Consider the following 56,376-nt stretch of genomic DNA (forward strand, 5'->3'; position numbering starts at 1 on the left):
CGCTCGCCACCCTCCTCGAGCGCCTGCCGACGGCGCTCGACGCGCAGCTGCAGCGCGACAGCGGCCTCACGCACTTCGAGTACGGCGTCCTCGTCGCCCTCGACACGGCGCCGGACCGGACCCTGCGGCTCAGCGTCCTCGCCGGCTACGCCGCCTGCACCCTCTCTCGGCTCTCCCGCGCGATGACCAGGCTCGAGAAGAGCGGTCTCGTGCAGCGCGCCGTCGACCCCACGGACGGCCGCTTCACGCTGGGGACGCTGACCGGGCATGGCCACGACGTGGTGCGGGCCGCGACGCCGGGGCACCGCGAGCTCGTCCGCCGACTCGTCTTCGACGTGCTGACCGACGAGGAGGCGCGGCGCCTGGGGCAGCTCACCGGTCACCTCGTCGAGGCCACCGGCCCCGGGTCGGCGTGGTCGCCGCCGTCGCCCCCGGCCCCGCCCGCCTAGAGGGACGCGCCCCGGCGGGTGAACCGACACGAAGTGCTGTCGGAGGGGCGGAACAGAGCGTTCTCCGCCGGTTCGCCCGGTCCGTCGGGGGTGAGAGGCCCCAGATCGAGCTCAGGAGGTGCGGGCAGGTCGATCCGAGGCCTCTCACCAGCATCGCGGCGTCGAGAGTTCACCCCCAGCGGCGCCCCTCACCGGGCTGCGCCCCCGTCTCTCGTCGGGGGTGCCCCACCGGAGCACCCATCCCGCCGCCCCGGCGTCGTACGGTCGATGCCATGGACAACAAGAGCGAGGTGCGGGACTTCCTCACCACGAGGCGAGCCCGTGTGACACCCGAGCAGGTCGAGCTGCCCGGCGGCCCTGGTCGGCGGGTGCCGGGCCTGCGACGGACCGAGGTGGCGATGCTCGCCGGCGTCAGCGTCGAGTACTACTCGCGGCTCGAACGCGGTGGCCTCGGGGGCGTCTCGGAGGCGGTGCTCGAGGCGATCGGCAGCGCGCTGCTGCTCGACGACGCCGAGCGGTCGCACCTGGGCGACCTCGCCCGGGCAGCCAACGAGTCGCCCGTCCGCAGCCGCTCGCGGGCCCGCTCGCGGCCGTCGGGCATCTCCCGTGCCCTGCAGCTCGCCCTCGACTCGGTGACGGCCGGCCCGGCCTTCGTCCGGAACGGCCGGATGGACGTGCTCGGCGAGAACGCGCTGTTCCGCGCCCTCTACTCCGATCTGTACGCGCTCCCCGACCGCCCCGTCAACCTGGCCCGCTACGTGTTCCTGCACCGCGAGCTGGCCGAGGCGTTCTACCCGTCGTGGTCGATCGCCGCCGACATCAACGTGGCCATCCTCCGCACCGAGGCGGGCCGCGACCCGCACGACAAGGCGCTGCACGACCTCGTCGGCGAGCTCTCCACGCGCAGCGACGAGTTCCGCGCCCGGTGGGGCGCGCACGAGGTCCGGCACCACGCGTCGGGGAACAAGTCGTTCCGACACCCGGTCGTCGGCGACCTCGAGCTCGTCTACGAGGCCATGGAGCCGATGGGGCAGCAGGGGCTCAACTTCTTGATCTACAGCGCCGAGCCGGGCTCGCCGACCGAGGAGCGCCTCCGCCTCCTCGCCAGCTGGGGCGCGACCCCCGCCAGCCAGGAGGTGCGGGAGACCAGGCAGGCCGCTGGCCGGCACCCGAGGAACGACGACGCGCGACGAGAGGACACCCCCCGATGAAGTACGGACGACTCGGCACCACGGGCCTGCGCGTCAGCAGGATCGGCCTCGGCTGCATGAGCTACGGCGACCCCACGCGGGGCCTGCACACCTGGACCCTCGACGAGGACGCGTCCGCGCCCTTCTTCCGCCAGGCGGTCGAGCTCGGCGTGACGCTCTGGGACACCGCGAACGTCTACCAGCAGGGCACCGGCGAGGAGTTCGTCGGCCGTGCCGTGCGCGAGTACTCGCGGCGCGAGGAGATCGTGCTCGCCACGAAGGTCAGCGGCAAGGTGCACGACGGGCCCGGCGGCTCGGGGCTCTCGCGCGCGGCGATCCTCGAGCAGGTCGACGCGTCGCTGCGGCGCCTCGGCACCGACTACATCGACCTCTACCAGATCCACCGCTTCGACGACGAGACGCCGGTCGAGGAGACGATGGAGGCGCTGCACGACCTCGTGAAGGCAGGCAAGGTCCGGTACACGGGTGCGTCGAGCATGTTCGCGTGGCAGTTCGCGAAGCTGCAGACGGCCGCGGCCGTGCACGGCTGGACGCCGTTCGCGTCGATGCAGGACCAGTACAACCTCCTGAAACGCGAGGAGGAGCGGGAGATGATCCCGCTCTGCGCCGACCTCGGCGTCGGGCTCGTCCCGTACTCGCCGCAGGGCAAGGGGCGGCTGACGAGGCCGCGCGACGTGACGACGGACCGCTCGGCCGTCGACGAGGTCGCGAAGGCGTTCGACACCGACGCCGACGGCCCGGTCATCGACGCCGTCGAGCAGGTCGCCGCCGAGCACGGGGTGTCGATGGCGCAGGTCGCGGTGGCCTGGGTGCTGCGGAACCCGGTGGTCTCGGCCCCGATCGTCGGCGCGACCAAGCCGCACCACATGGCCGACGCCGTGGCCGCGCTCGAGGTCGAGCTGACCGACGACGACGTCCGCCGCCTCGAGGAGCACTACGTGCCGCAGGCGCCCTTCTGGTGGTGACCCACGGCGCTCGACCGGCTCGGGCGGCATCCGGGACGTCCGGACCTTGACGGTGGGGATGCCGAGGGCGAGGGTGTGCGCATGACCCTCTTCCTCAGCTGTCCCGTCACGGACGTCGAGCGCGCGACCGCCTTCTACGCCGCGCTCGGCTGGGACCTGCAGGCGGCGACGTCGGGCCCCCAGTCGTCGTGCTTCGCGATCGCGCCCGAGCAGAACGTGATGCTGACGAGCCGCGCGATGTACGAGAGCGTCGGCGGCGTCGAGGAGCTGATCGGCGGGCCCGACACCCCCTCGAAGGTGACGGTCTCGTTCGACCTGCCCAGCCAGGAGGCGGTCGACGAGCTGGTCGAGCGCGCCGCGGCCGCAGGCGGTCGCGTCGGCGACACCGACGACTACCCGTTCATGTACCAGCGCCAGTTCGACGACCTGGACGGGTACCACTGCTCGCCGTTCTGGATGAAGCCGGACGCCGAGGCCGACGCCGACGCCGACGCCGACGCCGACGCGACCGCTTCCGCGTAGGCGCCCACCGCCTCCTGGAGTGCACGGCCCGTCGCCTGCGGTCTGGCTGGACGCCCCTTCGTGCGCGAGGTGCACTCTCGGGGCATGACCGAACGAGACGACACCTTCACCGCCCTCACCGTCCAGCGCGCCCAGGAGAACGTGGACGCCGGGGGCAAGCCCTTCGCGTGCCTCCTCGTCCGTGACGGCGAGGTCGTCGTCGAGGCGAGCAACCACGTCGCCCAGACGGGCGACCCGACCGCGCACGCCGAGATCCTCGCCATCCGTCAGGCCGCCGAGCAGGGCATCACCGACCTGCGCGGCTTCGACGCCTACGTGACGGCGTACCCGTGCCCGATGTGCCTCGGCGCGCTCTACTACGCGCAGCCCGACCGGGTCATCTACGCGGTGAGCCGCGAGGAGGAGGGCGAGCACTACGAGGACGGCAACCGGCTGATGAGCCTCGCGACCTTCTACGACGAGTACGCGAAGGCCCCGGAGGACCGCGCCCTGGCGGCCGAGCAGGGGCACGTCGAGGGCGCGACGGCGCCCTTCGCGGACTGGACCGCGCGGCACTCGTCCTGACGCCTCCTCGCAGGTGGGTCGCATGCCTCTTGACAGCGGCGACATGTAAGTGTTCACTCAGTCACATGACCACCGCCGCCGGCACCGCCCTCCGCTCGACCGCCGAGGCGCAGCGCGCCCGGATCACGTCGGCCGCGGTGAGGGTCTTCGCCGAGAAGGGGTACCACGCGACTCCCGTCGCGGACGTGGCCGCCGCCGCCGGGGTGTCGCCGGCCTACGTGTTCCGGCTCTTCCCGGGCAAGCTCGGGGTGTTCCTCGCGGCCGTGGAGGACACGTACTCGCGGGTGGCCGTCGCCCTCGTCGAGGCAGGCGAGGCGAGCTCGTCGACCGACCCGGCGGGCCGTCTCGACGCGATGACGGAGGCGTACGTCGCCCTCGTCGAGGACCGCGACCTGATCATGATGCAGTCGCAGGCGCAGAGCGCGAGCGCCGTGCCCGAGATCCGCGCCGCCGTGCGCGACGGCCTCCGCGACGTGGTCCGGGCGGTCGAGCGGGTCTCCGGCGCAGCCCCGGCCGACGTGCAGCGGTTCATCGCGTACGGTCAGCTGTGCCACCTGATCGTGCAGACGGACCTCTCGTCCGTCGGCGACTCCTGGGCCGCCTCGGTGACCGCGGGTATCCGGCACCGGTGACGAGCGCCTCCTGCACTCTTCTTCTTTCCTGTCCGCACTTGTGACTGACCAGTCAGTAATTACCCCCACCACCCACTCGAGAAGAGAGATCACCATGACCGACACCACTGCTCCCTCCGCCACCACCACCCGCGTCGTCCTGCCGGGCGTCGTGCCGCCCTCCGGGCTGCTGATCGAACAGGTCGCGACGCCCGAGCCGCGAGCGGACGAGCTGCTCGTCACCGTCGAGGCGACCGGCATCTCGTTCGCGGAGCAGGCCATGCGGCGCGGGCGCTACCCCGGTCAGCCAGCGTTCCCCTTCACGCCCGGCTACGACCTCGTCGGGACGGTGTCGGCTGTGGGCCCGGGCGGCGACGGCTCGCTCGTCGGCCGCCGCGTCGCCAGCCTCACCAAGACGGGCGGGTGGGCGACCCAGGCGGTCGTGCGCGAGCGCGACTCGGTCGTCGTGCCCGACGGCGTCGCCGCCGAGGACGCCGAGACCGTCTCGGTCAACGGGGTGACGGCGTGGCAGATGCTGCACAGGTCGGCACGGGTCCGGCCCGGCGGGACGGTGCTCGTCTTCGGCGCCAACGGGGGAGTGGGCGGCATCCTGATCCAGCTCGCGCTGCACCACGGCGTGCGGGTGATCGCGGCGGCGTCGCCTCGCCACCACGACGTGCTGCGCCGTGCCGGCGCCGAGCCCGTGGACTACGCCGATCCCGACCTCGCCGCGCGCGTCCGCGAGCTCGCCCCCGGCGGCGTCGACGCCGTGTTCGACAACATCGGCGGAGAGGTCACGCGCACCGCGTGGACGATGCTCGCGCCCGGCGGCACGCTCGTCGCCTACGCGATCGCCAGCGCGACCGGAGGCACGGGGAGCATCTGGCCGCCGTTCCTGCGGCAGCTCGTCCGGATCGGGGCCTGGAGCCTCCTCCCCAACGGCCGACGGGCGACGTTCTACGACCTGTGGAGCGGGCACTCGCGCACGCCGCGACGGTTCCGTGCCCGTCTCGAGCACGACCTGGGGCAGGTGCTCGAGCTCGTGCGCGACGGCGTCGTGACGGCGAACGTCGCGGCCCGTTTCCCGCTGGAGGCGGTGGTCGAGGCCCTGGAGCTCGCCGAGTCCCGCACGCTCGCCGGCAAGGTCGTCCTGGTGCCGTGAGCTGGCGGGCGGCTGCCGGCTGTTGGCCGCGGGCAGCTGCCGGCGGCCGCCGCGGCAGTGTCGGCGGCCGGTGCTACCGTCCGGGCATGACGTGGGAGGAACGACCGTGACCGAGGTGATCGGCGCGGTGAGCGGCGAGCCGCGGCCCGACCACCTCCTCCCGCAGCAGGCGGCCGAGGCGGTGCACGCCGGGTTCCCGTCGCCCGCGCAGGGGTACTACAACGGGCCCGTCGACCTGAACCGGCACCTGATGCGCGACCCGACGGCGACGTTCCTCGTGCGGGTCAGCGGCGACAGCATGACGGGCGCCGGCATCTTCGACGGCGACGAGCTCGTCGTCGACCGCGGGCTCGACGCGCACGACGGGCACGTCGTGGTCGCGGTCGTCAACGCCGAGCTGACGGTCAAGCGCCTGTCCTGGCGCGACGGGCAGATGGTGCTCAGCCCCGAGAACCCGGCCTACCCCGAGATCGTGCTGTCCGAGCTCGACGAGGCGACGATCTGGGGCGTCGTGACGAGGTGCCTGCACCGTGTCTGAACGTCTCGGCCCCGCGTCGGCGTCGGCGTCGGCGTCTGCGCCTCGTGTGTCCGGTCGCAGCATCGCGATCGTCGACGCGAACAACTTCTACGTCTCGTGCGAGCGGGTCTTCGACCCGTCCCTCGAGGGTCGGCCGGTGGTCGTCCTGTCGAACAACGACGGCTGCGTCATCGCCCGGTCCGAAGAGGCGAAGGCGCTGAACGTCGACATGGCCGCGCCCTGGCACAGCATCGCGCCGATCGCCGAGATGCAGGGCGTCGTGGCCGTCTCGAGCAACTACGAGCTCTACGGCGACATGTCGGCCCGGTCAGCCGAGGTGCTCAGCCGCTACACCAGCAGCCAAGAGGTGTACTCGATCGACGAGTCGTTCATCGAGCTGACCGGCACCCTCGACGAGACGATCGCGCAGGCGCGCGAGATCCGGCGGGCCGTGCGCAAGCTGATCGGCCTGCCCGTCAGCATCGGCATCGCGCCGACGAAGACCCTCGCGAAGCTCGCCAACCGCGGCTCGAAGCAGAACCGGGCGCTGGGAGGCGTCTGTCACCTGGGCAGCTACGCCCCCGACCGGCAGACCGCGATCCTCGCCAGCGTCGACGTCGGCGACGTCTGGGGCATCGGGCGCCGCACGGCGAAGAAGCTCGCACCGCTCGGCGTCCACACCGCTGCCGACCTCCGCGACGCCGACGCCGCACGGATCCGCGCCCGGTTCGGGGTCGTGCAGGCCCGGGTCGTGCACGAGCTGCGCGGCGTCGACTGCCTGCCCATCGAGGAAGTCCAGCCCGAGCGCGAGCAGATCTACCACTCGCGGTCGTTCGCGGTGCCGGTCACCACGGTGACGGAGCTCGAGGAGGTCCTGTCGGTGTACACGCAGCGGGCCGCGGCTCGGCTGCGGAGGCAGGGCTCGCTCACGCGGATGATGCGCTGCTTCGCGGCGACCTCTCCGTTCTCGGACAGCGCCGCGCACACGAACCACTCGGTGTCGGTGGCGTTCCCCGAGCCGACCGACGACGCCGCGACCCTCGCCCGCGCGGCGATCGCCGCGCTCGGCCCGCAGCTCGAGGCCGGCAAGCGGTACGTGCGCGCGGGCGTCACGCTGATGGAGCTCACCCCGCGCGACGAGCACGCGAGCCTCGACGTGTTCGAGCTCGAGGGCGCTGCACCACCGGCCTACGGCGCGGTCATCGACCGCATCGCGGGCAAGTTCGGCGAGGACACCCTCGGGCTCGGGGTCGCCGGCCTCCGTCACCGACGAGGTTGGTCGATGAAGCGCGACATGGTCTCGCCCCGAGCGACCACCCACTGGGACGAGCTCGCCACCGTCAAGGCGAACTGACCCGCGTCACCGGACGAGCCTCGGCTCAGCGGGGTGTGGCGTCCCCGTCGTCGGAGGCGTCGCCGCCGGGGGGAGGGGTGCCCTCGGTCCGATCGTCGTCGGCCGAGGGAGGTGCGGGTGTGGCCGGCGCCGGGGGCGCGGTCGGTGCCGGAGGTGCGGCCGGCGCGGGAGGCGCGGCGGCGCCGGTCTCGGCGAGCAGCGTCTCGAGGCGCAGCTCGCGCTCTCGGCTGAACACCGTGAGGGCCCGCGTGGCCACCAGCACGAGGCGCATGAGCAGGACGGCGAGCGCGATGCCCAGCCCGAGCAGCGCCACCGCGGCGAGCGTCGTGAGGATGGACGAGAAGCTCGGTCCGTAGTCGTAGGCGACCATCGGTTCTTCGTAGGACATGCTGCTGACGCTAGGGCCGATCGTCTCGGCACCGCGCCCCCGCGATCGAGGGGAGCACCGCCTCCTCGACGACGGAGGAGGCGCACGGCGGGTGCCGTGCGCCTCCTCGGCTCACCTGGTCGGGCGGCTCAGTGCCCCGCAGATCAGTGCCGGCGTGCCGGCTTCCGCGGGCGACGGAGCACCAGCAGGGTCCCGCCCGCGACCAGCAGCAGCACCGCGATGCTCGCGGGCACCGCCAGCTCCGTGCCGGTGAAGGCGAGGCTGCCGCCGCCGGGTGCGGTGACGACCAGGCCGCCTCCGTCAGCTGCCGGGGTGACGGCGACGCCCGGCGACGCGGGCACCGTCACGGCCAGCTCGGCGGTCGAGCGGCTGCCGTCCTCATCGGCGACCGAGTAGGTGACGGTCGCCGTCCCGGAGAACGCCGCCTCGGGGGTGAAGGTGATCGTGCCGTCGATGCCGACCCGCCACGTGCCCGTGCGGGGCACCGTCACCGACGAGACGATCTCGCCGGTGGCCGGGTCGACGAGCTGCACCGAGCGCGGGTCGAGCGCGGTCGAGCCCGAGCTGTCGTTGCCCGTCACCGTGACGGTCACGGGCGTGCCCGGGGTCGTCGTGCCGCGGTCGTCCACGGCGGTCGGGGGAGCGCCCACCGTCACGGTGACGGTCGAGCGGGCGGTGCCGCCGTCGACGTCGCTGACGACGTAGGGCACGGTGACCGTGCCGGTGTACGGGGCCTCGGGGGCGAAGGTGATCCGCCCCGTCGTGGCGTCGACCGTGAAGGTCCCGGTGCCGGCGACCGTGACGGTCGTGACGGGCGAGCCGGTCCCGTCGAGCAGCCGGACGGACGTCGGGGCCAGCGGGGTGCGGGCGTTGCCGGGCGCGTCGTTCGCCACGGGGTCGATCGTCACGGGGGTCCTGGCCGGCGTCTGCGCGCTGTCCGGTGCGGCCGTGGGAGCGACCGAGGTGACGGTGACCACGACGGTGGCCGTCGCGGTCAGTCCGCGTGCGTCGGCGACCTGGTAGGTGACCGGTGCCGTGGTGCCGACGAAGGCCTGCGCCGGCGAGAAGACGACCGAGCCCTTCGCGGGGTCGATCCGCAGCACTCCGACGCCGGGCAGGGCGAGGGTCCTCCCGCCGTCGGCGAGCACGGCTCCGGCCGGCTGGCCGGTCGTCGTGAACACGACCGAGGTCGGGTCGATCGCCGCACCGCCGCGGACGCCGGCGGCGTCGTTGGCGACGAGGTCGACCGTGACCGGGGTGTTCTGCGGGGTGGTCGCCCGGTCGTCCACGGCGCGCGGGGCGACCGGGGTCACCGTGACCGTGGCGACGGCGGTGCTCGTGGCGCCCCCCGCGTCGGCGATCCGGTACGTGACCGGCGTCGTCGTGCCGGCGAAGCCGTCGGCCGGCGTGAAGGTCGCGACGCCCGAGGTGCGGTCGACGCTCCACACGCCCTGCGCCGGGACGGTCAGCGTGCGGCCGCCGTCGGAGACGACGGCGTCCTTCGGCTGGCCCGCGGCGGTGAAGACCACGGTGCTCCGGTCGACCGCCGTGCCGCCCGCCACGCCGGGAGCGTCGTTCAGCGGGAGGTCGAGGGTGACCGCGGTGTTCTGCGGCGTGCTGGCCGTGTCGTCCTGGGCCTTCGGCCCGACCTCGCGCACCGTGACGGTGAGGGTCGCCGTGGTCGAGGTGCGGTCGACGTCGGAGACGCCGTAGACGACCGGCGAGGCCTCGCCGCGGAAGCCCGCGACGGGGGCGAAGGTGATCGCTCCGGTGGCCGGGTCGATCGTGTAGGTGCCCTGGTCGGCGACCGTGAGGGTGCGGCGGTCGGTCGACACGTCGGCTCCCGCGGGCTGTCCCTTCGCGGGGAACACGACCGAGGTCGGCTCGATCGGGGTCCGGGCGTTGCCGCCGCGGTCGTTCCCGACGGCGTCGACCGTCACCGGGGTGCCCTGACGGGTCTCGGCGGCGTCGTCGGTCGCGGTCGGCGTGACGGGCGCCACGGTGACCGTGATCCGGCCGGCGCCCTGGGCTCCGCCCGTGTCGGCGACCTGGTAGACGACGGGGCTCGTCGTGCCGGTGGCTCCCTGGGCGGGCGTGTAGGTGACCCCGCCGGTGGCCGGGTCGGCTGTCCAGGTCCCCTGGCCGGGGACGGTCAGCGTGCGGCCGTCGTCCGAGACCGTCGCGCCCGAGGGCTGGCCTGTGGTCGGGAAGACCACGGTGGTCGGGTCGAGCGGGGTGCCGCCCTCCACGCCGGGGGCGTCGTTCGAGGTCACGTCGATCAGGACGGGTGTGTTCTGGCTCGTCGCGTCGGTGTCGTCGGACGGCGCCGGGCCCACCGGGGTGACGGTGACCGTGACGGTCGTCACCGACGACTCGCCGTCGTTGTCGGCGACCCAGTAGCTGATCGGTGTGGCCTCGCCGCGGAACGCGGGCTCGGGCGTGAAGGTGATCGCGCCGGTCTTCGGGTCGATCTCGTAGACGCCCTGGTCGGGCACGGTGAGCGTGCGGCCGTCCTTCGACACGGTGGCGTCGGCGGGCTGGCCGGGAGTGGTGAACGACACGCTGGTCGGGTCGATCGGCGTCTGCTCGTTGCCGGCCACGTCGTTGTCCAGCACGTCGGTCACGACGGGGCGTCCCTGCTCGGTGGTGGGGCGGTCGGGGTTCGCGGTCGGCGCCACGGTGTTCACCCTCACCTCGATGGTGGCGGTGTCCGTGAGGCCGCTCGTGTCCGACACCTGGTAGGTGACGACCGTCACGGGCCCGGCGAAGCCGGGCGCGGGGGTGAAGGTCACGACGCCGGTGTCGGGGTCGGCGCGGTAGGTGCCCTGGCCGTCGACGGTCGCGACGCGGCCGCCGCCCGAGACCGTGACCCCGGCGGGCTGGCCCGCAGCGGGGAACACGACGGTCGTCGGGTCGATCGGGGTGCCGCCGGCGACGCCGGCAGCGTCGTTGGCGGTCACGTCGACCGTGACGGGAGCGTTCTGCCCGGTCGTGGCGATGTCGTCCGTGGCCCGGGGGGCGACGGCGCTGACCGAGACGGAGATCGGAGCCGTGGAGGCGGTGCCGTCGGCGTCCAGGGCACGGTACGTCACCGGGGCGGCGTCGCCGCGGAACGCGGGATCGGGCGCGAAGGTGACCTTGCCGGTGGTGGCGGAGGCGGTCCAGGTGCCCTGGCCGGGCACGGTCAGCGTGCGGCCGTCGTCCGAGAGGACGGCGCCGGCGGGCTGTCCGGCCGCGGGGAACGTCACGGAGGTGCGGTCGATGCGGCCGCGGTCGTTCCCGAGCACGTCGATCTCGACGGCGGCGCCCTGGCTGGTCGTCGCGGCGTCGGCGACGGCGGTGCCGGCGAAGGCGACGGTCATCGCGGCCGAGCCGCGCTTGCCGCGGACGTCGTCGACGGTGTACTTCACCGTGGTCGGGTCCCCGACGAGGCCGTCGGCGGGGGTGAAGGTCACGCGACCCGTGGTCGCGTCGACCGTCCAGGTGCCCTCTCCGGGGACGACGAGGGTGCGGCCGTCGCTCGAGAGCTGTGCGCCGGTGACGCCGGGCGCGAGGAGGCGCACGGTCGTGGCGTCGAGGTCGCCGGAGTCGTTCGCGAGCACGTCGACGGTGACCGGTCGGCCCTCTGCGTTGCCGCGCGACGTGTCGTCCTGGGCGGTCGGGCCCGCGAGCGGGTTGGCGAACTCGCACTTCACGTTGCTGCCGTTGGCCGACGGCACGGTGAAGGCGGCGGTGCTGCCCTTGCCCTCCGACACGACGGCGCCGGTCCCGATGTCCGTGCACCGGTACTCCGTGGCGTAGTCCGCCGGGTTCGTCGTGTCGTTGGCGGGCGTCTGCGTCGCCGTGTACGACTGGCCCGGCAGCAGGATGACGGGACCGGCGGTCGCCGACGTGTCCTTGTCGGCGGTGCTCGCGGTGGCCGGCTTCGGGATGTCCCCGCCGCCCACGGCGACGGTGAACTGGTCGTCGGCGTCGTGGCGCCCCTCGGAGAGCGTCGTCGACGCCTGGCCGGTGGAGGGGTACTGGCGCGTGCCCATGTCGGTCAGCGTGACCGAGGGGGTGCGACGGTCGAGGATCGCGCCCGTGACGGGGTTGACCTCGAGGAAGCTTGCGCCGCTGCTGCCCGAGATGTAGAGGTAGCCGTCGTCGGCGAAGGCGAGCGACGTGAGCGCGGCGGGCGGGGTGATGACCGGGCCCACGGGGATCGCGGTGGCGGTGGTCGTCGTCCCGCTGAGGACGGCCGCGTCGACACGGTAGATCTGTGCGTTGCCGGCGCTGCTCGAGATGAAGTACATGTTGCCGAGGCGGTCGAAGGCGAGGTCGCCGTTGCCGCCGGGCGGCGTCGGCGCCGTCACCGTGATCGCCGTCGCGGCGATCTCGTTCCCGTCCGGGTCGTAGCTGGTGAACGAGAACTTGTCGCCCGAGCCCGTCACGAACCCGCCGAACCAGTACTTGTCCGTCCGGGGGTCGACCCCGCCCATCTGGTTGGCCACCGTGGCGCCGGTCGAGCGTGCGGTGGTCTCCCAGGCGGTGCCCGGCGCGGTCGCCGACGCCGTGTACTCGTACACGTTCGTCCCGTTGGTCATCAGCAGCTTGTCGCCGTCGTTCGTGAAGCCGAGCTGGTTGAGCCCGGTCGCGCCGGTCGGCTCGGTGAGGACCGTGGTCGCCGTGCCGGTCGTCCGGTCGATCGACACCACGGAGGAGGAGCCGGACACGGTCCCGTAGATCGCCGCGGTCGAGAACTTCTCGGCCGCGGAGGCCGTCTGGGGCAGCACGAGGGCGGAGCCGCCGGCGACGAGCGCGACGACGCAGCTGCCTGCGAGCAGTCTGAGGTGCGGGCGCGCTGATCGAGCGCGGTGCTTGGCGGGCACGGCGGAGCCTTTCGTCGGGTGGGTGCTCGGCGACGGGGATCACCGAGCCGTCAGAGTCAAGCGGTCCCCGGTCCCGACATCGATCGACTGTCCTCACTTGTGCCGTCAAGTGGGGTACCCCGAGGCGGTCAGGAGGGAGGCGGCACTCGTTCCGCGGACATCGCAGGAGGCGCGGGTGCGCTCAGCGGATCACTCATGTCGACGGGCGGCGGCGACGGGGTACGGTCGCGATCATGGGGGCGACGGAGCTGGCGCGGTGGGTCCTGCGTCCGGTGCTGCGCCTCCGGCTGGCCTGGTTCCGCCACCTCGTCCGCGGCGGGACCTTCCCGCCTGCCCCGACGGCGGCTGCGCTCCAGGCCGCGGTCGAGGCTCGGGCCGACCCGTCGGCCGACCGGGTCGGCTGGCTCGGCAGCCCCGCCGGGGCCCGCTTCGGCGTGCTCCACGACGACCTCACCACCCTCGCCCGGGTGGCCTCGCTCGTCGAGGCGCGTCGCGGTCGGCCGATGGTCTGGATCGAGGACGGGACCGCCCTGCTCACGGTCCGCGACGCGGCGGAGAACGGGACCGCGGCGCTCGCCGACGTCGACGTGACCGTCGTCGCCCTCGGCTTCAGCGACGTCATGCTGATGACCTCGGCCGAGGCCTGGACGCGCGACCTCGACCGGCTCCTCGACTGCGCTCGTCGGCCCGGCCGTGTCCTCACCCCCGTGATCGTCGGCGGCATCCCGCCGATGGACCGCTTCACCGAGACCGCCTGGACGGGCCGGGAGCTGATCCGGCGGCAGGTCGCTCGGCTGGACGCGGCGACCGCCGAGCTCGTGCGTCGTCGCGGCGACTGCGTCTTCGTGCGCTTCCCCGACCTCGACGCGGGCGCCGCGCAGGTGCGCGGCCGCCTCTGGTCGTGGTCGCGGGTGCACCAGCTCTGGGCCGCGGCCCTCGCGCCCGAGCTCACGCGCCTCCTCGACGAGGACGCCTAGGGCGCCCCCGAGCTGCAGGGCGAGCGACCGCAGCCGAGACGGTGGACCCGACCTCGTCGGAGCCCCGTCAGGGCAGGGGCCGACCTCGGGTAGCCGCGTCGGGGGAGAGCATCCAGTCGGCGATCAGCGACGTCGTCGTCGTGAACTCGACGAGGTCCGGCCGGTTCAGGAAGGCGTGGCGCGTCCCTGCGAGGACGTGGTGCTCGACGTCGACGCCCGAGGCGGCGAGCTCCGACGCGAAGAGGTCGCCGGAGGCACGCATGTTGTCGTGCTCGGCGTTCACGACGAGCGTTCGAGGGAACAGCCCGACGTCGTGCCCGCCGGGGAAGGCGAGGCGGTCGCCCAGGGTCCGTCGCGACCCGGCGTAGCCACGGTTCATCGCGTCGAGGGCCCACGGGGCGTGCGTCACGCGACGGTGGCGTTGCGACCGCTGTCGCGGATCGTGTGCCCGAGGGTGCACCCCGTGGAAGAACCCGTACGCGAAGACGGCCCCGACGGGGCGGACGCCCTCGTCGAGGGCGCGGAGCGTCGCCGCGGCCGCGAGGCACGCACCCGCGCTGGCTCCGCCGAGCACCACGCCGTGGGGCGATCGGGCGAGCACGTCCTCGAGGGCTGAGGTCACGTCGTCGAGGGCAGCCGGGAAGCGCGCGCGTGGCGTGACCGCCGACGACCTGGCCCAGCCGAGTCCAGGAGGCGGTGCCAGCCGATAGCCCGCTGTCGCGACCCGCAGGCCCCGGCCGGCGAGTGCGGTCGCGACCTCGTGTGCCTCGGGGATGTCGAGGCTGCCCCGGAAGAAGCCGCCGCCGTGCAGCCACAACAGCGTGGGGCCCGGCGTCCGGTCGTCCTGGCCTCGCCGCCCGGGCTCGTACCAGCGCACGGGGACGGAGCCCGCCCTCGTGTCCTCGTCCTGCAGCTCGTGCCCCACGACCGGCCTCCCCTCGGGGCCGCACCCGCGCCTCCCACGCCGATCCTAGGCAGCCGAACGGCAGGGCAGTGGCGCGCCCGCACGGCAGGATGTCCCCATGACGGACATCAGCGGCATCGACCTCGCCCGCGAGCTGAGCCAGGTCGAGGCGCACTGGACGCCTCGGGTCGTGGGGCAGGTCAACGACCAGTACGTGAAGGTCGCGAAGCTGCTCGGCGAGCTCGTGTGGCACGCCCACGACGCCGAGGACGAGATGTTCCTGGTCGTCTCGGGCCGCCTCCGCATCCAGCTGCCGGACGACCACGAGGTCGTGCTCGGCCCCGGCCAGTTCCACGTCGTGCCCCGCGGGGTGCAGCACAACCCGATCGCCGACGAGGAGGTGGAGATCGTCCTGATCGAGACGGTCACCACCGCGCACACCGGCGACGTCGTCGTCGAGGGGACCGTGCCGGTCGAGCGCCAGCTCGGCGCCTTCCGCTGACGGGGGGCGTCGGCGACCGCGCCGGGGCGGCGCGACAGGCGAGAAGGGACCGGACTGGCGTGGGCCCGCCCCCGCCTCGTCCCTTCTCGCCTACGTGCCGGGGTCGGCGAGCGGGCGGAGCCCCACGGCGGGCAGGACGACGCCGTCGATCAGGCCGAGCAGGAACGCGCGGTCGACCGGCTGCTTCATGATGATCGTGCGGTAGGCGACCATCGACGGCGAGATGAGCGCGAGGTCGTCGATCGCGATGTCGGCAGGGATCTCGCCCCGGTCGATGGCCCGCTGCAGCAGCCGGCGGTTGATCTCGACCCGGGGCTGGACGATCGCCGTGTTGACGGCGGCGGCGAGTTCGGGGCTGTCGGCGAGCAGCGAGACGATGCCGGCCATGACCTTGAGCTTCTTCTCGTTGTCCTGGATCGAGTGCGGCCGGATCATCGCGACGAGGTCGCCACGCAGGGTGCCGGTGTCGGGCAGGCCCACCGGGTCGCCGGGGCCGGGGGCGGCCTTCATGCACGCGACCGCGTCGATGACGAGGTCGCTCTTGGACGCCCAGCGCCGGTAGACGGTCGCCTTGCCGGCCTTGGCCCGCGTCGCGACCATCTCGATGGTCATCCCGTCGTAGCCGGTCTCGGCCAGCACGTCGATCGCCGCCTGCAGGATCTCCGCGTCGCGCGAGTGGTCGCGCTTGCGGCCCAGCTTCGGGGAAGCCGTCCCCGCCTCGACGCCGGATCCGGGCTCGACGGGAGTCTCGACCTCGACGGCTGCGTCGTCCTGCGTCATCGCTCCCTGCCTCCTTCGTCGGCCTCCCCATCCTAGGCGGACATATCCGAAACTGGGTAGTTCCGAAACTGTCGCGGACCGTATAGAGTCCCCGACATGACCCAGACCTCACCCGCCACGAGCGGCCCTCCCGCCGTGGCGTCCCGCCGCTGGTGGACCCTCACCACCGTCGCACTGGCCCAGCTCATGGTGGTGCTCGACTCGACCGTCGTGAACATCGCCCTGCCCAGCGCGCAGGCCGACCTCGGCTTCTCGGACGGCGACCGCCAGTGGGTCGTCACCGCCTACTCGCTCGCCTTCGGCAGCCTCCTCCTGCTCGGCGGCCGCCTCTCCGACCTCATGGGCCGCAAGCGCACCTTCGTGATCGGCCTCGTCGGCTTCGCGCTCGCCTCGGCCCTCGGCGGCGCTGCGGGCAGCTTCGGCACGCTCGTCGCGGCCCGGGCCCTGCAGGGCGCGTTCGGCGCGCTGCTCGCCCCGACGGCGCTCGCCGTCCTCACCACCACGTTCACGGTCCCGAAGGAGCGCGCCCGCGCCTTCGGCGTCTTCGGCGCGATCGCCGGGGCAGGAGGCGCGCTCGGCCTCCTGCTCGGAGGCGTCCTCACCGAGAACGCCGACTGGCGCTGGAACCTCTACATCAACGTCGTCATCGCGGTCGTCGCCGTCGTCGGCGCCGTGCTGTTCCTGCACACCGTGCCGCGTCAGGGCCCTCGCCCGAAGCTCGACGTGCCCGGCACGCTGCTGGTCTCGGCTGCGCTCTTCTCGCTGGTCTACGGCTTCTCGAACGCGGAGGCCGAGGGGTGGGGCTCGCCGCTCACCTGGGGCTTCCTCGCCGCCTCCGGCGTCCTGCTGGTCGCGTTCGTCCTGTGGCAGCGCCGCGCGGAGCACGCGCTGCTGCCGCTCAGCGTGGTCCTCGACCGCAACCGCGGCGCGGCCTACCTGTCGGTGACGATCGCCGGGGCCGGCATGTTCGGCATCTTCCTGTTCGTCACGTATTACCTGCAGACCTCGCTCGCCTACACGCCGATCCAGACGGGCGTCTCGTTCCTGCCGATGATCGGCATGCTGATCCTGGCGGCGCAGCTGTCGACGAACGTCTTCGTGCCGCGCTTCGGGCCGAAGGTGATGGTGCCGTTCGGCATGCTCCTCGGGGCGGCGGGCATGCTCTACCTGACCCGTCTCGGCCTCGACAGCACGTACGCCCGCGACGTGCTGCCCGCGCTCATGGTGCTCGGCTTCGGCATGGGCTCGATCATGCCTGCCTCGATCCAGACGGCCACCCTGGGCGTCGACCGAGGACATGCAGGAGTCGCCTCCGCGATGGTCAACACGGGCCAGCAGGTGGGCGGCTCGATCGGCACGGCTCTGCTCAACACCCTCGCGGCCACGGCCGTGACGGGCTACGTCGCGTCGCACCTGCCCGCCGACGCCCGCACGGCGGCCGAGGCGGCGGTGCACGGCTACGCGACGGCGTACTCGTGGGGCGCCGGCTTCTTCCTGCTCGGCGCCGTCCTCGCGGTGACGCTGTTCCGCACGAAGGCCGACACGCGGGCCCGGGCCGAGGCGGCGGCGGCCGCGGCCGACCGCTCCGGCGACGCCGGATCGACGGCCCCTGAGCCGGTGATCGCGCACTAGACCGGGGCTCTGAGCCCCCGCCGGCCGCCTCGGGGCGACGCCGCCGGGGGCTCTCCCGCACCTGGTCGGCCGCACCGGCTAGCCTGAGCCGCATGTCACGTCGGGGTCCGTACGCGAAAGGCGTGGCCAAGCGCGAGGAGATCCTCCGCACGGCCCTCGAGGTCGTCGACCGGAACGGGATGCGCGGCACCTCGGTGCGTGAGCTGGCCGCCGCGGTCGACCTGACCCAGGCGGGCCTGCTGCACCACTTCGGCAGCAAGGAGGAGCTGTTCCTGGCGATCCTCGCCGTCCGGGACGACGAGGACCTCCAGGGCGCGGACGGCGTCGACATCATCGACCAGTTCCTGCTCGTGACCGGGCGCAACGCGCAGACGCCGGGGATGGTCCAGCTCTTCACGAGCACGGCGTCCGCGGCGACGAGCGACCCGGCGCACCCGGCGCACGCCTGGTTCGCCGAGCGATACGTCCGCGTCCGCACGGCCCTGGCCGACGCGATGCGCCAACGCCAGGCGATCGGCGAGATGCCGGGGGACGTCGACGCCGAGCAGCTCGCCGCCGTGATGACCGCGGTCAGCGACGGGATGCAGCTGCAGTGGATGCTCGACCCGACGACCGACATGGCCGCGCACGTCCGGCTCGTCTGGGAGCTCGCACTCCGGCGTGCCCCGCTGTCGGTCACGGGCTGAGCGCCGCCGTCGGCGCCCCGCGCCGCCGGTCCCGGCGTAGGGTCGCGCACGTCGGCTCAGCGGACGACCCCGGCGCCTCGACCGGCGGCGGCGCGGACGGTCGTCGGAGGAGAGCACCGTGAAGGTCGTCATCACCGGGTCGCGCGGCAAGGTCGGACGCGCCGCCGTGCGCAGGTTCGTCGAGGCAGGGCACGACGTGCTCGGCGTCGACCTCGCCCGGCCCGTCTTCGACGCCGGGGAGGTCGTGCCGGGCAGGTACGTCATGGCCGACCTCACCGACCCGGGCTCCGCCTTCGCCGTCGTGGCCGGCGCGGACGCGGTCGTCCACGTCGCCGCCATCCCGCAGCCCACGGGGAACCCGGCGCACGTCGTCTTCCAGACGAACCTCATGTCGACCTTCAACCTGGTGGAGGCGGCTGTCCGGTTCGGCGTGCCCCGCTTCGTCAACGTGTCGAGCGAGAGCATCGTCGGCAACTTCTTCCCCGAGCGGCCGTTCCTGCCCGACTACGTCCCCGTCGACGAGGAGCACCCGCTGCACCCGCAGGACCCGTACGCCCTCTCGAAGGCCTTCGGCGAGCAGCTGATGGACGCGGCCGTCCGGCGGTCCGACCTGCGGGCGATCTCGATCCGGCCCAGCACGGTGCACGACGAGAGCAACTGGGAGGAGAACCTCGGCCCCCAGGTGCGCGAGGCGTCGCCGGAGAGCGCCAACTTCGGCAGCTACGTCGACGCCGACGACCTCGCCGACGCGCTGCTGCTCGCCGCCGAGTCCGACCTGCCGGGCCACGAGGTCTTCTACGTCGCCGCCGCCGACAACGCGGGCGGCCACGACTTCGCCGCCACGCTGCGCCAGCACCACGGCGACGCGGTCGAGCTCCGTGAGCTCGACCGCGTCGACGCGTCGGGCATCTCGACCGCCAAGGCCGAGCGGCTGCTCGGCTGGACGGCCAGGCGTTCGTGGCGCGACCACCTCGACGCCGACGGCCGCCGCCTCACCGCGGGCTGAGGTCCGGGACGGCCCTAGGCCCCGCCTGCGTCGCCGCAGGCGCACGCGCGCGACGTCGCCGCCCACACCGCGACGGCGGCGGCCGCCGACCACGCCTGCGGCCGGCACGACGCGGGGTACGGCACCGGCGCGGGCACGTCGGCCGCGGCGTCGCCCCCGTGCAGCTCGGGCATGCGGTAGCCGAACCACGGTGCCGCGGCGAGGAGTCCCTCGGACAGCAGCCGCGCCTCCTCGTGGTGGTGGGTCGCGGCGAGGCCGCCGATCGCGACGGCGGTGTCGTGGGTCCAGACGGTGCCAAGGTGGTAGCCGAGGGGCCAGAAGCCGGCCGCGTCCGAGCTGAGCGTGCGCAGGCCGAAGCCGCTCGCGAGCGAGGGGTCGACGAGGCGCGCGGCGACCAGCGCCTCCTCGTCGGCGTCGAGAAGGCCCGTGCCGAGCAGGTGCCCGATGTTGCTCGTGACCGTGTCGACCGCGCGCTTGTCGGCGTCGAGGGCGACGGCGGGGAACCTGCCTCGCGCGTCCGTGACCCAGAAGCGCTCGCGGAACGCCGTCCGCAGCCGGTCGGCCCAGCCGCGCCACTCGTCGGCCCCGGGTCGGTCGAACGCGTCGAGCAGGTCGGCGCCGTGCACGGCCGCCTCGTGCGCGTACGCCTGCACCTCGCACAGCGCGATCGGTCCGTCGGCGAGGCGCCCGTCGCTCCACTGGACACTGTCGCCCGAGTCCTTCCAGCCCTGGTTCGACAGGCCGTGGCCGGTCTCGTCGACGTACTCGAGCAGACCGTCGCCGTCGCTGTCGCCGTGGTCGCGCATCCAGGCGAGCGCCGCCTCCAGGTGCGGCAGCAGGACCTGCACCTCGTCGTCGGGGAGGCCCGCGCGCCATGCGTCGTGAAGCAGACAGACCCACAGGGCCGTCGCGTCGACCGTGCCGTAGTAGAGGGGCGCGAGCGTGACGCCCTCGCCGTGGATCTCGAGCGGTCGCTGCCGCAGCTCGTGCATGATCTTGCCGGGCTGCTCGGCGCTCGCCGCGACCTCGTGCGTGCCCTGCAGGCCTGCGAGCACGCGCAGGGTGCCGGCCGCGACGCCCAGGCCGGTGCGGAGGTCGGGGTCGAGCGGCAGCGCCAGCCGCGCAGCCCAGAGCGAGTCGCGGCCGAAGAGGGTGAAGAACCAGGGGGCGCCCGCGGCGAAGAACACGTCGTCGGGTCGGTCGGCCGTCGTCATGCGGAGCGCCGACAGGTCGCCGAGCGCCTGGTCGAGCCAGCGGGCCAGACGGTCGTCGCGCGGCGCAGGGTCGAGCGCGCCCCAGCGCTGGTCGCCCTCGACGCCGGCGACGACCGCGCCGTCGAGGACGGTCGCGAGCTCGAGCCCGGCCGAGGCGGCGCCCCGGGCCGGCACACGGAGGTGCCAGGTCAGCCGCAACTCGCCGTCGGCGGTGGCCTCGACCTGCGCCGCGCCTCCTGCGTCCTCGCTGCCCGTCGTGCCTCCGTCGTCGGCCCCGCCCGCCGCGCTTCCCGAGCCGGTCGTCGTCAGCGTCGTCACGGCGTCGCCGCCCGACCAGGAGGCGCGGGCCCCGTCGACCTGAACGTCACGCGGCGGCACGGCCGGCAGCCCCGCCTTCACCTCGTCCATCGACGACGCGTCGGGCCGCACGACCACGCTCACGACGACGTCGAGCTCGCGAGCCAGGCGCGACGTCGCCGTGAGCGTCTCGCGGACCCCGCCGGTCCCGATCTCGCGCAGCAACGACAGCCGCACGTCGGGGTCGGCCCCTTGGTCGTCGAGGCCGCGCAGCAGCGACTCGAACCGGATCGAGGAGGCGCCGAGCGGCACCGAGGCGATCGTCTCGACCCTGCTGCCCCCGACCTCGACCCGGTGCCCGCGCAGCACGCGGGTGTCGCCGACCCAGACGCCGTGGATCGCAGCGCCGCCCATCGCGCCGGTCGAGTCGGACCAGGCCTGGGCGGGCGCCTTGAGCACCACGGTCTCGGCGGCGAGGAACGGCTGGAGCGGCTCGGCCGCAGGGGCCGACGTGGCCGACGTGGCCGACGCGGCGGCGTCGGCCGCGTCGGCTGCGGCGCCTGAGTCGACGGTGGTGGTGGGTCGTGACGTGGTGTCGGTCATGACGGGAGGGGTCCTTGCGCTGAGGGGCGTGCGGGGGAGGTGCTGCGGCGTGAGCGGGACGGAGCCGGCCCCGGCGGGATGCCGGCCCGCGCCCTCACTCCTTCACGGCCCCGTCGCTGCTGTTCATGATCTGGCGCTGGAAGACGAAGAAGATCACGGCGACGGGGATGGTCATGACGACCGCGGCGGCGAGCTTCACCGGGTACTGGCTGCCCTGGCTGAGCTGCCCGGAGGCGAGCCCCGCGACGCCCTTGGTGAGGGTGGTCAGCTCGGGCGACTGGGTCGAGATGATGAAGTGCGAGAGCTCGTTCCACGACCCCTGGAACGACAGGATGATGATCGTGATCAGCGCGGGACGGGCCATCGGCAGCACGATCGACCAGAAGACACGGAACGTGCCGGCGCCGTCGATGCGGGCCTGCTCCTCGACGCTCGGCGGGATCGACTCGAAGAAGTTCTTCATGATGAACACCCCGGCCGCGTCGACGAGCAGCGGGATGATCATGCCGGCGTACGAGTCGTAGATGCCGAGCTGGTTGATCACCAGGAACTTCGGGATCAGCAGCACCACGCTAGGCACCGCCATGACGCCGATCAGCGCGGCGAACACGACGCCCCGCCCGCGGAACCGCAGCCGGGCCAACGCGTAGCCCGCCAGCGAGTCGAAGAACACGCGGCCGGCCGTCACGAACACCGCCACGATCGCGCTGTTCGTCGCCCAGGTCGGGAAGTCGCTGTTGACGAAGAGGGTCTGGAACGCCGCCGTGGTCCACGTGGCGGGCACGAGCGAGAGCGGGTCGGCCGCGGCGTCCGCGTCGGTCTTGAACGACGTCGCGACGCTCACCAGGAACGGCACGATGTAGACCAGCGCCAGCGCGACCAGCGCCGCGTAGAGCACCGACGACGACACCAGCGAGGAGGTGCGGCGCGGCGGCCGAGAGCTCTTCCGCCCCGCAGCAGAGGACGACGGGGGAGGCCCGGCGGGCCGGCCGGTGCCGACGAGGTCGGTGACGGGGGCCGTGGCGGTCATCGGCGCGCCTCCTTCTCGTTCGTGGCCGTCGGTTCGTAGAGCGACATCCGTCGTCGCGAGACGGGACGCTCGCGCAGCACGGCGCGCTGCACGATCGTGAGCACGACGATGATCGCGAAGAGCACGAAGGCGATGGCGGCGCCGCGGCCCCAGTCCTGCCCGGCGAAGGCCGAGGTGTACGACAGGTACGAGGGCGTCAGCGTCGTCTTGGCGGGCCCGCCCTGCGTGCCCGTGTAGATCTGGTCGAAGACCTGCCAGGTGCCGATCAGGCCGAGCGTCAGCACCGTGAACAGCGTCGGCCGCAGCTGCGGCAGGGTGACGCGCCAGAAGCGCTGCCAGGCGTTCGCGCCGTCCATCATCGCCGCCTCCTGCACGTCGCCGCCGAGGTTCTGCAGCGCCGCGATGAACAGCAGCATGAAGGTGCCGCTCGTCGTGAAGACGGCCATCAGCACGAAGGCGCTCATCGCGACGGAGGGGCCGGCGAACCAGTCCCACCAGCTCACGCCGAGCAGGTCGTGGTCGGTGAGGAACGCGGGGCCGGTGACGCCGATCGCGCCCAGGGCGTTGTGGACGACGCCGCTCGGGTCCTGGAACCAGGCGGGCCCCTCGATCCCGAGCCACGACAGGGCGCGGTTCACGGCGCCGGTCTGCGTGAAGAGGAACAGCCACACGACGGTGATGGCGACCGAGCTCGTCACGGACGGGAAGTAGAAGGCGGTGCGGAAGAAGCCCCGGCCGCGCAGCACCTGCCGGTTCACGAGCACTGCCAGGAACAGCGAGACCGCGGTCTGGATCGGCACGACGAAGACGACGTACCAGGCGTTGTTGCGCAGCGAGATCCCGAAGTCGCGGGCCGCCAGCCCGCCTCCGTTCACGAGGTCGTCGTAGTTCTGCAGGCCGACGAAGCCGACGGAGGAGCTGAACGGCGAGCCGCGGCCGCTCCAGTCCGAGACGCTGACCCACAGGGCCATCACCATCGGGACGAGCAGGAACAGCCCGAGGATCACGATGGTCGGGGTGACGAAGAGCCAGCCTGAGGTGGCCTCGCCCCGCGAGGCGGTGCCGGGGCGGGCCCTGCGTCCGACGCGGGGCGAGGCGGTGCTCACGGCAGGATCGCCGCGTAGTTCGACTGGAACGACTCGAGCAGGTCGGCCGGCTCGGCCGAGCTGAGGCCCTCGAGCTGCGAGTTGAAGTCGGCGATCACGTCGGCCGCGCCCTGCTGCGTCGGCACGCCGACGGCGAAGTCGGCCGAGTCGAGGAAGGCCGCGGAGCCGGGGTTGTCCGTCTTCCACTGGTCGGCGGCCGACTGGACGCTCGGCATCACGCCGAACGCGTCGGCGAAGGCGAGCTGCTGGTCGGTGCTGACGAGCTGCTCGACGAGCTCGAGCGCGGCCTGCTGGTTGGGGCTGTCGGCGGCGATGCCCCAGCAGTTGGTGAACTGCAGGGTGCCCTGGCCGCCGGGGCCGGCGGGCATCTCGGCGACGCGGTAGTCGACGTCGGGGTAGTCGGCGTTCATGGCTCCGGCGATCCAGTTGCCCTCGACGGTCATCGCGGACTTGCCGGTGCCGAAGGCCTCGCCGCCCCAGCCGGCGCCGAGGTCGGCGGCGAACGCGGCGTCGCCGCTCGTGATCAGGTCCTTGACGTAGGTCAGGCCCTCGACGTTCTCGTCGGAGTCGACCGTCGCCTCCGTGCCGTCCTCGTTCGTCAGCGAGCCGCCGGCCTCGGCCATGAAGGCGCCGACGCGGGCGTACTCGGCCCCGAACGCGAGGCCGACGTGGTCAGCGGTGGTGAGCTTCGCCGCGACGTCGGACAGGCCGTCCCAGTCGGTGGGCACGTCTGCGTCGGTGAGGCCCGCCTCCTGCCACATCTGCTCGTTGATGACGAGGCCGAGGGTCGAGAAGTCCTTGGGTGCGCAATAGAACTCGTCGTCGTAGGTGAAGCTGTCGACGAGCGTGGGGAAGAAGTCGTCGGTCTCGCTGAGCTGGTCGCCGTAGGCGAGCAGGCTGCCGTTCTCGGCGAAGCCCGCGAGGGCGTCGGTCGAGAGGTAGAAGACGTCGGCGGGCGAGCCGGAGGCGAAGCCCTGGCTGAGCTGCTGAGGCAGGTCGCTGGCGACGCTCACCTCGGCGTCGGTGCCGCTGTCGCCCGACCAGCTCGCGACGGCGTCGCGGACGGCCGCGGCCTCGGCGTCGCCGCTCGAGGCGATCAGCACGGTGAGCGAGTCGTCGCTCGAGGTGAGGGCGCCGTCGGAGCTCGCGCCGTCGCCGCCTCCCTCGCTGAAGCCGGAGCCGCACGCGGTGAGCGCGAGCCCGGTCACGGTGGCGATGGCGCCGAAGGCCATCAGGCGGCGGATGCGTCGTTGCACGGTGTCTCCTCGTCGAGAACGGTCGTCCCGGTGGTCGTGTCGTCACGGGTTTGAACGATCAAAACCGGGTGGTCGCTAGAGTAGGCACCTGCTCGCGCGGCTGTCAATCGAGGTCGCGGCGGGGTGCGCTCCGCGGACGACGCAGAGCTGCGACGCGGGGCCGACGGGCGACGACGATGACGAGCGAGACGAGGTGGGCGGTGCCGAGTGTCGAGTCGCCGCGCCTGCCCACGGTCGTGGACGTCGCCAAGGAGGCGGGGGTCTCGCGCCAGACCGTCTCCAACGTGCTGAACACGCCCGACATCGTCGCTCCCGCCACGCGCTCCCGGGTCGAGCAGGCGATCGCCTCGCTCGCCTACCGCCCCCACGCCTCGGCGCGGCGGCTGCGCACCCGCAAGAGCTCGACGATCGGGGTGCGCCTCGACCCGGTCGCCAACGGCATCTCGGGGGCGGTGCTCGACCGGTTCCTGCACGCCCTGACCGAGCGGGCCGACGAGCACGGCCTGCGCGTGCTGCTCTTCACGGCGAAGGACCCGCTCGACGAGGTCGCCCAGTTCCGCCGCCTCCTCGACGGGGCCGACGTCGACTCGTTCGTGCTCACGTCGACCTCGTACGACGACCCCCGCACCGACTGGCTGCTGCGCGCCGAGGCCGACTTCGTGTCGTTCGGACGGCCGTGGGGCAGCGACGTGGCCGACCCGGCCCGGCGCTGGGTCGACGTCGACGGGCACCACGGGGTCGCCGAGGCGACCCGCGCCCTGCTCGACGGGGGAGCCCGCCGCGTCGTCTTCCTCGGCTGGCCGTCCACCTCGGGCATCGGCACGGAGCGACGGCAGGGCTGGCGCGACACGATGCTCGCCCACGGCCGGCTCGACCCCGCGGAGCTCGACGAGGTCGACCTGACCGTCGACGACCAGGTCTCGCTCGCCTCCGACCGTGTCCGCCAGCTCGTCGCCCACCTGGCCGAGACCGGCCGCACGATCGACGCGGTCGTCTGTGCCAGCGACTCGCTCGCCCTCGGCGCCTTCATGGTGCTCGGCCGGTCGGTGCCCGTGATCGGCTACGACGACACGCCCGTGGCCGCGGCCCTCGGCCTCTCGAGCGTGCACCAGCCCGTCGAGGAGGTGGCCCACGCCACCCTGGACCTGCTGCTGCACCAGGGCCCCGCAGCCCGCGTCGCCTCGCCCGGCTCGGCCGCCGACCCGCGGCACCGCCTGCTCGCCCCGCGCCTCGTGCTCCGCTAGCCCGCCGCCGCTGCCCTCCTCATTCAGGAAGATGCGTCCTGATCCCCGCAACTCAGGACCGGATCGTCCTGATCCGTGCACGGTCCAGGAGGCGCGGGCCGAGCCTTCCTGGATGCGTCGTGCCTGCCCCTGGACGAGACACCCGCGACGTGCCAGGGTCGGCACATGATCTGGTGGATGGCGCCGCTCGCCGCTGCGGCGGGCTTCGTGGGGCTCTGCCTCGTGCTGCGCGACGAGCAGCGGCAGCGGCGTACGACGCGTGCAGCACGGACGGACAGCCGGGCGCCGGAGGCGCGGCGCGCGTCGCCGACCCCGGTCCGGTCCCCGAGGGGCCGAGCTGGGCAGGGAGCGTCGTGACGGCCCCCGTGGGCCGAGGCCGTCGCCTCCTGCGCGTGCTCGGGGCTGTCGTCGGAGTGCTGCTGGTCGGCGTGCAGACGGCTCTCTCGGCCGTGGCCGTGCTCGGCAGCGACGGCGCGCAGAAGCCGCACCCCGGCCCCGTGCCCGGCCCCGACCAGCGCCCCGAGTACCGGCCCTGAGGCCCGGCCCCGCATGCGCACCAGGGGGACACTGCTCGCGACCACGCTGGCGATCGCCGTGCTCGGGACGACGGCGGGCTGCTCCTTCGGCTGGGGCCCGTCCGTCTTCGAGGACGAGCAGGTGGCGGCCGACGCACTGCCCGACGGCCAGGAGGCGGTCGACACGCTCGCGCCGGAGTCGTCGCGCCTGCTGGGAGACGCCGAGGGCAGCCGCTGGTGGGCAGCCCGGAACGAGGCCGGCGAGTTCTGCCTCGTGAAGGCGGTCGTCCGCACCGGCGGCGCGCTCGACGACGTCTTCTCGGGCTGCGGCGGCGACGAGGGCGGCGGCATGTCGGTCGAGGACGGCGAGGGCCTCCGCGGCACGTGGTCCGCGGTCGCCGACCCGGAGGTCCCGGCCGGCTCCACCCTGCTCCGCGAGCACCTGATCGTCACTCCCGCGCCGTGACCGGGCTGGTGTTCCTCGGCGGCGGAGGCTCCGAGGCCGACGAGGCCGCGTTGTGGGCCGAGGCGTTCCCGGCTGGTTCGCGGGTCGTGGTCTGGCCGTTCGCCCACCGCGCCGCCGTCGATCGTCGAGCGGCCGGCGCGTGGGCGACCGAGGCGCTGCTCGCGATCGGCGTGGAAGACGTGGACGTCTGGGGGACGACCGAGACCGGCGTCGACCGGTCGCGGCTCGACGAGCCCGGTCCTGGCCAGCCCCGGCTGAGCCGACCCGGCGCTCCCGGGCGACGCGGTCTCGACGTCGTGGCCGTCCTCGGCGGCAACACGTTCGACCTGCTGCAGGCGCTGCGGGAGGCGGGCCTCCTCGACCTGCTGCACGCGCACCTCCTCGGCGGCGGGTCGCTCTACGGCGGCAGCGCCGGCGCCGTGCTCGCGGGGGCCGACGTCGACCTCGCCCGCGCCGCCGACCCCGACGACGTGGGCACGACCGACACGCGCGGCCTCGACCTCGTGCACGGCCACGACGTGCTGCCGCACTGGACCGACGACCAGGAGGCGGCGGCCCGGCGGCACTCCCGCGCGTCCGGCCGCCCCGTGCTCGCGATCCCGGAGCGCGGCGGGGTCGTGGTCGCGCGGGACGGCACGGCCCGGTCCGTCGGCCCGGACGACGTCCAGGTGATCACCGCCGAGCGCACCGTCCGGCGTGCCGTCGGCGAGGAGTGGTCGCTGCGCTGAGGCGACCCTCGCGGGGGACTGCGCTCGCCCGCACCCGCGGGACCCGCGCACACCCGCGCTCGCGCCGACGGGTGTGCGCGGGTCCGAGGGGTGCGGAGGCGCCGGCGGCCCGGTGTACGGCCTGCACGCACCGTCGAGGAGGCGGTCCTAGGCTGACGGGACGAGCCCGGCACGCAGACGTCCGGGCCGCCGTCGCGGAGCAGGGCTCCCCGGCGGCGACGACCACGAGGGGGACACCGTGACCGATCCGCAGCGAGACGACCGACTGCTCGGGGGCGCGACGGGCGCCTCCTCGTCGCGACCGGCGGCGCCGACGGCCGCCCCGCAGACCGGCCCGACGGCCGCACCGGTCACCGAGCGGGCCGAGCCCCGGCCGCCCGTGACGGGACAGCAGATCGGCGCGACCCCGTACGTGGCCGCGCTCGCGCTCTCGCCGATCGTCACGCTCGTCGTGGCCGCGGTCGAGATCCGGCGGTCGGTCGAGCTCCTCGCGCCGGGCAGCACCGGCGTGCAGCAGGGCGACTACACGCTCGCGATGGTCGTCAGCCTCGTCGTCGGCATCGGCCTCGTCGTGCTCTCCTGGCTCGACCGGCGCACGCTGCGGGCGCGCGGCGTCGAGCGGCCGTTCCACTGGGCCTGGTCGATCCTCAGCGTGCTGATCTACCTGATCGGTCGCAGCGTCGTCCTGCGGCGCCGCGTGGGAGGGAGCGCCGCACCGCTCTGGCTGTTCCTCGGGCTCTCGGTGCTCGGCGGAGCGATCGCGATCATCATCGGCATCTCGTCGGGAGTCGCCACCATGGACCGCCCGCCGGTCAGCTCCTAGACGCGGAACACCCCCGATTGAGCATCACACCCTCGAATTCGGGGGTGTGATGCACGATCAGGGGTGTCGTGTGACCTCGCCGCGGCCTCAGCGCGCGAGGAACTCCAGCACCACGCGGTTGAACTCGTCCGCGTCGCTGACGTTCGCGCCGTGCGGCGCACCCGCGATGACGTGCAGCTCCGAGCCGGCGATCGCGGCGTGCGTGCGCGCGCCCGAGCCCTCGTAGGGCACGGTCGCGTCGCCGTCGCCGTGGATGACCAGCGTCGGCACGGTGACCTTCGTCAGGTCCTCGCGGAAGTCGGTCGTCGCGAACGAGTTCATCGCGGCGAGGGCCGCGGCCTTGTCGGCCTGCTTCGCGAGGCGCAGCGCGTCCTGGCGGTCCGCCTCCGACACCTTGAGCTCGCCGTCGACCGAGAAGAAGCCGGTGGTGAAGTCGTCGTAGAACGCGTCCTCGTCCTTGGTGAGGCCGGCGGTCATCTCGGCAGCCGCCTCCTTGGTGAGGGGCCCGTCGGGGTTGTCGTCGGTCTTCATCAGGTACGGGGGCACGGCCGACGCGAAGACCACGCTGTGCAGGCGCTCGGTGCCGTACTTGCTGAAGTAGCGCGCGACCTCGCCGCCGCCCATCGAGAAGCCGACGAGCGTCACGTCGTTCAGGTCGAGCTCGGTGAGGACGGTGTGCAGGTCCTCGGTGAGGTGGTCGTAGTCGTAGCCGGTCTTCGGCTTGTCGCTGCGTCCGAAGCCGCGGCGGTCGTACGTGACGACGCGGTAGCCGGCCTCGACGAACGCGGGGACCTGCTTGCTCCACGACTCGCCCGAGAGGGGCCAGCCGTGGATGAGCACGACGGTGCGTCCGCTGCCGCCGAAGTCGTCGACGTGGAGGTTCGTGTCCTTGAAGAGCCCGTGGTGGGCGGTGATCTCGGTCATGGTTCCTGCCTTCCTCGGCCGCACCTGCGGCCTGTCCTCTCGTTCGTACCCGCGCCTCCTGGCGGTTTGCCCGAGGGTCCGTCCCTCTGGTTCGCGTCGCGGACAGGAGGACGACCACCCGGCGCTGCCGACCGGCTCCGGCCGACGTGCGGGCCTCGCCGGTCGGCTCAGGCCGCCGAGTACGCCCCGCCGGCGATGTCGTCGAGCAGGGTCGGGCCGGACGGCGACCAGCCGAGGAGGCGAAGCGTCGCCTCGGACGACGCCGGCATGTCCTGGCCGAAGAAGCCGCCGATCCAGCCGAAGTGGGCACCGGCGTCGGCAGGTGCCACCGACGTCGACGGCAGGCCGAGCGAGTCGCCCAGGGCCTCGGCGATCGCACGGGTCGAGACCCCCTCCTCGGCGGCGGCGTGCAGGACGAGGCCGGGCGTGGCCGCGACGAGGGCGTCCGCGACGAGCCGACCGGCGTCCGAGCGGTGCACGGCGGGCCAGCGCGCCGACCCGTTGCCGATCCAGGCCGAGACGCCCTTCTCGCGGGCGACCGCGGCGATCACCGCGACGAAGCCCTGGTCGCCGGTGCCGTGCACGGTCGGGGCGAAGCGCAGGCTGACGGTGCGGACGCCGCGGTCGGCGAACTCGAGGGCGAGCGCCTCGGTGCCGCCCCGGGGAGCCTCCGGGCCGCTGTGCGGTGACCGGTCGGCCTCGGTCGAGAGCCGACCGTTCGCGAGCCCGGCGAGGCCGCTGGCGAGGAGGAACGGCCGCCCCGACCCCTCGAGCTCTCCCAGCACCGTCTCGACGGCCCTCCGCTCCGCCCGGTTCGACGCGGCCAGGTCGGACCAGTCGTGCTTGTTGGCCAGGTGCACGACCGCGTCGGCGTCGGCGGCTCCGGCCCGCAGACCCTCGAGGTCGTCGAGGTCGCCCCGACGGACGACCGCGCCGCGGCGCTCGAGCGCGGCGGCGGACGAGTCGGATCGAGCGAGCCCGACGACCTCGTGGCCGTCGGCGAGCAGCTCGTCGACGGCGGCCGACCCGATCCAGCCGGATGCTCCGGTGACGAAGACGCGCATGGTGTTCTCCTTCTCTGCTGACAGGGCCGCGGGAGGAGCGGCACCAGTGATGTCAGTGGCTGACGTAGCCATGTCGAGACCGTACACCTGATGGCAGCCACTGTCATCACTGCCCTGGCGACGCTAGGCTCGGACCATGGCTCGATGGGAACCCGGCACTCGGGAGCGGCTGCAGGCGGCCGCCCTCGATCTCTTCGTGACCCAGGGCTTCGACGAGACCACCGCCTCCGGCATCGCGTCGTCCGCCGGCGTGACCGAGCGCACGTTCTTCCGGCACTTCTCGGACAAGCGCGAGGTGCTCTTCGAGGGGCAGCACCTGCTCGCCGACCGGTTCACGGCGGGCGTCGACGACGCCCCCGAGGGCGCCGGCCCGGCCGAGCTGGTCGCCGCGGCGCTGCGCGGGGCGAGCGAGTTCTTCCCCGACGACCGTCGCGCGTGGTCGCGTCGCCGCCAGACGGTGATCGACGCGCACCCTGCCCTGCAGGAGCGTGAGCTGCTGAAGCTCGCCGGCCTCGCGCGCGACGTCGCCGCCGTGCTGGCCGCGCGCGGCGTGCCCGAGCCGGCGGCGTCCCTCGCCGGGCAGGCCTGCCTGGCCGTGTTCGGCGTCGCGTTCGGCCTCTGGATCGCGGAGGGCGAGACGCGGTCGTTCGCGGAGCTCGCCTCGCTCGTGCACGGCGAGCTCGGCCGCGTGGCCGCCGCGCCCGTCCGCTGACCTGCCGGCGCCGATGCGCTGGCGAGCCGCGCCCCCTGTGGGTCAGTGCGCCGCAGGGCGCGAATGGTCTCCGCAGATGCCGACCCGGGCGCCCGCAATAGGTGCTTTTCCCCCTGTTGTAGGTGCCGGAGGCGGCCGCTGGTCGGCATTCGCGGGGCAGCGCTCCAGCCGCCGAGGGCAGCGCAGCGCCGAGCGTCAGCCGTGCGGGTGCGGGGCCGGGCGCTGCCGCCCTGCGAGCACGCCCGACAGCGCGAGCACGACGAGCCCGACCGCGGGGATGAGCAGCAGCCCGACGCGCAGCGAGCTCGCGTCGGCGACGGCCCCGATCAGCGGCGGGGCGGCGAGGAACCCGAGCCGCATCAGCCAGCTGACGAGCGTGAGTCCCGTGCCCGGCCGGAACCCCTGCAGTGTGTCCGCCGCGTGCATCGCGGCGGGGATCAGCGTCGCGACGCCGAAGCCGGCGAGGGCGAAGCCGAGGATTGTCGTGCCGACGGACGGGAACGCCAGCGCCTGCCCCATCCCGACGAAGACCAGCGCCCCGCCGACCCGAGCAACGGCGCGCTGGCCGAAGCGGTCGACGAGCCGGTCGCCGAGGATCCGCCCGACGAACTGGGCACCCTGCAGCGCGACGAAGCCGAGCGCGGCGACGGTCACGCCGGCGCCGAGCGAGCCCGAGAGGTAGAGGGCGGCCCAGGTGTTGCCGGCGTCCTCGACGACCGTGCCGGAGGCGGCGATCAGCACGAGCGCGACCAGGACGCCCCAGGTGCCGAGCTTCACTGCCGAGCGGCGCACGCGTGCACCGGCGTCGCTGCCCGAGCCGATCCCCGAGGAGGCGTCGGTCTCGGCACCTGCCACGGGCACCGGGGCGGACGTCGACGACGACGCGACCCCCTCGGTCGGCGTGGCGGGCGCCTCCTCGAGCTCGGAGGCGGGCTCCGGCCCCCGGAGCATCAGCCGGTAGGAGACGACGGCGACCACGCCGAAGACGACCCCCGAGATCGCGAGGTGCACGCCGATCGGCACGCCGAGCCCGGCGGCCGCGCCGCCCATCAGGCCGCCGGCGACGGCGCCGACGCTCCAGATCGCGTGGAACGAGTTGAGGATGGAGCGCCCGTAGCGCCGCTGCACGCGCAGGCCGTGCGAGTTCTGGGCGACGTCGACGATCGCGTCGAGCGCCCCGGCCACGAAGAGCGCGCTGGCGAACAGGGCGCCGACGGGGGAGAGGCCGGCCAGCAGCACCACGACTGCGGTCACCACCGTGCCGACGACGGCGACACGCGACGACCGGAAGCGGCGGATCAGCCAGCTCGCCGCGAGCCCGGCGACGATCGCGCCGACCGGGCCGGCCGCGACGGCGAGGCCGAAGGAGGCGTTCGACAGGTCGAGCGCCTCCTTGATCGCCGGGTAGCGCGGCAGCAGGTTCGAGAACAGCGCGCCGTTCGTGAGGAACAGCAGCGCGACGGCCAGCCGCGCCCGTCGGGTCTCGTGGTCGGGTGCGGCAGGCGTGCCGGGTCGGGGGGACGTCGTCGACATCGTCGGGTCTCTCGTGTCTGTCTGGGCGAGGGAGGCGCGGCCCGGGGAGGGGCCGACCACGGCGCTGCCCATCAGGGCAGCCGCGGCGCTGCTGATCACGGCAGCCGCTGATCGAATCGATTCGATCTCGCGACGATGCTAGCGGGGCCGAGCACGGCGAGGCAACGCCACGCCCTGCGTCGACCCGCGCGGACGCTCCCTCAGCTGGCCGGCCCGAGCAGCACCGCGAGCATCGTCGCGGCCGACCCGACCAGGAAGCTGAAGGTGCCGAGCTGCATGGTGCGTGTCTTGTTGCGGTCGGCGACGGGCACGCTCACCTCGAGGATCGGGCAGCCCGACCAGCCGATCAGGCCGAGGCTGACCGCGACGACGGAGGCGCCGATCCAGAAGAGCGTCTCGATCGGCGTCGAGAGCACGTCGGGCCGCCAGCCCGACACGAGCACGGCGCCGAGGGCGAGCGCCACGGCGACGACTGCGGCGGCGAACCACAGCGTGCCGGTCCACATGATGCGCGTGAGGTTCTCGACCGGGCCCATCAGGTCGCGGCCGTCCGGCTGGGGGGCGTGCGAGGCGTCGTCGACGGTGCCCGTCCGTCCGCGTCCGGGTCGTGCGGCGGTGTCTGGGGAGCTCTGGTAGTCGGTCACCCTGCCACGTTGCCACCACTCGGCCCCGGCCGCCCGCCGATGTCCGGTCCGGGCGTCGCCCTCTCCGCTCGCGAGCGGCGCTCGTCCCCGCGCGGCGGCGCCCGTCAGCTCCGCAGCGTGACGCTCGGGTGCTCGCCGAACCGCTCGTGGTACGACGCCGAGAAGCGTCCGAGGTGGCTGAACCCCCAGCGGCGCGCGACGCTCCCGACCGTGGCGGTCTCGGGCGTCGCGACCGCGAGGTCGGCGTGCACCCGGTCGAGCCGGATCTGGCGCAGCAGCACCGTCGGGCTGACGTCGAGGGCTCGCTGCAGGGCCACCTGCAGCCCCCGCACGCTGAGGTCGGCGGCCCGGGCGACGTCGGCGACGCCGATCGGCTCGTGGGCGTGCGCGTGCAGGTACTCGACGGCGAGGGCGAGTCGTCGGGCCCCCGGCGCGACGGGGGCGCCGGGGGCGAGCGCCACGGCCGAAGCCTGCCCGGCCTCGTGCGGGAACGTCTCGAGCACCGCCAGCGCGAGTCGACGGTTCGCCTCGGCCCGCAGCAGGGCAGGCGCGGCGAGGTCGAGCAACACCGGGGTCGTCTCCGAGAGCACGGCACGCCAGCGTCGCAGCGCCGCGTCCCCGACGGGCGCGGCGTGGAAGAAGGTGACGGGCCCCGACGTCACGTCGCCGCGCTCGGCGGCCAGCCGCTCCAGGTGCGCCGCGCTGACGTGCACGAGCCGCTGCCGGTAGTCGGAGAAGTCGAACGAGTAGGCCCGGGTCGGCGCGATCCGCGGCACGAGCGGCCGCAGCTCGACCGCGTCGCGTCCGACGTCGACCGTGCCGCGCCCCTCGACCAGCCACGACACGACGTACTCGGGCACGGCGTCGGCCGTGCCGCGGGCCGACCCGTGGAACTCGGACGTGCGGAGCGACACGTCGCCGTCGCCGACCGCCGCGTAGCGGTACTCGAACGGTCGGTCGAGCTGGTCGAGCCGGAACCCCTCGCCCGGGTACTGGGCCTCGTAGAGCTCGCGGGCCGCGTCGAGGTCGTCGCCGTGCACGGCACCGCGGAACGGCGGCGGTGTCGCCCCGGTGCCGACCTCTTCGTCCATCGTCGACATCCTCACACGCAGGAGGCGCGGGTCGCGAAGGCGACTCGGCGACCGGACAGCCGCCTCCCGGCCCCCTACTGTGCAGGGACCATGCCGCACGCCCCCGCCGCGCCTCCCCGGCCGCCCCGCCCGACGCTCCGTCGGGCGCTGCGGCACGGCGTCTGGTGGCTGCAGGACTACGCGTACGCCGCCTGGTGGCAGCTGCGCGCCGTGCTCTCGCCGCGCGGCGCCGACGACTACCTCTCGGGCGACGGGCGACCCGTGCTCGTGCTGCCCGGCATCTGGGAGACCTGGGCGTTCCTCCGTCCGCTGATCGAGCGGGTGCACGACGAGGGGCACCCGGTGCACGTGATCGCGTCGCTCGGGCGGAACGGCCGACCCGTGGAGGCGACCGCCCGCGACGTCGCCGCCTACGTGCTCGAGCACGACCTGCACGACGTCGTGGTCGTCGCGCACAGCAAGGGCGGGCTGGTCGGCAAGTACCTGATGGCCCTGCTCGACGACACCCGTCGGGTCGACGTGATGGTCGCCGTCTGCACGCCGTTCAGCGGCTCCCGGTACGCGGCCTGGCTGGTGCTGCCGAGCCTGCGGGCCTTCTCGCCCCGCGACGCGACGACCGTGATGCTGTCGCGCGACCAGGCGGTAAACGAGCGCATCACGTCGATCTACGGCGAGTTCGACCCGCACATCCCCGAGAGCAGCGTGCTGGTCGGCGCCGACAACGTGCTGCTGCCGACCGGCGGCCACTTCCGGGTGCTGGCGCACCCGCGCACCGTGGCGACGGTGCTCGCGGTCGCCGGTCGGCCCGCGCCCGACGGCGACGGCTCCTCCCCGGCCCTCGGCTGATCCGCCGCCGACCGGTCAGCCGCCGACCGGTCAGCCGCGATCTGAGAGGATGGGGCACCGTCACCTCGACCAGGCAGGAGCCTCCCATGGCCGAATTCTTCATCGGACTCGTCAGCGCGATCACCCTCGTCGGCCTGGTGCTGACCGTCGCGGCCTTCGTGGCCCTCTCGACGTCGAAGTAGTCCCGTCGCGGCGCGCGCCTCGCAGGCCCCGACGGGTGCCCGGCGGGCGGCGCGTGGCTAGAGTCGTCGCATGAGAGCGCTGCAGGCCACCATCATCTCCGAGCTCGCCGTCCGCCCCGACATCGACCCGGCTGCCGAGGTCGAGCGCCGCGTCGCGTTCCTCCGCGACTACCTCGAGACGACCGGGGCCGGCGGCTTCGTGCTCGCCGTCAGCGGCGGGCAGGACAGCACGCTCGCCGGGCGGCTCTGCCAGCTCGCCGTCGAGGGCGTGCGCCGCGACGGCGGCACGGCCGAGCTCGTCACCGTGCGGATGCCCTACAAGGTGCAGGCCGACGAGGAGGACGCCCAGCTCGCCCTGCGGTTCATCGACGGCGCCGAGGGGCTGGTGGTCAACATCCAGCACGGCGTCGACGGCACGGCACAGGACGTCGCCGAGGCGACCGGCGCCCCGCTCAGCGACTTCGCGAAGGGCAACGTCAAGGCGCGCACCCGCATGGTGGCGCAGTACGCGATCGCGAGCGAGCGCGGCCTGCTCGTCGTCGGCACCGACCACGCCGCCGAGGCACTCACCGGGTTCTTCACCAAGTACGGCGACGGCGGGGTCGACCTGGTGCCGCTCACCGGGCTGAGCAAGCGCCAGGGCAAGGCGCTGCTCGCCCACCTCGGGGCCCCGGCACGTCTGTACGAGAAGGCGCCGACCGCCGACCTGCTCGACGAGACCCCCGGCCAGACCGACGAGGCCAACCTCGGCCTGACCTATGCCGACATCGACGAATACCTCGAGGGCGGCGACGTCGACGACGCGATCGCCGAGGTGATCGAGGCCCGCTACCTCGCGACCGAGCACAAGCGCCGCGTGCCCGCGAGCCCGGTCGACGAGTGGTGGCGCGCCTGACGCGCGTCCCCCTGTCGGTCGTCCGGTGTTGACTGCGAGCCATGATCATCGTGACCGGACACCTGCTCGTCGACCCTGAGCTGCGCGACGACTACCTCGCCTCCTGCGTGAGCCTCGTCGAGGCCGGTCGCGACGCGCCCGGCTGCCTCGACTTCGCGCTGTCGCCCGACATCGTCGACCCCGGCCGCATCAACGTCGCCGAGCGCTGGGTGTCGCAGAACGCCCTCGACGACTTCCGCGGCTCCGGGCCGACCGACGAGCAGGAGGCGGAGATCCGGCACAGCGACGTGCACGACTACCAGCTCACCGGCCCCGAGGAGCCGTCGCTGTCCGAGTCGGGCGACCTCGTCTGAGCCGAGCTAGTCGATCCCGTCGATCCCGCCGAGGCGCTCGAGCACGCCGGTGAGGATGGTGCCGGCAGGGTCGGGCAGCACGTGGTGGTTCAGGTAGATGCCCTCGAGCCAGGGCAGGACCTCGTCGGCGGGCATGCCGACGGCGGCCCAGTCGACGCCGGGCAGGGCCCGGGTGACGGTCTGCTCGGTGCCCGGGGTCAGCCACGCCTCGGCGATCGGCTGGTCGGGCGTGCGGCGCTCGTCGGCGGCCCAGAGCAGGGCGATCGGGTGCTCGCGGACGTCGTCCGGCGCCTCGTCGACGTGGTCGTGCTCGACGTGCCCGGCGCCGAGCCAGGGCAGGGTGAGCAGCTCGCCCTCGATGTCGACCTCGACCAGGTCGAGGTGCGTCGGCTCCTCGACCTCGCACACCCAGAGGTCGAGACCGGCGTCGTGCCAGGCCGCGGCGTCGTCGACGTCGTCGATCAGGTCGGGCATCAGCGCCTGCAGGTCGGTCAGCAGGGCGGTGGCCCACGCGACGACCTGGGCGGTGTCGCCGGGGCCCCATGGGCTGATGTCGGTGTCGTCGCCCGCCGCGTCGTGGAAGTGGTGCTCGGCACCGCCGTCGACGGCGTCGAGGTGCACCTGGCCCGTGCCGAACCCGACATACAGGCTGCTGAGCTCGGTCTCGTCGTCCCACTCGCCGAAGAGGTTGGGCTTGCCGAGCGAGGTGGGCAGCGGCAGCGTCGCCGCGTGGCGCGTGCCCAGCGCGAACACGGCGCGGAAGCGCCTGGTCGGCAGCCGGAGGCTCATGTCAGTCACAGGGTGTCTCCGATCGGTCGGCTCCCAGCGTACGGGCTGAGGCCGCACCCCACTGCCCTGGTGCCGAGTGGTCGCGAACGGTCGCTCAGCGGGCCCGCCGGAGCAGGAGTCGACCCCTCGTCCACGAGGGCGACCTGCAGCCTCTGCAGGTTCACAGCATCGTCGCGGCGTCGCTCCCTACCATCACCGCATGGACGACCCTCCCTCTCACATGCCGACGCCCTTCCGCGCCCTGACACCGCACGGTGTCTCTGACGAGCGGGGAGGGGCTCAGTGAACGAGTGGGCCATGCTCGCCGTCGGTCTGGTCCTGACCGTCGGCACCGGCTTCTTCGTGGCGTCCGAGTTCTCGCTCGTGAACCTCGACCGGAACGACCTCGAGGCCCGCCAGGCCCGGGGCGAGAAGCGCCTCGCGCCGACGATCAAGGCGCTGCGCATCACCTCGACCCACCTCTCGGGAGCGCAGCTCGGCATCACGCTGACCACGCTGCTCACCGGCTACACCTTCGAGCCCGCGATCAGCTCGCTGCTCGCCTCGCCGCTCGGCGACCTCGGCGTGCCCGAGGCCGTCATCCCGGGCATCGGCGCCGTGGTCGGCATCGTGATCGCGACCCTGTTCTCCATGGTGGTCGGCGAGCTCGTCCCCAAGAACTTCGCGCTCGCCCTGCCGCTCGCGACGGCCAAGTTCGTCGTGCCGTTCATGGCGACCTTCACGACCGTCTTCAAGCCGGTCATCCTGCTCTTCAACAACACGGCGAACGCGGCCATCCGCAGGATGGGCATCGAGCCGAAGGAGGAGCTGTCCGGCTCCCGGTCCGCCGAGGAGCTCAGCTCGCTGGTGCGGCGCTCGGCGCTCGAGGGCATGCTGGACGACGACCACGCGACCCTCCTGGGCCGCACCCTCCGGTTCTCCGAGCACGCGGCCGTCGACGTCATGACCCCCCGGGTGCGCATGACCACCGTGCGCTCCACCGACACCGCCGCCGACGTCGTCGAGACGGCGCTCGCGAGCGGCTTCTCGCGCTTCCCGGTGATCGGCGACGACAGCGACGACATCGTCGGCGTCGTGCACGTCAAGCAGGCCTTCGCCCTGCCCGCCGAGGAGCGGGCGTCCGTCCCGGTCGCCGGCCTCGTCTCGGACGCGCGCTTCGTGCCCGAGTCGATGGGCGTCGACACGCTGCTCGGCCTACTGCGTCGCGAGGGCTTCCAGATCGCCGTCGTCGCCGACGAGTTCGGCGGCACGGCCGGGCTCGTCACGTTGGAGGACCTGGTGGAGGAGCTCGTCGGCGAGCTCGAGGACGAGCACGACCGCGCCAAGGCCGGCATCCTGCGGTCGTCGGGCACCGTCGTCTTCGACGCCGCCCTCCGTCCCGACGAGCTCTGGGACCGCGCCACGGTGCGGGTGCCCGACGACGGCGACTACGAGACCGTCGGCGGCTTCGTCACCGAGCAGCTCGACCGGCTGCCCGAGGTGGGTGACGAGGTCGAGCTCGAGGGCGGCACGCTGCGCGTCGAGCGGGTGGTCGGGCAGCGGCTCGAGCGCCTGCGGTTCGTGCCCTCGCCGGCCGAGCTGCCGACCGCCTCCGGCGCCCCTGCGGGCACGACGGACACGGCGCACGCCGTCGAGCCTGCCCCCACCGACCACGACCGGGTCGTCGCCGGACTGCGAGAGGACCTGAAGCGATGAACGAGTACCTGCCCGGCATCATCTGGTTGTTCGTGCTGCTGATCGTCAACGGCTTCTTCGTCGGCGCCGAGTTCGCCGTCATCTCCGCCCGCCGCTCGCAGATCGAGCCTCGTGCCGAGGCCGGCAGCAAGGCGGCGAAGAAGACCCTGTGGGCGATGGAGCACGCCACGCTGATGCTGGCCACGAGCCAGCTCGGCATCACCGTCTGCTCGCTCGTCATCCTGAACGTCTCCGAGCCGGCGATCCACCACCTGCTCGAGATCCCGCTGGCCGCGACGCCCCTGACGCCCGAGGCCATCGGCGTCGTCGCGTTCGTCATCGCGCTGGTGCTCGTGACGTTCCTGCACGTCGTGGTGGGCGAGATGATCCCCAAGAACCTGTCGTTCTCGGTGCCTGACAGGGCGGCGCTGCTGCTCGCGCCTCCGCTGGTGTTCGTGGCGACCGTGTTCAAGCCCGTGATCTGGTCGCTGAACGGCGTCGCCAACGCGGTGCTGCGCCTGTTCCGGGTCGACCCGAAGGACGAGGCGACCAGCACCTACACGCTCGACGAGGTCGCGACGATCGTGCAGCAGTCGACCCGCGAGGGCGTGCTGTCCGACGCGTCGGGCACGCTGTCGGCGGCCTTCGAGTTCACGACCCGCAAGGTCCGCGACGTCGAGGTCCCCGTGGCCGAGATGGTGCGGCTCGCCCCGGGCGCCACGCCCCGCGACGTGCAGCTCGCCGTCGCCGAGCACGGCTACTCGCGCTACGTGTTGACGGACGACGACGGGCAGCCGACCGGCTACCTGCACCTCAAGGACGTCATGGACCTGACCTCGGCCGAGGCGCTCGACGCGCCCGTGCCGGCGAAGCGGGTGCGCCGCCTCGGGGCGGTGCCGCACGACGCCGACCTCGAGGACGCCCTGGCGTCGATGCGCCGCAGCGGGGCGCACGTCGCGCGCGCCGTCTCGGTGATGGGCGAGACGACGGGCGTGCTGTTCCTCGAGGACATCATCGAGGAGCTGGTGGGCGAGGTCGACGACGCGACGACCGTCTAGCTGCCGGCGCGCTCGGGCGAGAGCGGCCGCTCGCCCGGCAGCTCGTGCAGGGCCTCGGCGGCCAGCTCGGCCCGGATCGGGTCGCGGTCGCGGGTCGCCTGCTCGAGGGCCACGAGCGAGTCGCTCATCGCGGCCCAGTTCAGCACCTCGACGATGTTCGGCACGCGGAGCGAGTAGGCGAGGCCGTCGGTGACGTCGCGGCACACCTTCTTGAGCGCGGCGTTGCCGCAGTGCTCGACGTACATGTCGAAGAGGGCCACGGCGTGGGCGTTCAGGGCCGGGCCGTCCTCTCGCTCGATGTCGCCGATGCAGATCGTGACCGTCGACGAGATCTGCTTCATGACGGCCGCGGGGAGGCGGGGCACGGCCAGCCGGACCGCGCCGCCGTAGAGCACGCCGAGCGTCTGGACCGCCTCGACCGCCTGGCCGGCGTCGGGCGTCGCGACCCGCGTCCAGCGGTTCGGCGCCATCTCGACCAGCCCGGCCCGGACGAGGTCGCTGAGCGCCTCGCGGATCGGCGTGCGCGACACCTGCAGCCAGGCCACCAGCTCGTCGTCGTGCAGGCGCTCGCCGGGCTCGAGCGTGCCGTCGAGGATGGCCTCGCGCAGCCGGCTCCTCACGGTGTCGCGCAGCAGCTGGCGCTCGGTCGTGGGTTCTGAGGTGGGGACGGGCACGGGTGTCTCCGATCGTCGGCGGGTCGGGCGCGGGGCCCTGCCACCAGGATAACGGCACATGTCCCGTGTGGCGGGTGACGCGTCGGGGGTGATGTACCACCGGGCCACGCTGCCCCGAACTGGGGGTGACCAGGATCATGCACGCGCATATGGTGGCGGCAGGGCTCGGGGGAGCGTCCTGTACCCCGCACCCACCACACCGATCGGACGGCACCGTGACCCTCGCACCTGTGCCGCTCGTCGGCCCGACGCCTTCGGACGACGACCTCGTGGCCGCGACCGCCTGCGGCGACCAGCGCGCCTTCGCCGAGTTCTACGACCGCACCGCGTCGCGCGTGCACGGCCTCGTGCGGCGGGTCCTCGTGGATCCCGCGCAGTCGGAGGAGGTCGTGCAGGAGGTGTTCCTGGCGGTCTGGCAGGAGGCCTCACGATTCGACCCGGCCAGGGGGACGGCGCTGTCGTGGCTGCTCGTCCGGGCGCGTCGTCGGGCGATCGACCGCGTGCGGTCGTCCCAGGCGAGCCGCGAGCGTGACCTGGCCGTCGGCGTCCGCGACCTCGACGCCGTCCGCGACGACGTCGCCGAGACGGCGGCGATCCGGATCGAGCACGCGCGCGTGAGCCGGGCGCTCGAGGGGCTCTCGGCCGTGCAGCGCCAGGCGCTCGAGCTGACGTACTGGGGCGGCCTCACCCAGTCGGAGGCGGCGAGCCGGGCCGGCGTCCCGCTCGGCACCATGAAGACCCGCCTGCGCGACGGGCTCATCGCCCTGCGGCGCCTCGTCGAGCCCGCGGTCGCCTAGGCTCGACGGATGAGGTGCTCGTGACCTGGCTCTGGTTGGCTGGCGCGATCGTCGTCGAGGTCACCGCCTCCCTGGCGCTGCAGGCCGCCGTCGAGGCCCCCGGCTGGTACGCGCTCGTCGTGGCCGGCTACCTGTCCGCGTTCGTCTGCCTGTCCCGGGTCCTGAGGGGCGGCATGGCGATCGGCGTCGCCTACGGCATCTGGGGCGCCTCGGGCGTCGCGCTCACCGCGGTCATGGCCGCCGTCCTCTTCGGGCAGGCGCTCACCGGCGTGATGGTCGTCGGGCTCGTGCTGGTGGTCGCGGGCGTGCTGCTGGTCGAGCTCGGGTCCCAGAGGGCCCTCGCCGCCCGCGCGGCCGCGGCCGCGGCCTCTGCCTCGGGACCCGCGGCCTCGGCTCCGAGCGGGGGCGACGCCTGATGGGCTGGGTCCTGCTCGCGATCGCGATCGTCTGCGAGGTCGGCGCGACGATCAGCCTCAAGCTCGCCACCGACGGGCGGAGGCGCTGGTACGTGCCCGTGGCCGTCGGCTACGTCACCGCGTTCTCGTTGCTCGCCGGCGCCCTGGCGCTCGGCCTGCCGATCGGGGTCGCCTACGGGGTCTGGGCGGCGACCGGGGTGGCCCTCACCGCGGTGCTCGGACGCCTCCTGTTCAAGGACCCCCTGACGGCGACCATGGCCGCCGGCATCGTCCTCATCGTCGCGGGGGTCGTCCTCATCGAGGTCGGGCACTAGTCCCCGCACCCGGCCGGCCGGTGCCGCCACGGTCGACGGAGCGCCCGGCCCAGGACGCACGAGACCCGCCCGGCCCCGAGGGGCGGGCGGGTCTCGTGGTCGAGGGAGGCGCCTCCTACGAGGCAGGCGTGCTCACGACGGGCGTGCCGCTGGGCACGTGCTGGGACGACACCTCGACGCCGTGCGACGTGCGCAGCACGTCGAGGGTGGCCTCGATCTCGGCCTCGCGCTCGTCGGCCGTCCAGCCGAGGCTCGACGCCAGGACGTCGGCGATCTCGCTGAGCAGCTCGATCGTGACGCCGCCGACGAAGGCGAGGTTGGTGCGGCGCAGGACGACGTCGGCGAGGTGCACCGCGTCCTCGTGCTCGGCGAAGTACGCGATCTCGGCCGTGGTGAGGCCCGGGTCGCTCGCCAGCGGCTCGGACGGCTGGTCGAGCAGCACCTCGATCACGCTCTCGGCACGGGTGCCGTAGCGGGTGAGGAGACGGTCGACGTGCTCACGGCTGAGGCCGTCGGCGTGGGCCGCGACCCAGGTGGTGCGGGCCGCGTCGGTGGTCGGGAAGTCCTTGCCGCCGCCGATCGCCATGCCGGTCGTGTCGACCGTGCGGGTCACGCCGAGACGGTTCGTCGCCTCGGTCGACAGGTGCGCCGACAGGGCGCGGAACGTCGTCCACTTGCCGCCGACGAGGCTGAGCACCTTGCTGGTCGGCAGCTCGGCCACCTCGGTCTCGACGATGCGGTAGTCGCGCGACACGAAGCCGGCGGCGAGGTCGTCGTGCTTCGGGAGCGGGCGGACGCCCGAGTAGCGGTAGACGATGTGGTCGCGCGTGATCTCGATCTCGGGGTAGACGTGCTTGACGAGGTCGAAGAAGTAGTCCACCTCCTCCTCGGTGCAGACCGCGGGCTCGGCCATGTCGGCCTCGAGGTCGGTCGTGCCGATCAGGACGCGGCCCTTCAGCGGGTAGATCAGCACGATGCGGCCGTCGTTGTTCTCGAAGAAGATCTCGCGGCCGTTCGTCGCCTCGAGCAGCTCGGGGCTGTCGACGACGATGTGCGAGCCCTTGGTGCCGCCCATGTACTGCGACTCGGCGCCGAGCGCCGCGTTCGTCAGGTCGGTCCAGGGGCCGGAGGCGTTGACGACCACGTCGGCCGTCACGGTGAACTCCGTGCCGGTGACGACGTCGCGCAGCACGACCCCGCCGTCGGCGGTGCCGGCGGCCTCGAGGTAGTTGGCGCTGCGGGCGTTGTCCCCGGCGGCGAGGCCGTCCTTGAGCACGTCGAGGGCCAGGCGCTCGGGCTCGTGCACCGAGGCGTCGTAGTAGGTGCCCGTGTACTTGAGGTCCTTGTTCAGGTGCGGCATCTCGGCCAGCGCGGCCTTGCGGCCCAGGAACTTGTGACGGGGCACGGAGCCGCCGTCGCGCGAGAACGAGTCGTACATGGTCATGCCGACCTTGATGAGGAGCGCGCCGCGCTCCTTCGTGCTGCGCTGCTTGTGCGTGAGCATGCGCAGCGGGGCGTTGAGGATGCCCGAGAACGTCGAGAAGATCGGCATCGTCGTCTGCAGCGGCTTGACGTAATGGGGGGCGATCTTGAGGAGGCCGTTGCGCTCCTCCACGCTCTCGCGGACGAGGCGGAACTCGCCGTTCTCGAGGTAGCGGATGCCGCCGTGGATCATGTGCGACGAGGCAGCCGAGGCGCCCGAGGCGTAGTCGGCGCGCTCGACGAGGACGACGTCGACGCCCTGGAGGGCGAGGTCGCGGAACGTGGCGATGCCGTTGATGCCCCCTCCGACGATCAGCACCTGGGCGTGGGGGCGGTCGGCGATGCGCGACACGTTGGCGCGCATCGTCCCTGTCTTCTTCGACTCGGTCACAGTGGAGCTTCTTTCCCGTTGCGTTCGGTGAGCGGTGGGGTCGTGCGCCGGCTGCTCGGGCCGGTAGTGTCCATGATCGACCCCTCCTGACGAGGGTGCAACGTATCTGCACAGATGTGCACGGAGGTGCCCATGGCCGAGGCGACGACGTCCGAGAAGACCCACGACGCGCTCCGTGCGGCGCACCTGTACTACATGCAGGACCTGACGATGGAGGCGATCGCCTCGGAGCTGAACACGTCCCGCTCGTCGGTGTCGCGCCTCCTCAAGGCCGCTCGCGAGACGGGCCTCGTCGAGATCCAGATCAAGTCGCCGCTCGACCAGGCGACCCGCTCCGCCGCGGCCCTGCACGACCGGTTCGGGGTCGTCGCGCACGTCGTGCCCGTGCCCGACCAGATCACCGAGATCGACCGGCTCGAGCGCGTCGCGCTGTCGGCGGCCCGCACGATCACGCCCTACGTCGACTCGAACATGGTGGTCGGCGTGGCGTGGGGCGCGACCCTCAGCGCCGTCAGCCGGTCGTTGGTGCCGCGGGCGACGCACAACTCCGTCGTCGTGCAGCTCAACGGCGCGGCGAACACGCGCACGACGGGCATCGAGTACGCGAGCGAGATCCTCCGGCGCTTCGGGGCGGCGTACTCGGCCGCGGTGCAGCAGTTCCCCGTGCCGGCGTTCTTCGACGACCCGGCCACGAAGCGCGCGCTCTGGCGCGAGAGCAGCACGAAGCGCGTGCTCGAGCTGCAGGCCTCGATGGACCTGGTCGTCTTCGGCGTCGGCTCGCGCGACGCCCGGGTGCCCAGCCACGTCTGGTCGGGGGGCTACCTCGAGAAGAGCGACCAGCTCAGCCTCGACCGCGACGGCGTCGTCGGCGACGTGGCGACCGTCTTCTACCGCGAGGACGGCTCGTCGGCCGACATCGCCATGAACGCCCGGGGCACGGGCCCCGACCTCGAGACGATCCGGCGGGCGCCGCGGCGGGTCTGCATCGTGGCCGGCGAGGCCAAGGTCGCCGGCGTGCGCGGCGCCCTCGCCGCGGGGCTCGCGACCGACCTCATCCTCGACGAGGGGACGGCGCGGGCGCTGCTCGCGAGCTGAGTCGCAGGCGGGCCGGGGGAGGCGTCGACCGGGGAGGTGTCGGCCGGGGGAGCCGTCGGCTGGGGGACACGCTCCCGAGAGCCCCTCCAGCCCCGCGGCGTAGACCGGTGCTCGACATCGATCGGCCCGCCCCGCGGGCCCGGAGGAGGAGAGCCCCATGGCCACCACCGATCTGACCGGACGACGCGTGCTCGCGATCGTCACCAACTACGGCGTCGAGCAGGACGAGCTCGTCGTCCCGGCTCGTGCCCTGCGCGAGGCCGGTGCGACCGTCGTCGTCGCCGCGCAGTCGACCGAGCCGATCCAGACTCTCGTCGGCGACAAGGACCCGGGCGAGACCGTCCGCCCCGACACCACCCTCGACGAGGCCGACGCGGCCGACTTCGACCTGCTGCTCGTGCCCGGCGGCACCATCAACGCCGACACGATCCGCCAGGACGACGGCGCCGTCTCGCTGCTCAAGGCCTTCGCCTCGGCCGGCAAGCCCGTCGCCGCCATCTGCCACGGCCCCTGGCTGCTGGTGGAGGCGGACCTCCTGAAGGGCAAGGAGCTCACCTCCTTCGCCTCGCTCGAGACCGACGTGAGGAACGCCGGAGGCGCCTGGGTCGACCGCTCGGTCGTCACCGACGTCGAGGGCGGCTTCACCCTGGTCACGTCGCGCGACCCCGACGACCTCGACGACTTCGTCGGCGCCGTCCACGACGCGCTCGTGACCGCAGGCGGCGGACAGGGCTGACGCCTCGCCGCGCCCGGCGCGGTGCCCTCGACCCGGTGCCGGGACCGATGATTCGTCGCGGTCCCGGCACCGGGTCTTTAATCAGGGAGGCGCCGTGTCAGGACGGCCCGGTCGACGAGGAGCAGGTCATGGCAGCGGCAGCAGCACCGGCGGCAGCAACGGGGGAGGCGTCGTGAGGTGGCGGAGCACGCGCGGCAGCGCCGGCCCCGCGAGCCCGGACCCGGCGCCGGTCGACCCCGAGGCCCTCGAGCGCGCCGTCGTCGAGGGCCTGCTGATCTCGCGGGCCGCCGCGATCGTCTCGGTCGCCAACCGCATCGTCGTGCGTGCGCTGCGCGACGACGACGTCTTCGACCACGGCGAGACCGCCGCCTCCGTCCGTCGCACGCTGCACCGCCTCGCCGAGGAGCAGCGGTACCAGAACCGCCGCATCGGGGAGGCGCGCCAGAAGGCGCTCCGCTCCAAGGGCCGCTCCCGGCACCAGCACGACTACCGCAAGGGCGACGACGAGACCCTCTGGTTCCGCGAGAAGACGTACACGGCCGTCGCGGACCGGCTGGACGCCCTGCGCGACGACGCCGAGTACGTCGACGACATCGTCCAGACGGCGGTCGCCCGTGCCTGGGGGGACGTCGGCGCGGCCGTCGTGACCCGGGTGCGTGCCGCCTCCGTCGTCGTCGACGCCGCCTACGGCGAGGCCCGGGCCGAGCGGCTCGCCGGCCTGGACGACGACCTCGCCGAGCTGAGGGCGCAGGCGGCGTCCCGGCCTGCTCCGACGACGGGGGCCGACCCCTCGTCCTCGTCCTCCTCCTGACGGGCCCGTCGTCGTCCTCTCCGTCTTCCCGACGAGATCGGGCCCGCCCCGAGCGGGGGCTTGCCCGGAGTCCCCCGCGCGAGCATCATCGACTCACCCCACTCGCCATGCCCGGGCGACCACGCCGCCCTGGCTCCCCTCGATCACGCCCGTCGTCCGGGTCGGAGTACCCGCATGCGCCGCCTCCCCCTCCCTCTCGTCCGGGCCTGGGTCCGCGCGCGCTACCGCGTGGTCGACGAGCTGCTCTCGACGCCGAGCCCCGACGACCACCCGAGCGGCCACGCCCCGGGCACGGATCCCGACCGCGTCCTCGTGCTGGGCAACGGTCCCGCCGTCGGCTGGGGCGTCCGCAGCCACGACCTCGCCCTGCCGGGCACGCTGGCCCGCGCCCTGTCGGCGCTGACCGGCCGCGGCGCCGACGTCGACGCGCTGGCCGACGCCGACGTGTCCGTCGCGACCGCCGCCTCCTTCGTCCGGGGTCGCGACCTCGGCCGCTACGACGCCGTCGTCGTCGTGCTGGGCGTGAGCGACGCGCTGCGGCTGGTCCCGCGGTCGCGCTGGGCCGCCGGGCTCGCGGCCCTGCTCGACGCCCTCGAGGAGGAGGTCGACGCGTCGTGCGAGATCGTCGTGACGGGGATCCAGCCGCCGAGCTCGGTGCCGAAGTTCGCCCTGCGCTGCGGCGGCGTGGTGGACGCCCACGCCGACGAGCTCAACCGCGCGACCACAGAGCTCTGCGCGGCCAGGGCCCGGGTGTCGATGGTGTGCCCGCCCGGCCCCGTCGCCGCGCCCGAGGGCCTCGGGGAGCCGACCCGCACCTCCGTCCCCTACCCGGCCTGGGCCGCAGCCCTCGCCGCGGTGGTCGCGCCGCTGATCGACGCCGCGCTCGCCGCGGGGAGCACGGCGCGGACCGCCCGCGAGGCGCCCCAGACCGACGAGACGCGCATCGCCGCCGTCCGCGCCCTCGGGCTGCTCGACACCCCGGCCGAGAAGCGGTTCGACGACATCGTCGAGCGGGCACGGGTGCTGCTCGGCGCCCAGGGGGCCGCGTTCTCGCTCATCGACGACGGGCGCCACTGGAACAAGTCGGTCGCCGGGTCGTCACAGGTGGAGGTGCCCATCGCGTCGTCCTTCTGCTCGCAGACCGTGCGGACCGGCACCGCGATGGTCGTGCCCGATGCCTGGCGCGACGACCGCTTCGTCTCGCACCCGAGCGTGCGGTTCTACGCCGGGCACCCGGTCGAGAGCCCGGACGGCGTGCGGATCGGCGCCCTCTGCGTCGTCGACGCCGAGCCGCGGAGCGCCGAGAGCGTCGATCTCGTGCTGCTGCGCGAGCTGGCCCTGCAGGTGCAGCGCGAGCTGCGGGTCGTGCCGGTCGGCGGCTAGGACCACTGTTCCCGCACGAACGGCTCGCGGGGCGTGCCCGCGAGGGCCCGCCGCGCCCGCGAGACCCGCACGAGGTCGTCGGGGGAGTCCATCTCGTGCAGACGGCAGGGCCCGACCCTGCGCGACCAGTCCGCCGCGAAGGCCTCCGCGTCGGCGCGACGCCGGCCGATCTGGGTCGGCACCGGCACGTGCCGGACGCGGCGCGAGAGCGCCCGGTGGAGCAGCAGGGCGACCGTGAGCAGGGGGCGTCGCCAGGCGTCCGAGATCTCGCCGCGCTCCGCCTCGAGCAGGAAGCGCGGGTTCCCGACCGGGCCGAACAGCTCGGCCATCGCCGTCGCCACGGTCTTCTGGTCGTCTGGTGAGCCGCCCGAGACCGCGACCTCGAACGACGCCGTCGTCCCGAGCGGACCCGGACGGGCGACGACGGACAGGTCGCCCTCGCCGTAGGCCGGCACGCGGCCGGCCCTGTGCAGGCCGTCCACGACGACGCGAGCGACGCGGCGGTGGGCCTCCGCCGTCGAGAAGAGCTGGCGGCTCGCGAGCACGAGCTGGCGCCAGACGGGCCGCACGGCCCAGACGACGATGCCGGCGGCGACCACGCTGGCCGCGATCCCCGGGCCGGTGCCGAGGCGCCAGCCCTGGCTCAGCACGTTCGCCGAGCCGAGCAGGCCGGCGACGGCGAGCAGGGCCACGGCGATCAGCGCCAGCTCGAAGGTCGGCCCGCTGCGGAACGGGACGCGTCCGGGGGAGTCGACCACCGCGACCGTCGACTCGCGGTCCGCGTACGGCTCGCCGACGCGCCACGCCCGTCGGGTCGCCTCGCGGGACGGCATGACGGCCTCCACGGCGCCGTTCAGGTCGGCGACCGTCCTCGGCGGGCGCACCTTGCCGACGATCTGTCCGAGGAGGGCACGGTGCTCGTCGGTCAGCGCTGTCTCGAGGCCCCTCACCACCTCCGTGTCGTCCGACCGGAGCAGGCCCCAGAGGCGGCTGTGCTTCCGCGCGAGCCGGCTCACGTCGGGCGCCGCGTCGAGCGTGGTCGTCGCGGGCAGCACGGCCGTCACCGTCCAGTTGTGGGCGACCTTCTCGGGCCACGCCGGGTCCAGCCGCAGGGTGCGACCACGCAGCTGCTGCGTCGCGGACGACGTCGCGACCGCGGTCAGGTCGATCAGCGTGTTGACCGCCGGGCAGTCCCAGCCCTCCCCGAGCAGGCCGCGGGTGCCGACGACGAGCCGCACCGTGCCGTCGGTGAGCAGGCGGGAGACGGCGGCCACCACGGCCGCCGAGCCGTGCCCGGCGGTGTCGAGCTGCCGCACGTCCGGCGCGCCGGGAGTCCGGTCGGGCACGACCTCGACCGGCAGCGGGTCGCCGTCGGCGCGGCCGAGCGCCGCGGTCAGGGCCGGCACGACGACGTCGAGGTCCCGTGCGGCCACCCGGAGGTGCCGGGCCGTCACGAGGACCGGCCGGAGCCGCGAGGTGGTCGGGTCGGCCACCACCGCGTCGAAGGTCCGCAGCGCACCGGCCGGCGGCCCGTCGGAGCCGTGCTTGTTGCCGTGCACGGCGTGGTCGGTCACGACCACGGCCTTCACGAGCGGGCCGGTCGGCTGGTCGAGCTCGAGGCGCAGGACGTCGCCCACGGCGGCGTCCTTGGCCGCGGACGAGGCGAGCAGGGTGTCGATCGGGTCGCGGGCCCGGCGCACGCCCCGATCGGTGAGCGTGTAGCCGAGGTCGACGAGCACGCGCTTCAGGCGCCGCCACTCGTCGCCGCGAGCCGGGTCGGGCAGCAGCCGGTCGAGGCCCCAACGGGCGAGGAGGCGGATGCTCTGCTCGGTGTCCGGGGCCCGCCGGGCGGCCTCGTGGAGGAGGGGGACGAGCGGGTGCGTCGGCTGCAGGTCGAAGAGCATGCGGGCTGCCGACTCCGCGACGGGGAAGTCGGCGGCGAAGGCCGCGGCGACCCGCTGCTCGTCGGTCGCGGGGCGGGCGCCGTCACCGGCGACGGCGTCGTCGCGGTCGCCCCGCAGCTGCTGCTCGAGCCACGCGGTGCCGTCGGGGGTGGCGAGCGACTCGCGGACGAGCCCGACGAGCTGCTCCTCGTGCCCGCGCAGGAACTGCAGCTCGGCCTCCGTCGGCTCGACGAACCAGACGTGGTCGCGGTACGGCGCGAGGTTCCCCTCCTTCACCACGGCCGGCGTCGGCACCTCGTAGTCGACCTCGCCGAGCAGCGACGTGTAGAGGTCGTACGAGTCCTGGTCGTCCGACGACGGCAGCGTCGCCGTCAGTCCGATCAGCAGGGGCGTCCCGCCGGCCTGTCGGATGCGGCTCGCCAGGTAGGCGACGACCAGCGCCCAGTGGTCGAGGAGGTGGTGGCACTCGTCGAGCACGACGGTCTCGACGCCGTGCGACACGAGCCGGTCGACGAGCTCGCGGGCGTTCGGGTGCAGGGCCCCGGCGAGCAGCTCAGGGTCCTCCCGGGCCAGCTGGCGGCGCATCGCCCGCGAGCGGCGGGCGACCCCGGCGCGGTGCTCGTCCGGGTTCGAGGACCGCAGGTCGTCGATCCACCGGGCCGCCGCCTCCTCGTCGCGACCCCCGGCGACGAGCTCGCGCGTCCACGCCTCGACTGCGAGGTCGGTCAGCGGGGAGCCCGTCTCGAGCACGCTGAGCATCTGGTACGTCAGGGCGGTGACGTCGCCGAGGGCACGCGGGTCGTCGGAGACCTGGCCGTCGGCGCCCTCGAGGGCGTCCGCCGAGCGGACCCACTGCGCTCGGATCGTCGCGGTCGGCGCCAGGACGAGCGTCCGGGTGCCGCGTCGGGCGGCGAGCAGGAGACCGAGCAGGGTCTTGCCCGAGCCGGGCGGGGCCATGACGTGGAGGGGCTCGCCCGGGACGACGGGCACCCGGTCGAGCACGTCGGCCTGGTAGCGGCGCAGCTCGCCGGCGAACCGCCAGGAGCTCAGCGGGCCGGGGGTCGCCCCCGCGGCGGGTCGCTCGTGCGCAGCGCCTCGGTCGCGCGCTGCGTGCTCGTCGGTCGTCATGTGGCCCTCCCCCCAGGACGCCGCGAGTCTACCGAGGGCCGCGGGCCCGGTCATGGGCCTGGGCTCGCGACCCGTGTCGAGCGTTCAGGAGGCGGCGTCGCGTCGGCCTGGTCTGGGAGCGTCGCCGCGCGTCCGGCGACACGGTCTCCTGACTCCTCGACGCAGTCGGGCTGCGGTCGCCCAGCCCCTCCCGACATGTCTCATGCGATGCTGGCGGTCCGACCCGTCCTCGCGGGGAGGTCGGCCGGCACGTGAGCGTGCACGAACACGGATGCGGATACGGACACGGACACGCACGACGAGGACGGGAGGCGCCGGGTGGCACGAGGCGACGGCGACACGACGCGGCAGGCGACGGTGTTGGTCGTGGACGACGACCCGAACGTGCTGCTCGGGGTCCGGGTGGCCCTCGAGACGGACGGGCACCGCGTCGTGGCCGCGGCGGACGGGCGGTCGGCGCTGCTCGCCGTCGCCGAGCACGACCCCGACGCCGTCGTGCTCGACCTGGCCATGCCGTTCCTCGACGGGGCGGCGGTCTGCCGCACCCTGCGAGCGGCGGGCGACGGCGTGCCCGTCCTGGTGCTCACGGCCCACCACCGGCCCGCCGAGCGCGTCGCCGGGCTCGACGCCGGCGCCGACGACTACCTCGGCAAGCCGTTCGACGTCGACGAGCTGCGCGCCCGGGTCCGGGCCCTGCTGCGGCGGGCTCCCGGCGGCTGGGGCGGTCTGCCGGACCAGGCCGGAGCAGCAGCCGCGGCCGGCGCGGGGACGAGAGCCGGTGCCTGGCCCCGGTGGCGCGGGGTCGTGCTCGACGAGAGGGGGCAGCGGCTCGTCCGGGAGGACGCGACCGGCACCGCGGCAGGCACGCCGGCCTCCGTCGAGCTGACCCGGATCGAGGCGGGCCTCGCCGGGCTGCTCTTCCGCGACCCCGGGCGGGTCCGCACCCGCGACGAGCTCGTCGAGGTCGTCTGGGCCGACCGTGCGCCGCCCGCGTCGAACGCCCTCGACGTCGCCGTCAGCTCGCTCCGCCGCAAGCTGGCGCAGCTCGTGCACGAGCCGGCCGACGGTCAGCCGGAGGGCACCGGCGACGGCTCGGCCGCCCGACCCGTCGTCCGCGCCGTGCGCGGCCTCGGCTACCGGCTCGAGCCGTGACCGCGCGACGTGGTTCGCTCCGGCGCCGGGTCGCCGTCCTGGTCGCCGGGTCGGTGGCCGTCGCGGTGGTGCTCGTCGCCGTCCTGACCTGGCTCGTCGTCTCGAGCCAGGTCCGCGCCTCCCTCGACACGGCGCTCGACCGCGAGGCGACCCGCGTGCAGCGCCTGGTCCGGGTCGACGCCGACTGGACCGGCGAGGGCAGCGAGCAGTGCCGCTACGCGGCCGAGCCCGCGTGCGTCCGGCTGGTCGAGACCGCCGACGAGGTCGGGAGCGGCACGGGGCCCCTGCGGACGACGGAGGCGGCCCTCGCGGTCGCCCGCGGGGACCAGCCGCGCGCGCGCTGGACGGCCGGGCCGGTACGGGTGGTGGCCGTCCCGACCCGGCCGGGCGAGGCCGCCCTCGTCGGGGTCCCGACGCGCCAGGCCGACCTGGCCCTCGCCCGGACGGCCGTCGCCCTCACGGCGACGGGCGGCGTCGGCGTCGTCCTCGCGGGCCTCCTCGGCTGGGCGGCCGCGACCGTCGGGCTGCGTCCGGTCCGGCGCCTCGACGAGGCCGTCCGCCGCGTGCGCGACAGCGCCGACCCGCACGACCACGTCGACCTCGCCTCGACCTCGCGGGACGACGAGCTCGGCCGGCTCGCCGTCGCCGTCGACTCGATGCTCGTCGAGCTCGCGGCCGCCGACGACGCGCAGCGCGCGTTCGTGGCGGACGCCTCCCACGAGCTCAGGACGCCCCTCACCACGGTCCGCACGAACGTGCAGCTGCTCACGGCCGACCGCCCGCTCCGACCCGAGACGAGGGCCGCCCTGTCGGCGGCCCTCGGCGAGGAGGTGGCGGCGATGACGCGCACCGTCGACGACCTCGTGGAGCTCGCGGGCGACGACCGGCCGCGCACGGCCGAGCTGGTCGTCGAGGACGTCGTCGCGGCAGTCCGGGAGGCGGTCGCGGCCACGTCCCGGCGCGCTCGGGGCGTGGAGGTGCGGACGGACCTGCCGGACGCGCCCGTGGGCGTGCGCGTCCCCCCGGGACGGCTGGGGCGCCTCCTCGACGTCGTGCTCGACAACGCCGTCAAGTACGGGGCCGGGGGAGCCGTCGAGGTGCGCGTCGTCAGCGGGACGCCGGGCGACGGCGTCGTCGTCGTCACGGTGTCCGACCACGGCATGGGCATCCCCGCGGACGAGCGGAAGCGGGTGTTCGACCGGTTCCACCGGGCACCGGCCGCCCGCGGGCTGCCCGGCTCGGGGCTCGGCCTCGCCATCGCGGCCCAGGTCGTCGCGCGGGCCGGCGGCACGATCACGGCCGAGGCGCGCTCCGACGGCGGTGCCGGCACGACGATCCGGCTGGTGCTCCGCGCGGGCTGACCTGGTCGCCGCGCAGGGGAAGCGCGATCCGAGCCCCTGGGCGGCCGCACCTCACGTTCGCCTCACGCAGGCGACCGACCCTTGCGGCATGTCATCCACCACCTCGAGACGCGCCCGCTCGACCCCGCAGGTCGACCGCCTCCGCGTCGTCGTCGCCGCCGGGGGCACCGGCGGCCACGTGTTCCCCGGCATCGCGGTCGCCGCGGCCCTCCAGCGACGGGTGCCGGAGGCGGTCGTCACCTTCGCCGGCACCGCGGACCGGCTGGAGGCGACCCTCGTCCCCGCGGCCGGCTACGAGCTCGACACGACGCCGATGGTCGCGTTCCCCCGGCGGCCGGGCCTCGCGGCGCTGCTGTTCCCCGCACGGTTCGTCCGCTGCGTGCTCGGGGCACGCCGGCAGCTGCGCCGACGAGGCGCCCAGGTCGTCGTCGGGGTCGGCGGCTACCCGAGCGTGCCGGCCGTCGTCGCGGGCTGGACCCTGCGCCTGCCGGTGGTCGTGCACGAGTCGAACGCGACGCCCGGGCTCGCCAACCGTCTGGCGGCACGGCTGTCGGGACGGGTGGCCTGTGCGTTCGACCCGGCGTCCGCCGGGCTCGGCGCCCGGGCGGAGGTGCGGCAGGTCGGCATCCCGATCCTCCCGGCCCTGGCGGCGTGCGACCGGGAGTCCCTGCGGGGGCCGGCACGCGCCTCCTGGGGCGTCGAGGACGACGAGCTGCTCGTCGTCGTCTCGGGCGGCAGCCTGGGGGCGGCGTCCCTCGACCGCGCCGCGGTGGAGCTCGCGTGCGCGGCGGTCGCGACCGGTGCGACCGGCACGACCGGCACGTCCAGGGCGGCCGACGCCGTCGACGCCGTCGGGGCCCTGCACGGCCGTCGGCTGCGGCTCGTCGTCAAGGCGAGCCCGACCCACGTCGCGAGCCTGCGCGCCGCGCTCGCGCGGGGCGGCGGCGACCAGGTGGCGGAGGTCGTCGAGCACATCGACGACATGGCGGCCGCCTACTCGGCGGCGGACGCGGTCGTCGTCCGCGGCGGGGCGTGCACCGTGGCGGAGATCGAGCACCTCGGCGTCCCCGCGGTCGTCGTGCCCCTGCCGAGCGCGACGGACGACCACCAGACCGCCAACGCGGAGGCGCTCGCCGCGTCGGGTCGCGCCCCCGTCGTCGTCGTCCGAGACGGCGACCTCGACGGCGAGACGCTGGCGGCGGCGCTGGCCAGGGTGGTCGCGCTCGCCGAGGCCGCCGAGGCCTGTCTGCCGAAGGACCCCGACTCCGGCTCGGCCCCACCGCGCGGCGCCTCGCCGCACGCCGACGCCGCCGACGCGGTCGCCCGGTGGGTCGTCGAGCTCGCGCCTGCCGTCGCCTCGGTCGACGCGCCTGCCGCCTCCTCGGCCGTCTCGGCCGCCTCCTCGATCTCCTCCTCCTCCTCCTCCTCCTCCCGCTCCACCTCCACCACCGAAGGGACCACTCGATGAACGACACCACCTGGCAGGGCCGCACCGTCCTCGTGACGGGAGCGGAGGGCTTCATCGGCTCGGCGCTCGTCGACGAGCTCGTCGCCCTCGGCGCCCACGTGCGCGCCCTCTGCCACTACAAGCCCTACGGCGCGGCGGGGAACCTCGCCCGGTACGAGTCCGACCACCGCGTCGAGCTGCTCGCGGGCGACGTGCGCGACCCGTTCGTGGTCGACGAGGCCGTGGCCGGGGTCGAGGTCGTGTTCCACCTCGCGGCCCTGATCGGCATCCCGTACTCGTACACGGCGCCCGAGTCGTACGTGCAGACCAACGTCGTGGGGTCGCACGCCGTCGTCGCCGCCTGCCGCCGGCACGGGGCGCGCATGGTGCACACGTCGACCTCCGAGACGTACGGCAGCGCGCTGCGCGTGCCGATGGACGAGAGCCACCCCGCGCAGCCGCAGTCGCCGTACGCGGCCTCGAAGATCGCCGCCGACGCGATGGTGCTCTCGTACCACGCGTCCTTCGGCACCGAGGTCGCGGTCTGCCGCCCGTTCAACACCTATGGCCCGCGGCAGAGCGCGCGAGCCGTCATCCCGACGATCCTGCGGCAGCTCGCGGCCGGAGCCGACGAGATCCGGCTCGGGGCGACCACGCCGACCCGCGACTTCACCCACGTCTCGGACACGGTCGCCGGGTTCCTCACGGTCGGCTCGTCGGATGCGGCGCTCGGCCGTGCCGTCAACCTCGGCACCGGACAGGAGATCAGCATCGGCGCGCTGGCCGAGCTGCTGATCCAGGTCAGCGGCCGGGACGCCCGCGTCGTCATCGACGAGGCACGGCTCCGGCCCGAGGGCAGCGAGGTCGACCGGCTGCTGTCCGACAACGGGCTCGCGCGGAGTCTCGGCTGGGAGCCGCTGACGAGCCTCGAGGACGGGCTCCGCGACACCTGGCGCTGGGTGCTCGGCACCGACGAGCCGGGTGCGACCCGCTACGCGGTCTAGCCGCGGCGGCGAGCCGCGTCGAGCTCGTAGGAGACGCCGTCGCGGACGTGCCCCGTGCCCCGACCTCGGGCCCGCCGTCGACGCCGTTTCCTGAATCGTCGACACGGAACCCGCGGTGGGGCGGGGCGGGGGG

Annotated in this window: 53 protein-coding genes (1 of these 53 cut by a window edge); 36 read left to right on the forward strand and 17 right to left on the reverse strand. The window is 74.0% G+C overall.

The features are described from left to right. From IFT90_RS13035 to IFT90_RS13075, 9 genes are all read left to right on the forward strand, one after another. On the forward strand, positions 1–449 hold the 3' portion of the coding sequence (locus IFT90_RS13035) for a MarR family winged helix-turn-helix transcriptional regulator (RefSeq protein WP_192042657.1). Its footprint begins 37 nt before the window's first position; only the last 449 of its 486 coding nucleotides appear in the window; the start codon falls outside the window, past its left edge; its stop codon occupies positions 447–449. Positions 450–721: 272 nt separating this feature from the next. Further along, complete coding sequence (locus tag IFT90_RS13040) at positions 722–1,660, forward strand: helix-turn-helix transcriptional regulator (protein WP_192042658.1); 939 nt, start codon at positions 722–724, stop codon at positions 1,658–1,660. Further along, positions 1,657–2,625, forward strand: coding sequence for an aldo/keto reductase (locus IFT90_RS13045; RefSeq protein ID WP_192042659.1), 969 nt, complete (start codon positions 1,657–1,659; stop codon positions 2,623–2,625). The genes IFT90_RS13040 and IFT90_RS13045 overlap by 4 nt, the downstream gene beginning before the upstream one ends. A gap of 81 nt (positions 2,626–2,706) precedes the next feature. Beyond that, positions 2,707–3,147, forward strand: coding sequence for a VOC family protein (locus IFT90_RS13050; RefSeq protein ID WP_192042660.1), 441 nt, complete (start codon positions 2,707–2,709; stop codon positions 3,145–3,147). Positions 3,148–3,231: 84 nt separating this feature from the next. Further along, positions 3,232–3,711 carry a nucleoside deaminase gene (locus IFT90_RS13055; protein WP_192042661.1) on the forward strand — a complete coding sequence of 160 codons (480 nt, stop codon included), beginning with the start codon at positions 3,232–3,234 and terminating at the stop codon, positions 3,709–3,711. A 65-nt stretch (positions 3,712–3,776) separates the two neighbouring features. Next, positions 3,777–4,343 (forward strand): TetR/AcrR family transcriptional regulator, encoded by a 567-nt coding sequence (locus IFT90_RS13060; RefSeq protein ID WP_192042662.1) that lies wholly within the window; start codon positions 3,777–3,779, stop codon positions 4,341–4,343. A gap of 94 nt (positions 4,344–4,437) precedes the next feature. Then, on the forward strand, positions 4,438–5,484 hold the full coding sequence (locus tag IFT90_RS13065) for a medium chain dehydrogenase/reductase family protein (RefSeq protein ID WP_192042663.1): 1,047 nt from the start codon (positions 4,438–4,440) through the stop codon (positions 5,482–5,484). A gap of 127 nt (positions 5,485–5,611) precedes the next feature. Further along, positions 5,612–6,022, forward strand: a complete 411-nt coding sequence (locus IFT90_RS13070; RefSeq protein WP_371812320.1) for a LexA family protein — start codon at positions 5,612–5,614, stop codon at positions 6,020–6,022. Beyond that, positions 6,015–7,355, forward strand: a complete 1,341-nt coding sequence (locus IFT90_RS13075; protein WP_371812312.1) for a Y-family DNA polymerase — start codon at positions 6,015–6,017, stop codon at positions 7,353–7,355. Before IFT90_RS13070 ends, IFT90_RS13075 begins: the two co-directional genes overlap by 8 nt. A gap of 25 nt (positions 7,356–7,380) precedes the next feature. Here the strand turns inward: IFT90_RS13075 and IFT90_RS13080 are convergent, their stop codons facing one another. Continuing rightward, positions 7,381–7,743, reverse strand: a complete 363-nt coding sequence (locus IFT90_RS13080) for a hypothetical protein (protein ID WP_192042665.1) — start codon at positions 7,741–7,743, stop codon at positions 7,381–7,383. Positions 7,744–7,886: 143 nt separating this feature from the next. Continuing rightward, on the reverse strand, positions 7,887–12,614 hold the full coding sequence (locus IFT90_RS13085) for an Ig-like domain-containing protein (RefSeq protein WP_192042666.1): 4,728 nt from the start codon (positions 12,612–12,614) through the stop codon (positions 7,887–7,889). A 233-nt stretch (positions 12,615–12,847) separates the two neighbouring features. On the opposite strand from IFT90_RS13085, the gene IFT90_RS13090 reads away from it, so the two are divergent. Then, positions 12,848–13,591, forward strand: coding sequence for a hypothetical protein (locus IFT90_RS13090; RefSeq protein ID WP_192042667.1), 744 nt, complete (start codon positions 12,848–12,850; stop codon positions 13,589–13,591). Positions 13,592–13,658: 67 nt separating this feature from the next. Here IFT90_RS13090 and IFT90_RS13095 read toward each other — a convergent pair whose 3' ends face one another. Beyond that, complete coding sequence (locus tag IFT90_RS13095; protein ID WP_192042668.1) at positions 13,659–14,516, reverse strand: alpha/beta hydrolase fold domain-containing protein; 858 nt, start codon at positions 14,514–14,516, stop codon at positions 13,659–13,661. Positions 14,517–14,613: 97 nt separating this feature from the next. Between IFT90_RS13095 and IFT90_RS13100 the strand changes: the two genes are divergently transcribed. Continuing rightward, a complete protein-coding gene (locus IFT90_RS13100) occupies positions 14,614–14,997 on the forward strand; it encodes a cupin domain-containing protein (protein WP_192042669.1) in 384 nt (127 codons plus the stop codon). Positions 14,998–15,087: 90 nt separating this feature from the next. Here the strand turns inward: IFT90_RS13100 and IFT90_RS13105 are convergent, their stop codons facing one another. Next, positions 15,088–15,777, reverse strand: a complete 690-nt coding sequence (locus IFT90_RS13105; protein ID WP_192042670.1) for a TetR/AcrR family transcriptional regulator — start codon at positions 15,775–15,777, stop codon at positions 15,088–15,090. 96 nt (positions 15,778–15,873) lie between these two features. Between IFT90_RS13105 and IFT90_RS13110 the strand changes: the two genes are divergently transcribed. The 3 genes from IFT90_RS13110 to IFT90_RS13120 all read left to right on the forward strand — a co-directional run bounded on the left by IFT90_RS13110 (position 15,874) and on the right by IFT90_RS13120 (position 19,101). Continuing rightward, positions 15,874–17,409 carry an MFS transporter gene (locus IFT90_RS13110; protein ID WP_192042671.1) on the forward strand — a complete coding sequence of 512 codons (1,536 nt, stop codon included), beginning with the start codon at positions 15,874–15,876 and terminating at the stop codon, positions 17,407–17,409. 92 nt (positions 17,410–17,501) lie between these two features. Further along, positions 17,502–18,095: a TetR/AcrR family transcriptional regulator gene (locus tag IFT90_RS13115; protein ID WP_192042672.1), complete on the forward strand. Its 594-nt coding sequence runs from the start codon at positions 17,502–17,504 to the stop codon at positions 18,093–18,095. Positions 18,096–18,213: 118 nt separating this feature from the next. After that, positions 18,214–19,101, forward strand: a complete 888-nt coding sequence (locus IFT90_RS13120) for an NAD-dependent epimerase/dehydratase family protein (protein WP_192042673.1) — start codon at positions 18,214–18,216, stop codon at positions 19,099–19,101. Positions 19,102–19,115: 14 nt separating this feature from the next. Here the strand turns inward: IFT90_RS13120 and IFT90_RS13125 are convergent, their stop codons facing one another. The 4 genes from IFT90_RS13125 to IFT90_RS13140 form a co-directional block, all read right to left on the reverse strand. Further along, positions 19,116–21,215, reverse strand: coding sequence for a glycogen debranching N-terminal domain-containing protein (locus IFT90_RS13125; RefSeq protein ID WP_192042674.1), 2,100 nt, complete (start codon positions 21,213–21,215; stop codon positions 19,116–19,118). 94 nt (positions 21,216–21,309) lie between these two features. Further along, complete coding sequence (locus tag IFT90_RS13130; protein ID WP_192042675.1) at positions 21,310–22,245, reverse strand: carbohydrate ABC transporter permease; 936 nt, start codon at positions 22,243–22,245, stop codon at positions 21,310–21,312. Further along, positions 22,242–23,351: a carbohydrate ABC transporter permease gene (locus tag IFT90_RS13135; RefSeq protein WP_371740952.1), complete on the reverse strand. Its 1,110-nt coding sequence runs from the start codon at positions 23,349–23,351 to the stop codon at positions 22,242–22,244. Before IFT90_RS13135 ends, IFT90_RS13130 begins: the two co-directional genes overlap by 4 nt. After that, a complete protein-coding gene (locus tag IFT90_RS13140) occupies positions 23,348–24,583 on the reverse strand; it encodes an extracellular solute-binding protein (RefSeq protein WP_192042749.1) in 1,236 nt (411 codons plus the stop codon). Before IFT90_RS13140 ends, IFT90_RS13135 begins: the two co-directional genes overlap by 4 nt. A gap of 224 nt (positions 24,584–24,807) precedes the next feature. On the opposite strand from IFT90_RS13140, the gene IFT90_RS13145 reads away from it, so the two are divergent. From IFT90_RS13145 to IFT90_RS13165, 5 genes are all read left to right on the forward strand, one after another. Next, on the forward strand, positions 24,808–25,851 hold the full coding sequence (locus IFT90_RS13145) for a LacI family DNA-binding transcriptional regulator (protein WP_371812313.1): 1,044 nt from the start codon (positions 24,808–24,810) through the stop codon (positions 25,849–25,851). A 353-nt stretch (positions 25,852–26,204) separates the two neighbouring features. Next, positions 26,205–26,387 carry a hypothetical protein gene (locus IFT90_RS13150; RefSeq protein ID WP_192042677.1) on the forward strand — a complete coding sequence of 61 codons (183 nt, stop codon included), beginning with the start codon at positions 26,205–26,207 and terminating at the stop codon, positions 26,385–26,387. Between the two features lie 13 nt (positions 26,388–26,400). Next, positions 26,401–26,832 carry a hypothetical protein gene (locus IFT90_RS13155; RefSeq protein WP_192042678.1) on the forward strand — a complete coding sequence of 144 codons (432 nt, stop codon included), beginning with the start codon at positions 26,401–26,403 and terminating at the stop codon, positions 26,830–26,832. Next, positions 26,829–27,560: a Type 1 glutamine amidotransferase-like domain-containing protein gene (locus IFT90_RS13160; RefSeq protein WP_192042679.1), complete on the forward strand. Its 732-nt coding sequence runs from the start codon at positions 26,829–26,831 to the stop codon at positions 27,558–27,560. The genes IFT90_RS13155 and IFT90_RS13160 overlap by 4 nt, the downstream gene beginning before the upstream one ends. 238 nt (positions 27,561–27,798) lie before the next feature. Continuing rightward, on the forward strand, positions 27,799–28,383 hold the full coding sequence (locus IFT90_RS13165) for a hypothetical protein (RefSeq protein ID WP_192042680.1): 585 nt from the start codon (positions 27,799–27,801) through the stop codon (positions 28,381–28,383). Positions 28,384–28,470: 87 nt separating this feature from the next. On the opposite strand, the gene IFT90_RS13170 is transcribed toward IFT90_RS13165, so the two are convergent. Next, positions 28,471–29,307 (reverse strand): alpha/beta fold hydrolase, encoded by an 837-nt coding sequence (locus IFT90_RS13170; protein WP_192042681.1) that lies wholly within the window; start codon positions 29,305–29,307, stop codon positions 28,471–28,473. A gap of 167 nt (positions 29,308–29,474) precedes the next feature. Then, positions 29,475–30,443, reverse strand: a complete 969-nt coding sequence (locus IFT90_RS13175; RefSeq protein WP_305798575.1) for an SDR family oxidoreductase — start codon at positions 30,441–30,443, stop codon at positions 29,475–29,477. Between the two features lie 64 nt (positions 30,444–30,507). Here IFT90_RS13175 and IFT90_RS13180 point away from each other — a divergent pair, with 64 nt between their 5' ends. Further along, positions 30,508–31,083, forward strand: coding sequence for a TetR family transcriptional regulator (locus tag IFT90_RS13180; protein WP_192042682.1), 576 nt, complete (start codon positions 30,508–30,510; stop codon positions 31,081–31,083). Between the two features lie 195 nt (positions 31,084–31,278). Here IFT90_RS13180 and IFT90_RS13185 read toward each other — a convergent pair whose 3' ends face one another. The 3 genes from IFT90_RS13185 to IFT90_RS13195 form a co-directional block, all read right to left on the reverse strand. Continuing rightward, a complete protein-coding gene (locus IFT90_RS13185) occupies positions 31,279–32,715 on the reverse strand; it encodes an MFS transporter (RefSeq protein WP_371812314.1) in 1,437 nt (478 codons plus the stop codon). A 101-nt stretch (positions 32,716–32,816) separates the two neighbouring features. Continuing rightward, complete coding sequence (locus tag IFT90_RS13190; RefSeq protein WP_192042683.1) at positions 32,817–33,260, reverse strand: hypothetical protein; 444 nt, start codon at positions 33,258–33,260, stop codon at positions 32,817–32,819. A gap of 104 nt (positions 33,261–33,364) precedes the next feature. Then, positions 33,365–34,351: a helix-turn-helix domain-containing protein gene (locus tag IFT90_RS13195; RefSeq protein ID WP_192042684.1), complete on the reverse strand. Its 987-nt coding sequence runs from the start codon at positions 34,349–34,351 to the stop codon at positions 33,365–33,367. A gap of 90 nt (positions 34,352–34,441) precedes the next feature. Here IFT90_RS13195 and IFT90_RS13200 point away from each other — a divergent pair, with 90 nt between their 5' ends. From IFT90_RS13200 to IFT90_RS13210, 3 genes are all read left to right on the forward strand, one after another. Continuing rightward, the gene (locus IFT90_RS13200; protein ID WP_192042685.1) at positions 34,442–35,197 is read left to right on the forward strand and encodes a triacylglycerol lipase; all 756 of its coding nucleotides are present in this window, start codon (positions 34,442–34,444) and stop codon (positions 35,195–35,197) included. A 252-nt stretch (positions 35,198–35,449) separates the two neighbouring features. Continuing rightward, positions 35,450–36,274, forward strand: coding sequence for an ammonia-dependent NAD(+) synthetase (gene nadE, locus IFT90_RS13205; RefSeq protein ID WP_192042686.1), 825 nt, complete (start codon positions 35,450–35,452; stop codon positions 36,272–36,274). A 41-nt stretch (positions 36,275–36,315) separates the two neighbouring features. Then, entirely contained in the window at positions 36,316–36,627 is a 312-nt protein-coding gene (locus IFT90_RS13210; protein WP_192042687.1) for a putative quinol monooxygenase, read from the forward strand. Between the two features lie 6 nt (positions 36,628–36,633). Here the strand turns inward: IFT90_RS13210 and IFT90_RS13215 are convergent, their stop codons facing one another. Beyond that, positions 36,634–37,425 (reverse strand): hypothetical protein, encoded by a 792-nt coding sequence (locus tag IFT90_RS13215; RefSeq protein WP_192042688.1) that lies wholly within the window; start codon positions 37,423–37,425, stop codon positions 36,634–36,636. Between the two features lie 273 nt (positions 37,426–37,698). Between IFT90_RS13215 and IFT90_RS13220 the strand changes: the two genes are divergently transcribed. Next, entirely contained in the window at positions 37,699–39,111 is a 1,413-nt protein-coding gene (locus IFT90_RS13220; protein WP_192042689.1) for a CNNM domain-containing protein, read from the forward strand. Then, positions 39,108–40,148: a hemolysin family protein gene (locus tag IFT90_RS13225; RefSeq protein ID WP_192042690.1), complete on the forward strand. Its 1,041-nt coding sequence runs from the start codon at positions 39,108–39,110 to the stop codon at positions 40,146–40,148. The genes IFT90_RS13220 and IFT90_RS13225 overlap by 4 nt, the downstream gene beginning before the upstream one ends. On the opposite strand, the gene IFT90_RS13230 is transcribed toward IFT90_RS13225, so the two are convergent. After that, complete coding sequence (locus IFT90_RS13230; protein ID WP_371812315.1) at positions 40,145–40,822, reverse strand: GntR family transcriptional regulator; 678 nt, start codon at positions 40,820–40,822, stop codon at positions 40,145–40,147. The genes IFT90_RS13225 and IFT90_RS13230 overlap by 4 nt on opposite strands. 215 nt (positions 40,823–41,037) lie before the next feature. On the opposite strand from IFT90_RS13230, the gene sigK reads away from it, so the two are divergent. Genes sigK through IFT90_RS13245 form a run of 3 tightly spaced genes read left to right on the forward strand, consistent with a single transcriptional unit; the run spans position 41,038 to position 42,349 of the window. Beyond that, positions 41,038–41,619, forward strand: coding sequence for an ECF RNA polymerase sigma factor SigK (gene sigK, locus IFT90_RS13235; protein ID WP_371740950.1), 582 nt, complete (start codon positions 41,038–41,040; stop codon positions 41,617–41,619). Between the two features lie 20 nt (positions 41,620–41,639). Then, a complete protein-coding gene (locus IFT90_RS13240; RefSeq protein WP_192042692.1) occupies positions 41,640–42,035 on the forward strand; it encodes an SMR family transporter in 396 nt (131 codons plus the stop codon). Beyond that, positions 42,035–42,349: a multidrug efflux SMR transporter gene (locus tag IFT90_RS13245; protein ID WP_123546835.1), complete on the forward strand. Its 315-nt coding sequence runs from the start codon at positions 42,035–42,037 to the stop codon at positions 42,347–42,349. Before IFT90_RS13240 ends, IFT90_RS13245 begins: the two co-directional genes overlap by 1 nt. Before the next feature lie 115 nt (positions 42,350–42,464). On the opposite strand, the gene IFT90_RS13250 is transcribed toward IFT90_RS13245, so the two are convergent. Next, the gene (locus IFT90_RS13250) at positions 42,465–44,222 is read right to left on the reverse strand and encodes an FAD-dependent oxidoreductase (protein WP_370544811.1); all 1,758 of its coding nucleotides are present in this window, start codon (positions 44,220–44,222) and stop codon (positions 42,465–42,467) included. Positions 44,223–44,354: 132 nt separating this feature from the next. Here IFT90_RS13250 and IFT90_RS13255 point away from each other — a divergent pair, with 132 nt between their 5' ends. The 4 genes from IFT90_RS13255 to IFT90_RS13270 all read left to right on the forward strand — a co-directional run bounded on the left by IFT90_RS13255 (position 44,355) and on the right by IFT90_RS13270 (position 48,247). Next, complete coding sequence (locus IFT90_RS13255; protein ID WP_192042693.1) at positions 44,355–45,317, forward strand: sugar-binding transcriptional regulator; 963 nt, start codon at positions 44,355–44,357, stop codon at positions 45,315–45,317. Between the two features lie 157 nt (positions 45,318–45,474). Further along, entirely contained in the window at positions 45,475–46,053 is a 579-nt protein-coding gene (locus tag IFT90_RS13260) for a type 1 glutamine amidotransferase domain-containing protein (protein ID WP_192042694.1), read from the forward strand. A gap of 172 nt (positions 46,054–46,225) precedes the next feature. Further along, the gene (locus tag IFT90_RS13265; protein WP_192042695.1) at positions 46,226–46,864 is read left to right on the forward strand and encodes a hypothetical protein; all 639 of its coding nucleotides are present in this window, start codon (positions 46,226–46,228) and stop codon (positions 46,862–46,864) included. Between the two features lie 174 nt (positions 46,865–47,038). After that, the gene (locus IFT90_RS13270; protein ID WP_192042696.1) at positions 47,039–48,247 is read left to right on the forward strand and encodes a GAF domain-containing protein; all 1,209 of its coding nucleotides are present in this window, start codon (positions 47,039–47,041) and stop codon (positions 48,245–48,247) included. Here IFT90_RS13270 and IFT90_RS13275 read toward each other — a convergent pair. Then, positions 48,244–51,279: a DEAD/DEAH box helicase family protein gene (locus IFT90_RS13275; RefSeq protein ID WP_192042697.1), complete on the reverse strand. Its 3,036-nt coding sequence runs from the start codon at positions 51,277–51,279 to the stop codon at positions 48,244–48,246. The two genes, IFT90_RS13270 and IFT90_RS13275, sit on opposite strands and share 4 nt — an antisense overlap. A 366-nt stretch (positions 51,280–51,645) precedes the next feature. Here IFT90_RS13275 and IFT90_RS13280 point away from each other — a divergent pair, with 366 nt between their 5' ends. The 4 genes from IFT90_RS13280 to IFT90_RS13295 all read left to right on the forward strand — a co-directional run bounded on the left by IFT90_RS13280 (position 51,646) and on the right by IFT90_RS13295 (position 56,243). Continuing rightward, the gene (locus IFT90_RS13280; protein ID WP_199861871.1) at positions 51,646–52,431 is read left to right on the forward strand and encodes a response regulator transcription factor; all 786 of its coding nucleotides are present in this window, start codon (positions 51,646–51,648) and stop codon (positions 52,429–52,431) included. Then, the gene (locus IFT90_RS17635) at positions 52,428–53,792 is read left to right on the forward strand and encodes a HAMP domain-containing sensor histidine kinase (RefSeq protein ID WP_192042699.1); all 1,365 of its coding nucleotides are present in this window, start codon (positions 52,428–52,430) and stop codon (positions 53,790–53,792) included. Before IFT90_RS13280 ends, IFT90_RS17635 begins: the two co-directional genes overlap by 4 nt. Positions 53,793–53,880: 88 nt before the next feature. Beyond that, positions 53,881–55,260, forward strand: coding sequence for a glycosyltransferase (locus tag IFT90_RS13290; protein WP_192042700.1), 1,380 nt, complete (start codon positions 53,881–53,883; stop codon positions 55,258–55,260). Further along, positions 55,257–56,243 (forward strand): SDR family NAD(P)-dependent oxidoreductase, encoded by a 987-nt coding sequence (locus IFT90_RS13295; RefSeq protein WP_192042701.1) that lies wholly within the window; start codon positions 55,257–55,259, stop codon positions 56,241–56,243. The genes IFT90_RS13290 and IFT90_RS13295 overlap by 4 nt, the downstream gene beginning before the upstream one ends. Positions 56,244–56,376 lie beyond the last annotated feature (133 nt).

Origin of the sequence: Frigoribacterium sp. CFBP 8766 (genome assembly GCF_014841435.1) — a bacterium.
In the GTDB taxonomy this organism is placed as follows: Bacteria; Actinomycetota; Actinomycetes; order Actinomycetales; family Microbacteriaceae; genus Frigoribacterium.

Coding starts and splice junctions, on each gene's coding strand:
- IFT90_RS13040 (WP_192042658.1), top strand. CDS start 722: ATGGACAACAAGAGCGAGGTGCGGGACTTCCTCACCACGAGGCGAGCC.
- IFT90_RS13045 (WP_192042659.1), top strand. CDS start 1,657: ATGAAGTACGGACGACTCGGCACCACGGGCCTGCGCGTCAGCAGGATC.
- IFT90_RS13050 (WP_192042660.1), top strand. CDS start 2,707: ATGACCCTCTTCCTCAGCTGTCCCGTCACGGACGTCGAGCGCGCGACC.
- IFT90_RS13055 (WP_192042661.1), top strand. CDS start 3,232: ATGACCGAACGAGACGACACCTTCACCGCCCTCACCGTCCAGCGCGCC.
- IFT90_RS13060 (WP_192042662.1), top strand. CDS start 3,777: ATGACCACCGCCGCCGGCACCGCCCTCCGCTCGACCGCCGAGGCGCAG.
- IFT90_RS13065 (WP_192042663.1), top strand. CDS start 4,438: ATGACCGACACCACTGCTCCCTCCGCCACCACCACCCGCGTCGTCCTG.
- IFT90_RS13080 (WP_192042665.1), bottom strand. CDS start 7,743: ATGTCCTACGAAGAACCGATGGTCGCCTACGACTACGGACCGAGCTTC.
- IFT90_RS13090 (WP_192042667.1), top strand. CDS start 12,848: ATGGGGGCGACGGAGCTGGCGCGGTGGGTCCTGCGTCCGGTGCTGCGC.
- IFT90_RS13100 (WP_192042669.1), top strand. CDS start 14,614: ATGACGGACATCAGCGGCATCGACCTCGCCCGCGAGCTGAGCCAGGTC.
- IFT90_RS13105 (WP_192042670.1), bottom strand. CDS start 15,777: ATGACGCAGGACGACGCAGCCGTCGAGGTCGAGACTCCCGTCGAGCCC.
- IFT90_RS13110 (WP_192042671.1), top strand. CDS start 15,874: ATGACCCAGACCTCACCCGCCACGAGCGGCCCTCCCGCCGTGGCGTCC.
- IFT90_RS13115 (WP_192042672.1), top strand. CDS start 17,502: ATGTCACGTCGGGGTCCGTACGCGAAAGGCGTGGCCAAGCGCGAGGAG.
- IFT90_RS13125 (WP_192042674.1), bottom strand. CDS start 21,215: ATGACCGACACCACGTCACGACCCACCACCACCGTCGACTCAGGCGCC.
- IFT90_RS13130 (WP_192042675.1), bottom strand. CDS start 22,245: ATGACCGCCACGGCCCCCGTCACCGACCTCGTCGGCACCGGCCGGCCC.
- IFT90_RS13140 (WP_192042749.1), bottom strand. CDS start 24,583: ATGGCCTTCGGCGCCATCGCCACCGTGACCGGGCTCGCGCTCACCGCG.
- IFT90_RS13155 (WP_192042678.1), top strand. CDS start 26,401: ATGCGCACCAGGGGGACACTGCTCGCGACCACGCTGGCGATCGCCGTG.
- IFT90_RS13170 (WP_192042681.1), bottom strand. CDS start 29,307: ATGACCGAGATCACCGCCCACCACGGGCTCTTCAAGGACACGAACCTC.
- IFT90_RS13175 (WP_305798575.1), bottom strand. CDS start 30,443: ATGGCTACGTCAGCCACTGACATCACTGGTGCCGCTCCTCCCGCGGCC.
- IFT90_RS13180 (WP_192042682.1), top strand. CDS start 30,508: ATGGCTCGATGGGAACCCGGCACTCGGGAGCGGCTGCAGGCGGCCGCC.
- IFT90_RS13195 (WP_192042684.1), bottom strand. CDS start 34,351: ATGGACGAAGAGGTCGGCACCGGGGCGACACCGCCGCCGTTCCGCGGT.
- IFT90_RS13200 (WP_192042685.1), top strand. CDS start 34,442: ATGCCGCACGCCCCCGCCGCGCCTCCCCGGCCGCCCCGCCCGACGCTC.
- nadE (WP_192042686.1), top strand. CDS start 35,450: ATGAGAGCGCTGCAGGCCACCATCATCTCCGAGCTCGCCGTCCGCCCC.
- IFT90_RS13210 (WP_192042687.1), top strand. CDS start 36,316: ATGATCATCGTGACCGGACACCTGCTCGTCGACCCTGAGCTGCGCGAC.
- IFT90_RS13225 (WP_192042690.1), top strand. CDS start 39,108: ATGAACGAGTACCTGCCCGGCATCATCTGGTTGTTCGTGCTGCTGATC.
- IFT90_RS13245 (WP_123546835.1), top strand. CDS start 42,035: ATGGGCTGGGTCCTGCTCGCGATCGCGATCGTCTGCGAGGTCGGCGCG.
- IFT90_RS13255 (WP_192042693.1), top strand. CDS start 44,355: ATGGCCGAGGCGACGACGTCCGAGAAGACCCACGACGCGCTCCGTGCG.
- IFT90_RS13260 (WP_192042694.1), top strand. CDS start 45,475: ATGGCCACCACCGATCTGACCGGACGACGCGTGCTCGCGATCGTCACC.
- IFT90_RS13270 (WP_192042696.1), top strand. CDS start 47,039: ATGCGCCGCCTCCCCCTCCCTCTCGTCCGGGCCTGGGTCCGCGCGCGC.
- IFT90_RS13275 (WP_192042697.1), bottom strand. CDS start 51,279: ATGACGACCGACGAGCACGCAGCGCGCGACCGAGGCGCTGCGCACGAG.
- IFT90_RS13290 (WP_192042700.1), top strand. CDS start 53,881: ATGTCATCCACCACCTCGAGACGCGCCCGCTCGACCCCGCAGGTCGAC.
- IFT90_RS13295 (WP_192042701.1), top strand. CDS start 55,257: ATGAACGACACCACCTGGCAGGGCCGCACCGTCCTCGTGACGGGAGCG.